A 55,395-nucleotide genomic window follows, 5' to 3' on the forward strand; every position below is an offset into this window, starting at 1 on the left:
GAGGAATTCTTTCAGTCTTTACCATCCCCTCAAATTACTATTGTCATACAAATAGTGATAGTAGCTTTTTGTGATATCAGATTAAACATTTGCTTTTTTTATATTTTATGATATGATTCTAATTCGGTAAAAATCATTTTTTTATTAATTTTGTAAGAAACGGGTCATTATATGATAGTAGCAGTAACAATAATTCTGATCACTTTATATCTTTTTGTCTGTGCAATACTTGCAAGATCTATGGGACTTGTTAAATGCATCGATCCAAACATAGCATATCAGAAAGAAAACCGTAGACATTTTCTGGATGGTTATAAGAACTGGAAGAAGGAAGAATATATAATTAAATCCTTTGACGGCTATGAGCTACATACAACATATATTCCTTCAGCCCTCCCTTCCAAAAAATACGTTATTCTGGTTCATTCATCAACGTATTGCAGGATTGGAGGCATCAAATATTTTAACATATTCAGAAAAATGGGATACAACGGTATTCTCTTTGATCTTCGTGGGCATGGAGATAACAAAAAGTCTCCATCAACCTGGGGCATCAAGGAAAGCAAGGATCTTCTTAGTGTAATAAATGATACAGTTAACCGTTTCGGGAATGATATCAAAATAGGCGTCCACGGCGAGTGCCTTGGCGGCGTAACTGCTCTTACCGCTCTTAAGTATAATCCTCATATTTCTTTTGTTATCGCTGACAGCTGCTACAATTCACTTTATTCACTTCTTTGCAAGCTTGCTCAGCAGGTAGCACATGTATCACCTGTGCTTTTTGATCCGGCGGAGATTTTTTTCAAGCTTATGTTCGGATTCTCTTATAAAAACATTTTTACAAAAGACAGCCTTAGAGGCAATAAAATTCCGGTATGCTTCATTCAAGGAGACAGTGATTGCGTTGTACCTGTAAATGATACTGTGGAACTTAAGTCCGCAACCAAGGGTTACACAGAAATGCACATATTTGAAGGCGCAGATCATACTCGAAACATCCTTGCTGACGCAGAGCGTTATGAAGCAATAATCGAACACTTCTTGTATTGTGTCAAATGTCTGGAGCTTGCCGCTTAATTATACAAGAGCTATCTTATCACCCTTGATAATGATAGCTCTGCCTGATGGTCTTCGTAAAACAGAATCTGTTTTTTATAGTCTCTTAATTCAATTTCAAACAGTAATCCAGCTCCACATCCTTACCTATATGGTCGGGAGACCAAGGGATATAATGATCTACAGGTACCCCTTTATGCGCAAGTCCTTTCCCATGATCAATTCTTTTGTCTCTAGACGTCGGATAAATAAAGCTGAAATCATCAAAGGAAACCATATTACAATTTGAATAATCTGTAATTCCCATAGTAGGTCTTCCAACTAGAGTTACTTTAGGAGAACATAACATAACCTCAACGAATGCATCCCCCGAAGAACCACATCTTTCATCCGTAATGATCAATACTTTTTCAGGACCTTTTTTTCCGATAATTCCACTTGCAAATACGTCATCATCATCAAGAAAGCCTTTGCCTATATTTTCATTGTTATTTGTAATCATTGTATTGATCATTGCAGTCATGTCTTCCGGTAAATCACCAGCCAAAAATTGTTTTAGATTCTCGATTCGATCTTTACAATTTCTAACAGAGTAATTAATTTCAATAGGATATTCCGGCTTATAATAATCCGTAACTAATTTTCCTTCCGGAAAGCAATACTCCAGGAGAGGCACAAATGCAGAATCTGCACCTCCGCCATTTCCACGGACATCCACAATAAGTTTTTTACAGTTCTCCAGAATACTCTTACATTTATTAAATAACTGATTTATCGCGTCCAGATCAGCAAAATCCGGAAATTTAAGATAAAGCGTATCATCATATTCTTTATAGCAATAACTTTCCGTCTCAATCCGCTTTGTATTATGAATAATAGAAATATCTTCTTGTGAACCATCCGGATGAATAACAGTTAAACTGTTGTAAAACTTTAGCACGTACGGCCAGTTTTTGCCTTCACGCTCCTCTGTTTCCCCCATGAAAAATGCTTTTTCTCTTTGATATAATTCTTTTATTGAAAATCCATCAATTGCAACTATTTTATCCCCTAAGACAAGGCCTGTATCTTCATTTGCCTTTAACACGTATAGTACATCTTCCTGCCTCATCACTGAAAAGCCAATTTTTTCAAGACTATAATCTGTAAAATATAGATGTGCTTCTACGCCGAAAGTTGCCAAGTATTCCTGTACAAGATGCAAAAAATCCTTACGATCCATGTCATCGGATATCCGGCTTTCGTATTCCTGAAAATTACCTGCTCCATAATCTTTACAGGTTGCAGAATCCTCCCGCATGATTTCTACTATTTCCTTAAATAGCTCTTTATAAGTCATCATTTTTAGTTCTCCCTATATTTTTTATTTATTATATTTGTCCTAAGGTGAGAAATGCAACGAGAATGAATCAGCAGTTGATTTTAAGAGGATGCTCTTTTGACTTAAAAAAATGAGCAGAAACACCGCAATTGGTATCCCTGCTCATGGTCTTATTTCACCTTCACCCTCTTTACTGATCCAAAACTACATACAAAAGCATAACTTCTTGCGGGCAAAAGCGGAAATCGCCCGCAAGAATCCTGCTTTAAAGAGTCATAAGGAATCCACCGCAAGCGGTACCCCCTTATGACCAAGTATGCAGGACACGCCCCTCGCTTCGCGAGGGCCTAATCCAGTACGATTATCGTTTTTCTGATGAAAAACAATAATCTATTATATCCTCCTCCGCTAAATACTAATATTCAGCGGAGGATTTATATTTTTTCGGTAGTTGACCAGATCAAAGGCTTAAACGATTTGATGTCCTCTCTTTTAAGTCCTCAGTTCCTTTTGATTTCACATTCTGCTTTTCCTTAGAGATATCCTTCAACTCCTCCAATCCATCACGATAATCATACTTGCCTTGTTTGCGAGCTTTATGGATTTCTCTCTTGTTTTCATTTTTTCTGTTATTAAATTTTGTGAGTTCCTCAAAGGTCTGTTGTCTTACTTGGTTGCTAATTTCGGCTTCAGCATACATACGGTCAGTTGTCGTTTTGTTTTGAAGTATATTGCCATTTACGGGGTTACCAAACTCCGGATATAACCTGTTTATATCAGAAAATATATCTTCTGCACATTTAACAGCATCCATATGCTTAGAATCGAGCTCACTTCCGAAACTACAATATTTGTTTTTGTATGTGGTTATTTCCTGAGTTCTCTCCCTGATCTCATTTAGAGATAACTTCTCAAAGTCCGAATTCTTTAATACATTGACCTTTTTTTCCAGATTATCAAGGCTTTCTTCACGCAGATATTCATTCTTGAGCTGCTGTATTTCATCCCTAAGCTGGATTGTCCTCTCCATTCGCTCATATCCTTGGGGATTATTCCATTTCTTTATGAAATTGAAAATTCCCCAGGAGCGTTTGTTTACATATCTATCGCACTCATTAATTGCATCGTCAAATATTTTTATTGCAGCATCATGGTCGATTTTCCCGTTTTTTACTCCTAAGTACATACCACTAAGATTATTTACTTTTTCTTCGAGCACTCTAAAATACTTCTGCGAGTTCTGATGGACGCCATACTGGTATGCATTATATAAAGGGCGCATCAGGCTGTTGATATAATCTGCATTATCTGAAAGGTATTTTTCTCTGTTTTTTGCATGAAAATCATGGTTATCGATTTCATTTTGTAACTTCTTAAAGCTCTCTACGTTCTTATACGTGCCAGTATTCTTTATCTTCTGTCTATTTTCATAATCCGGCTTTTGCTTATCAATGGTCTTTTTGAAATGATTTGTAACTTCTTTTGTTTTGCCGAGAGATACATCAAAATCATCATCATAATGTCTCTTTATGCCATATTCCTTCTCATCCTTTTTGGCTTTAACCCTCTCTTTTTTAAAGCCTTCAAGATTATCAAGGTCGATAGAAATATTTCCATTACCAACTTCAGAAAAATCATACTCATTAATATCAAAGGCTTTCTCTTCATTGACAGGGGCTTTTTTCTTTGGTTTTGGTCTTTTCTTAGCTTCCGGCTTCTTTTCTTCCTTTTTGGGATTATCCTTATTATTCTGTGCGGCTTCTTTCTTTTCCTCTTTCTTTTCTTCTTTATTCTCTTCTTTGATTTCTTCTTTGTGTGGCTGAGCGGCTTCTTTTACATAATTATCTTCTATTTTCTTATAAACATCACCAAACTTATCGGAAATATCCTTTTTAGCCTCATTTACTATGTAAGAGATCCTGGAATTCTTCTGTTTTGTTTTGGCAGCTTCTATACTGCCAAATGCATCGATCGCTGCCTTTTCTTCTATCTTTTTGGCATCAGCAAACAACTCTTCTGCGCTGTTTACTCCAATATATCCGTTTCTTCCTTCATCAAAGGCCTTCCTGATAGACTCTTCCGTTATCTTATTATCAGGCTCAGCTGTCTCATTGTATTTGGCAACAGTCTCATCATCTTTAATGAGATTTATAAGTTCTTCAAGCATAAGCTTTGGAAGCTGGCTCGTATATGCCATGCTGTCACCGACAACTTCCGGCTCATCCTGTAGTTTTGTCAGATACCCGTGCTCAGATAATCCGCTCTGCATACCGAGTGCAACGAAGTAATCATTGACTTTAGAAGGATTGATATTTCCGTTTTTGTCTATTTTCAGAGCATCTCGCAAAAGCATAGTCCTTAGCGTCTCTGTCATGTCGCTTTTTTCTGAATTAGTAACGTAAACAAACGTCTTCAGACGATAATCCATCTTATATGCATGCTCAATTATTATTGTCTTATCAAACTCTTCATTAACTCTTTCCGCCAACTTTACATGATCTTCTTTTTTTAACTTTACAGCCATGCCTGTACCTCCAAACTATCCAATACTATAAATGGATAAAAATTTCAGTTAACTACATGTACACCAATTATTTTTTTCAATTTACAGTTTGAGTATAAAATGCAATGTCCAACAAATGTCCAACATAAACACATGATTGAAAAATCGTTAAAAAATTCCTTTATAATTATTTAATTTGATTTTCTCTCTGCAACAATGCAACATATATTATAGGAATATTTATATTTCTTCAGGGGGACGATCATGAACAGTATTTTGAAAATAGTAATTGTTATTGCTATAAGTGTACTTCTAATCATAGCTCTCAGCTTTCTCAAAAACAGAACAAAGATGGTAACGGTCCTGCACAGAAAATACCTCTTGCAGCTTCTTCAGCTTGGTATTGCTCTATACTGTGTCATACACGTTATCCGTATATATGATCCGACACTCAATCCAAAATCAATACTGTTAACAGGATCAGCCCTTATTGTTGCTATCGTAGGTTTTGCAGCGCAGACTGCTATTTCGGATGTCATCTGCGGTCTTCTTATCAGCCTTCATAAGCCATTTGAGGTAGGCGACAGGATCATAATCGATGGCATGGATCCGGGAATAGTTGAAGATATCACCCTAAGGCATATTGTCGTAGCTATTTATGATGGTCTTAAGATCATCGTTCCAAACAGCCAGCTCAATACGAAAACAGTTATAAATTTCAGTTACAAAAACACGGAAAGGAATGGCGTACATCTTCAGTTTTCAGTAAGCTATGACACCGACGTACCAAAAGCCATGGACGTTATAAGGGACTGCGTTGCTGAAAGTCCCTACACTCTTGGCATCACAAGAAATGCCATAAATGAAGACTCAAGCCCTGTTTATTTTCTTAAATTTGCTGATAGCGCCCTGATCCTTGAAACAACTATCTTTGTTCCAAAGGGAGTCAGCACCTATATCGCCACAACTGACATAAATACCCGCGTGGTAGACGCATTCAGGCAGCACGGCATAGAAATTCCTTATAACTATTTAAATGTTGTTGAATCAGAGGCCACAAAGATAGTTAGCACTACTACCGATCAGAAAAAGAAGAGCGGTCCCAAGAAGCGTAACTACAGAACGAACAATTTAAAGCTTATGGGAACAGATAAAGACGTTATGCAGGCAAAAGATCTGGCTTCTCAGTTTGCCGTGAAGCAAAAGCTAACCGTTAAGGATTCCCATCAGATAGAACTTCTGACGGAAGAGGCCTTATCCCTCATCACTACTATGATAGGCACGGTAAAATCCCAGTTATGGATAGAAGGAAGCGGCGTCGAATACAGAATTCACTTAAGTGTCGACACTACTATCGGCACTGAGGAATACAAGCGCCTTATCGCACTCTCCAGTTCAGGACGAAACGAAGCCATAAGTGGCGTCGCCGGCCGAATCTTCGATGCGATGATGAGGGGTATAAAATCTGTTGACGCAGAAAATACTACTCCATCCTACGAATGGGACATGAATAGCAATGATGTATCTCAGGATGAACTGAGCGAATCTATCCTTGGCGCACTTGCAAGCAGCATCAGAGTCGCTGTTACAAAAAACCAGGTCGAATTCGTAGTAGAGAAAACAAAAATGTGACAACCGCAAGCCCTATTGATATTTCCTCCCGAATATGCTTAGATTATTAGTGCATATCATTACTACTCGGGAGGACTGGCAAAATGAAAAAAGTGTTTAAACAAAGCGCATGCAAAATGATCAAGGTTTTTGTATGCGCATTATTTATGAGTATGGGGATTTTTGCATTTAAAGGCTTGGATGTAAAGGCTGCAAATGCTTCTTTTGAGGTTGATCTGTCCGGCGGAAAGACATTTTTCATATCTAATGAAACGGTACAGTGTGTTGAACAGGAGCTTCCGATAACTGACAGCTCTAAAAAAGCCGGAGCTGCTGCATATCTTGCAGAGGTTTACCTTGGAGACAATGACTACGACATAGGCGCAACTGTTTTCTCCAAAGATCCTTTTCAGGGTGCTGCAATGGTTAAATCCGGATCAAACGGCTACTCTTTTATAGCTGCAGCAGGTTCTGTAGGTACAGGAAAATATACTATATCCAAAGATACACTTAAGTCCTACTACAAGAAGGAATATAACACCACAGATAAATTAAGTGAGAAATCCGCTCTTGGAAAAATGAAAAAGATCGAAAAGATCATCAACGGAACAGAAGGAAACGGCACTTCAGTATTTACCGTTATCATCAAGTACACAGCTGATCCTCTTACTGTTGATACAGCATCCGGATCACCTAAGACTTCATATACTGTTGGAACTTCATTTGAGCAGTCAGGTCACCTTTATACGATCAACAGCGCTGCAGGTTCTGTTGCATTTACAGGTACCAGATCAACAGCGCTGCAGGTTCTGTTGCATTTACAGGTACCAGATCAACAGCAAAGAAGATAACAATCCCTGACGCTGTTGTATTTATGAATCACTCTCTTCCTGTAACTGAGGTTTCAGCCAATGCCCTTAAGGGTAACAAGAAGGTAAAAACAGTTAATGTAGGAGCCAACGTTACAGCGATCAGAAGAAAGGCATTTTTCAAGTGCCCCAATCTGAAAACATTAAACATTAACTCTGTAAGACTTACCAAAATTGAGAAAAAGGCTCTTGGAAGAAACTCAAAGCAGCTTACAGTTAAGATCCCCAAGCAGTCTAAAAAAGCTTACAAGACTCTCTTTAAAAAAGCTTCACTTAAGGGTTTTAAAATAAAGTAGAGTAAAGTAAAATTAGACTAATACAACTGATATCGCTTTTTTCTTGATGAAAAGGGAATAATATGAGCAATAAGAAATCGTTAAAAGACAGAATTAATGATTTAAAGCTTACTCATGCAGTGAACAAGGGCTCAGGTGGCTCCATATTCAGGCGGATGTTTTTCATGATCCGCCGATATATTGGAGTTTTCCTGGGAATAATTGTTGCCTACTTTGCTTTGCTCATTTTACTTGTTGAAATAGAAAAAAGAGATCCTTCTTCCACAATACATAGTTTGGGAGAAGCATTCTGGTATTCTATAGTTACCCTGACCACAATCGGTTACGGTGACTACTATCCCGTTACCAATGCCGGTCGTCTGATCGCATCAATATTTGTGATCCTCGGCATTGGTCTCTTGGGTTTCTTTGTTGGTTTCATGATGGAATTTGTTTCCCGCATCAAACCGATCATCCAGCTATCAATCCATACAGCTAAGCCCTGGTACATTTTCACGGATCAGTCACAATATTCAATAATTTTTGCCGATAACATAAAGTCAGTGCGTCCTGATGCGGTAATAATCTATTCCGGAACAAAAGATGACGGCAAAATACCAAAAGCCATTTCTGTTCAATGGTCGCCCTCAGAGCTCCTTGAGCGCCGAGGTTCACTTTATGATGCACATATTATGTGTCTTAAGGATAACGAAATGGAGAATTTCCTAGACGCAATACAGCTATCGGACACGGGCGCTCCTGTTGTATGTCTTGCTAATTTCACGCCCTCGCACCATCCGATGAATATCAGCTTCTTCTCGCTCACAGACTGCACTGCGCGTCTGTTCTGGCAACAATATCCTATACAAAAGAAAGATGAAGTTATACTCTTTATCGGCTTTGGCTCAGCAGGAACAGTACTGCTCGACCGCGCTCTGGAGTTCAATCTCTTATATGAAGGACAGCATCTACGTTATCATGTATTTGGAAATTCCGATGAATATTGCAGAAATCGCAAACGACTCTCCGATATTGTCAGCATAAACAAAATATCCGAAACAGGCGACAGTATCCTGTTCCACGATAGTCCATGGAATACTGATGAAAACCTGCTTGCAGAAGCAGACCGTATTGTTCTATGTGATGATTCTGAGCAGGAAAATATTGCAATTCTGCAGACACTCCAGAAGTTCTTCTGTTTTAAAGGGGCTCTGTATATCTATAACAGTAATGTTCGAAGTGTGGCTACTCCCTTCGGTCAGACCAGAGATGTGCTCACTCCTGCTTTTGTACTGCACAACACCCTGACCGATATGGCTCTGTGCCGCCATGAAATGATGCGCTTCTATTCAGGCGGCCAAATCCCTATGTGGGAAGACCTGAACAGCCAGATCAAGGATATGAACTATACGACGACCGATCACATAAGTCTGAAGGTTCATCAGCTTCTTGGTAATGATTCTCCTAATCTGCCATTTGATGATATTCCTTCCGCTATACTTCGGAAGGCCTCTAAGGTGCGCTCGGAGCTGCCTGATGATAAGAAGGATGCTCTCAACAGGCTTGAACACGAACGTATTACCCGTTTTTACTATCTTCACAATTATCATTATGCAGAGACTACAAATGATGACACAAAGGAAAATTCTCTTCTAAAACCTTACGATGAATTAACAGAAACAGACAAGCAAATGATCGAAGTCAGCTGGCTTCTTCTAGACGAGCTTGCATCTCATAAAGAAGCAAAGGGGCGCTAACTACGCCCCTATTTTTATTTGATAGGAAATTCCTATCAAATAAAAAACGCTCCGCTATGGATGCGACCGATGCACAGAAGTATATTGCAAGCTAAAGCTTGCGCGCATCGGCGCGCAAAGAGTTGCAAAGCAACTCTTTGTTCTTATTGAAAAAAGAGAGGGTTGATGTAATATTAAATTAAATACTAGTAATTGAATGATGCGATTAAGTTAAATTAATAAATTTTGGGAGATGATATGAGACCAAAACAAAAGGTAACACTTAAGGATATTGCCGAAAAACTGGGAGTATCGGTTGTAACCGTGTCGAATTCCCTTGCCGGGCGCCCCGGTGTAAGTGATGAGATGAGGGTGAAAATAAGGGATGCAGCTATAAGTGCTGGGCTTGATCCCGAGAAATATCAGAAAAAGAAAATCCTAAGTGAAGTCCCGGAAGGAATGACTGCAAAAAGCATTGGAGTGCTTGTTTCCGAAAGATATATGCACGTAGGAAAGTCTATGTACTGGGATATGTACCAGAAAACGGCATATGTCATTTCGAGGTTCAAGTGTTTTAGCTCGCTTATCATAGTCCCTGACAGATCACAAAAGGCAGATCCGCCTGAGATCAAGGGACTGGACGGAATCATCATCATCGGACATATCAGAGATGTGATGCTTAAGAAAATCCTTAATAATGCAAGGTGCACGGTCGTTTTTCTCGATGAACAGACTCATTTGGGAGACTACTCGGCAGTTCTTTCCGGCAATTATTATGGAATGTACAAAGCAACAAGGGAGCTGGTAACAGCGGGACATAAAGAGATAGGCTTTGTGGGGGCGCTTGAATATTCAGGGAACATTATTGACAGATATTATGGTTATAAAAAATGCATGAGACAAAATAACCTTCAGGTCAATCCCGACTATATTTTAAGTGACAGAACAGGAGATGATGAGGAGGCAAAGATTGTCCTTCCTCAAAAGCTCCCCACTGCTTTTGCCTGCAGCAGCGATTATGCGGCGAGCATCCTCTACGATGCACTTCGCGAAAGGGGACTGAATGTCCCGAGCGATATATCTCTTGTAGGGTATGATAATTACCTCTACGGAGGCGAAATCGAGATGATTCTTACAACCTATAACGTGGATATGCTTAGGATGGCAGAAAGAGCTGTTTCTCAAGTGCTGAAGGAAATCAAAGATCCTGCGGCATCCGGTGAGATTATCGAGATCGACTCATACATAATAAGAAGAGAGTCGATAAAAAGGTGCAGAAATGAAAAATAATGTCACACTATCTGATATAGCAAAAAAAATCGGAGTAAGTCAGGTTACGGTATCCAAGGCTTTGTCCGGAAAAAGCGGAGTGAGCAGGGAACTGCGAAATAAAATAGTAAAGACCGCGGATGAGATGGGTTATACAATAACACGCGCTTCTAAAAAGAAGACGGGGAAAACCCAGTGCAGCGTTGGGGTTATAGCTTCAGAGAGATTCCTTAGGGACAAGGAAGCTTTTTATTGGAAGCTTTATCAGGAGCTTGCCATAGTTTTTTCCAAGGAGCGTATTAACTCTCTTTTGGAGGTTGTGACAACAGAAGCTGAGAGCTGCAAAGAAGAGCCAAATCTCCTCATGCAGGGAAAAATAGATGCACTTATAATCCTTGGAGCTTTTGATACAGAGTATCTTTTTATGTTAAATAACAGCTGTAATGTACCGCTGCTTTCAGTTGATTCGCTGTATTACGAGATTGATGGAGATGCGGTCATTATCGACAACATGGCCGGAGGATATAAGATGACGGAATATCTTCTTGGACTTGGACACAAAAAGATAGGATACGTCGGCAGCTTAAATAATACTCCAAGCATCGATGACAGATACATGGGCTATTGTAAAGCGCTGATACTTAATGGGATAACGCCCTGCGAAGAGTGGCACATAGCTGACAGAGACAATGATAAAAGTGTAAAGGATCCGGAAGATTTCTCACTTCCTGCTGCAGATAAGATGCCAACAGCATTCTTCTGTAATTGCGACTATGTGGCGCAGCTTTTTATAGAGAAGCTGAAAATGAGCGGCTACAAGGTGCCGGAAGATGTTTCCGTGGTGGGATTTGATAATTACGTCCCTCGAATGAAAGCGCAGCTAGGACTTACGACCTATGAGGTTGACCTTACAGAAGTTGCAGCTATGACTGCTTCAAAGGTAAGGAAGATCATGGGAATCAGCAGGGGCAAATACACAACCAGCGTAGTAAGAGGCAGGATCATCGAGCGAGAATCCGCAAAGGGTATCACTTCTTGAACACAAGAATTTTAAAAAAATTGAAACCTCCCGCATCCCCAAGAGGCAATGCACCCGCTCCATGGCTCCTCCGGTGAAAATTAAATGCGGGAAGTTTTGATCAGTTATTGATTACCCATGCAAATGCTTTGGCGGTTCTTAGTTCCGGGTCTGTGAAATGATTGCCTTCATTCCACTCTAAAACAGTTTTTATTCCCTGTGATGATAGAATGTCGTAGGCTTCTTCCATTTTCTGTTTAACGGATGCCATGACCGGATTTTTTGTTTTTGCCTCTTTATTGCCAAGGCTTAAGTACACGCATCCAGTCTCTAGTCTATTGTCCCTGATATGATCCGTAAATCCCGGGAACCACATAGACGGTGATGCTGCGGCTACGCCGCTAAATACATCGGTACAGGATGCAGCCCACAGTGCAAACAATCCGGCAAGAGAATAGCCTCCTATATAATACGTCGCGCTTTTGTCCGTGCAGGCTGCAAGGACTTCCTTAAGTGTCTCTTCTGCTCCTTCCCCAAAATCGTCCCTGCCAAAAACCGCAGGCGCCTTCCATGGTGATAATTCTTTATTCCAATCCTTTACTTTAAAAGCACGCATCAGAAAATCTGCATCTGTCTGCTTTTGGATGATCATGCACTCATTTTCTATGCTTTCAGCATCATGTTCATCGATCATCTGGATCAACACGATTTTTGATTCTTTGTTGCCGTATTCAAGCATTTCCATAGTTTGATCACGAGATCGCCGTCAGCCTTTGACAGCTCCGGCCATCATTCCTTTTACAAGTTTATCCTGGAAGACAATGAACAAGGATATCATGGGCAGAACTGACAAAGTCAGAACCGCCAGAATGATTGGTATGTCCATAGAATGTTCTCCCTTAAACTGTCCAAGTGCAAGGGGAAGTGTCTTTTTACCGGGTGTTATGATCAGAGTATTTGCAAAAGCAAATTCATTCCACATAGCTACTCCGTTGTAAATTGCAAGTGTTGACAATCCTGACTTGGAGAGTGGCAATATCATTTTAAAGAAATTCTGGTAGCGATTGCAACCATCTATTTCAGCCGACTCCTCGATTTCCTTCGGAATAGTCTTCATAAATGCAGTCAGGATAAATACTGACATCGGCAGCGAAAAAGCCACGTACGGGCCAATGAGCGCTTTTAATGAGTCATATATTCCAACACTTGTTGTGAGCTTGAAAATAGGAATAAGCGTTACATGCATCGGTACAGACATCATCGCAACTATTCCCGCGTAAATCAAAGCATTAAATTTGAATTTCATTCTGGCGAGCGGATATGCTGCACATGAAGAGATAATAAGCATAAGTACCAGAGATATTGCAACTACTATCACGCTTCTAAAGAAGAATCCAAAGAAGCCGTGTGCTACAACTTCAACGTAATTCATGAAATACCAGGGATCCGGTAAATGGAATACGCCCTGCTGAAGCATATCGAACTGCTTACGAAACGAGTTGAGCAGCATGAATATGAAGGGTGTGAGCGTAAGCACAAGTTGAAAAAGTGCAAATATAAAAGCAATAGTCCATGCGATCGCAGATTTGATCTTTGACTTTTTATATTCAGTTTCATTTATGGTATCCAGAGAATTATCCATGGCTGCCATATCCTCTTTATTATCATTGGTAATTGTCATTTAATAATCCTCCTTAACCTTGAATACTTTGTTAAAGAGCAGTGCTATGGCTGTTATCATGATGAACATTCCTGCTGCAACACATGAACCGTATCCCATGTTAAACTGCTGGAATGAAAGCTTGTACATATATGTAGCCATAAGTTCAGTTGATCCTGAAGGTCCGCCCTGAGTCATATTCCAGATCATATCAAAGTATTTCAGTGATCCTATAAGTGACATAGTGCATGCTGTCTTGAAGATAGGTCCGAGAAGCGGAATTGCTATCATTCTGACATATTGTCCTCTTGTAGCACCGTCAATGATAGCTGCCTCATAGATCGTAGTATCAATATTTCCATATCCGGCTATGAAATAAACCATATAAAAAGGTGTAAACTGCCATGCCATGACACCTATAACCGTAAACAGAGCATTGGGAGAGCTTCCCAAAAGGTCAATTGTTGTTCTTTTGCCCTGGATTATGGTTGCAAGTGACGAAATGATGCCTCCGTTAGTTGCAAGCGCATAAATAAAGAGGAATGCTATTGCTACCGAACTCATGAGGTACGGCAAAAACCAAATGATCTTAAAAATATTGAATTTTTTTCCTCCTGCATCCAAAAATGTTGCAAGAAGCATTCCAATAGGAATCTGTAAAAGAATAGAAAACACCATTACGATCAGGTTGTGCTGAAATGATCTCCAGAACATCGCATCTTTAAGAAGTGCTTTCCAGTTGTCAAAACCTATAAATACTCTGTCAGCAGATATACCGTTCCATTTGTAGCTACTGATCACAAACGTATCTATGACAGGATATATGATAAATATCGCTATTAGTATAAGAGCAGGCAACAGGAACACCGTTGCTGCCCTAGCAGTACTTCTTGCCTTTGCCTGAGCAAGCCCTTCATTTTTTTCTTTTCCCACATTAGCTCCTTCCCTGTCGCCTATCAGACGAATCATTTTAAAATAATGCAAAATGCCCGCAGGAAATATAGTATTCCTGCGGGCAGTAATCTTTATACGGCCGCAGTAAAGAACATTATTACCGTCTTACTGCTCAGCTATTGCTTTCTGCATTGCCTCATCCTCTTCCTGTCCGATTTCCTCAGGAGTCTTCTCGAGGCCGAAGAGCTCTGTCATGCAGTTCTTGTGTACTTCTGTAACAGACGCAGGAAGATACTGGTCATACCAAAGCTGTACGTTTGATGCGCTAAAGAATACGTCAGCAACGATCTTGTCGTTAGGGTCATCAACTGTTTCAGCACCATAACCCTTGATTGAAGGGATCGCACCTACTGATACCTGCATATCGTTGTAGGTCTCATCATTGTAGTACTGAGTTGCAAGAACATAGCAAGCATCAAGTTTTTCCTGATCAACTGATCCATCTTCCTTGAAACAGTTAAATGAAAATCCGTTACCGATAGCTGTTCCGATTTCTACGTTCTGAGGAACACCTGCTTCTTTAGCTTCTGTATCTTCAGGGAAACGGAATACTCCGATGTTCTCTGTGTACCATTCTTCATTGTCGTTCTTCATAGCTGATGACTGCCATGAACCATGAAGCATCATTGCTGCCGAACCGTCATACATAAGTGCTCTGTCCTGGTTGTCGTCTGCTGTAAGTGAGTTAACACCATCCGGGAAATATCCCTTCTTAACCCAATCCTGAATCTTCTCAGCTGCATAAATGAATGCAGGGCTGTTGAAAGAACCGCCGTTTTCCTGAGTGTAAGCTGCATCGAATTCTGCATTTCCTGAATGACGTGCTACGAGATACATGTAGTACATGGATCCTGTCCACTTTGAAGCGTTTGCAAGAGCGAAAGGAATGTAGCCTGCACTCTTAAGCTTTTCACAAGCTGCCTCGAGTTCATCGATAGTTGTAGGAACTTCGATTCCCTGCTCAGCAAAAATTGTCTTGTTGTAGTAGATATCACATCCTGAAAGTCCACCAAAAGGAATAGCAAGAAGCTTTCCATCGTATGAAGACTGTGCTATAGCAGCATCGATAAATTCAGGATGATCATACTTTGCATACATATCTGTGATATCATTTGCAAAACCTGACTTGTAGTACTCAGCCATAGGACCGCCGCCCCAGTGCATGTACATGTCAGGACACTGACCTGAACTCATTGCAACTACGAGCTGCTGCTTGTAGTTATCGTTCTGCTGGTGAACCTGAGTAACCTTGATGTTGGGATAATCTGCCATGAATCTCTGAACAGCAGCTTCCTGAGTTGATTTTCCGGGATCGTCTGTTGCGATATCCCACAAAAGGATCTCAAGTGGCTCTGTTGTCAGTGTAGGCAGATTCTTTCCATCTGTCTGCTTGCCTGTGCCGGAATCAGCTGTGTCAGTAGCTTCTGATGCTTCCTCTGTTGCTGCTTCTGTTGTCTCAGAAGCTTCTGCAGTAGCATCTGCCCCATCTGATGCCGGTGCAGGAGAGGATGATCCACCGCAGCCTGCGAGTGTGGCAACTGTAAGTACTGTTGCCATTAGAGTTGACAATACTTTTTTTCTCATACTAGTTCTCCCTTCTTGAAGCTGTTTTCAGATATTTCCCTATACGATCTGAAAATATCTATTTCTTTACTTATTATCCTAAAATATGTCAGATTATATTACGTATCAAAAATTGCTATATAATTAACCAAAATTGCTCTTTTTGTTCGGCGGTTTCCTCACGATTAATTTAAAAAAGGAGATGATCCGCAAAAACACGGCCATCTCCCTATCTCTTTTGTATTATTCAATTACTTAAAATCATAATCGTTTCTAAATTTACTCACCAATTATTGCTTTTATATTCTTTTCTATGAAAGGTCCCCACCAGGATCTGTACCCTTCCAGGGTTGGATGTATCGGGTCATTCATAAATTTTTCATAGTCACTACTTTTTACGGCTGTAAACGAAGGCTCATTCCAGAGGTCAATAACGTATATTCCCCATTTATCCGCAATCTGTTTAAGCAGCTTGACCATGCCCTCATACTGAGGAGAATCGTATCTTGTTCCTGTATAAAAAGCGATTGGACATCCCCACTTCTTTTTGGCGTAGCAAATGACATATTCTATAGCACCCGCTATTGTTTGAACATCGAATAAATCTATATCTTTTCCATCTGAAACTTCACCCAGCGGATAGTTTTTGGATGCATCATTTGTCGATAATTGGCAGATAAATAAATCCGCTGATACTGCGTCTATTTTCTTTAATCTGCTCACATAAGAGCTCTCGTCCTCATCTACAAGTGTAGTGCCGGAGACAGCTTCTTTTATCATCTCATATCCATTTTTTTCGCAGATAATGTCGGCAAATGATACTCCACCGGCCGCTGAACCATAAGTCACCGAAGACCCCAAAAATATTATTCTTTTCCCCATAAAAATGCTCCTCTGCTATTTTTAAAAATATAGTATCACAATTGTGCGAAAAAAAGCCCTTTTTCGCACAAGTTTCCTTGGCCTTTTATGGGGTGTGTGGCATCTTGCAGCAGATTTCATGTTCTACACAACCACAACAGGTCCTCAGTACCTTGTAAGCCAGATAATTAACTGCATTTCACTTGCCATCTTCTTTGGATATGCATATATGAAAACACAAAACATCTGGGCAATTGCTATGATGCACTATATAAATAATAACTTCATCGTTCTGTTATCCGGCGGAGATGTAAATGTACTTCAAAACCAGTCCGTTTCATGGATGCAGCTTCCGATAATGGTTATTATGAATCTCGTATTCATACTGTTTATCCTTTCACCTGTTTACAACAAGAAATCTGAAACAGACAATACTGAGACAAAGACAGCATAAAGAAAAAACCGGGGTCAATTTTGATCCCGGTTTTTTTGACTTAGTAATTCTCCAGATCCTTGGTTCTTACAGGCTCTCCGTTTAAAAGTATATATCCCGGAGGAAGAGACGCAGCATCTATGTGTTTGCGCTTTTCTTCTACATGAGAATGAGGAATCGTTCCATCGGAATTATCCCTTTTATGCTTGTTTGCTGTGTCGTATACACCGCTGTCTCTGTGTTTGTGCGGCATTGCAGAAGGCTCTCTGTGATTCATCGCACCTTCATATTTTTTTACAGGCTTAGTCTGTTCTACTCTTTTTACAGGCTCCTGTGGTGTAAAAGTCTTAGTAACCTGCACACCACCATTATTCTTTAGTAGGGGTTTTGCAAATTTCCACAACAAAAGACCCACGATCAATAGTGTAATTAATCCATCCATGTATAATGTCTCCCTTCGAAACTTTTTGGTCCCCCGGGACGGGGTTTGTGGACCATTTTTTAAAACGATGCCTTTATCGTATAACTGCCCTTTAAAAATACAGTTTCTTCAAGCTCTTTTTTAGATATATTCTTCCCGTTTAATGAAATATCCGACAGTTCAAGGTCCGGCACGAAAACAGCTTCTCCGTCAAAAGGAACGCTGAATGTATAGCATACAGTATTGCCGCTAAGCTCCCATCCCGATTCATATATACCTGTAGTCATATTAACAGATGCCTTCATGTGTGCAAAGCGCTTATCCGTATGAGGAGCAATGATCATTTTTCTTCCGGCAATGTGGTCATCGTCTACAGATAACCCGCATGCCATAGTATAGATCCATTCTGCTATTGCACCGTAAGCATAGTGATTAAGGCTATTCATTCCGGTGCCACTTATCTTTCCATCAGGAAGGAGTGAATTCCACCTCTCCCAAATGGTAGTTGCTCCCAGATTTACCTCATAAAGCCAACTTGGATAATCTTCATTTAAAAGTAGCGTATATGCCTCTTCGCAGTGCCCTGTTTTGGTAAGAGCACTACATAAAAAAGTCGTTCCCACAAATCCAGTAGCAAGATGATGATTCCACTTTTCAAGGAGTTTACGAAGATTGTTTCCAGCTTCCTCCATCTCATCTTCGTCAAAAAGGTCAAACCAAATTGATGTTGCATAAGCTGTCTGTGTATTTATCGACAGCTGACCGTTTCCTACTCTGTATTTTTCTCTTAAGGCTTTTCTTACTTCGAGTGATCGCTTCAGGTATTGTTGTTCATCCTCAGTATTGCCTATGATCCCGGCTGCTTTGGATGTCATATCAAGTGATACCATGTAATACAGAGAAGATATGAAATAGGGGTCGGTTCCTCCCACTAAATTATCCATTCCTGTTGTATCGCCACCTGCATCAAGAGAAAGCCAGTCTCCAAAGTGGAATCCGCAATCCCACAATCTCCTGCCACCACAGTGTTTCTCTTCCATGCTGATCATGAACTCACACCATGCTTTCATGTTGGAATACTGTTCCGACAGCCATTTTCTATTGCCATAATGCAGGTACATTGTCCACGGGATTACGACTGCCGCATCTCCCCAGACGCTCGATCCTGCTTCGCCCCATCCTGATTGTGCAATGTCAAATTCAGGCTCTGCCATCTTTTCTCTTCCGATAGACAAAACATCCGGCACAACGTAAGGAACTGCCCCGTTTTTCTCCTTTTGTTCAAAGAGCATATCCTTCAAATACTTTCTAAAGAAAGAAGGCGTCTCCATATGGTAGGATGCCGTACCTGAGAAAATCTGGGCATCTCCTGTCCATCCGCATCTTTCATCTCTCTGAGGACAGTCTGTAGGAATATCAACGAAATTATCCTTTTGCCCCCATAGAGTATTCAGGATCAGTCTGTTTACCTTATCGTTTGAAGTGATGATATGTCCGGTTTCTTCTATGTCTGAGTACAATGAAACAGCCTCAAATTCTGCCTTCTCAATTTCCTCTTTGGTCATTCCGGATACTTTTACATACCTGAATCCATAGAATGTAAAGTGGGCTCTGGCCCTCACACTTTTTCCCGAACTTATATGTGTGTATCTTGCGGTCGCAGTACGCAGATTATCTCTGTAAAAGCACCCGTTCTGCAAAACTTCTCCATATTCAAGCAGTACCGAATTTTCTTTTCCTGTTACGTCAGTAAACTCGCAAAAACCGCTTATTTCCTGACCAAAATCAATTACCAGTTCTCCTGCCGGTGTATTTATCACTTTTTCCGGTTTAAATCTCTCATGCTCGCGAACAGGAAGACCTGTCATGGGCATAAGTTTTCCCTTTGGAGGAGATGTTACAACTGCTTTCGACAGGATTCTCTCATCGGGATCAGACACCTTATCCTGAAGTCTCTCATCCCACACTTCGCCGTCATATATTCCGGAAGATGATACAGGTGATAACTGGCAATCCCAGCTCTCATCAGTAGATATCCATTTATTTACATTGTCGCCTTTTAGAAGTATATCTGCAAGAAGAAGGAATTTATTTCCGTAGTATTCCTGCATCTGCCCATTGGCCATATACCCAAATCTGCCCTTAAACCAGCCATTTCCTAGATAAACAGTGATAAGATTTTCACCTTCCTTCAGGTAGTCTTCGATCTGGTAGGTCTGGTACTGGATCCAATATCTGTAATCTGTAAAATATGGTGCAAGGAAGTCTTCTCCCACCTTTTTTCCGTTGATATATGCTTCATATAGCCCAAGTCCGCATATATACAGTCTGCCTTGCTTTATGCTATCAAGTTCATCCCTTGTCAGTGTAAAGTTCTTTCTCATGACCGGATGAAGCTCATGCGTAAACTTCGGAGTAATCCACTTGCCCTTAAAGCTTTCTTCGGGATGCCCTCCCTCAAAGGTGTGTACCGCGCTTTCACAGGTATCACCTTCATTGTCTGTAACATTAATTTTCCAAAAATACTCCCTTCCGGGCCTAAAATCACAGTCCGGTGAAAAGGGGCTTATTACATCCTTTTCTTCATTTAAGCAAATATGCTCAAAATCACTATCCTCGGCTACAATAATGCGCGCTTTTTTAGTTTTTGTTCCCTTTGCATCCAGACATTTCCAGGTAAAAGTCACTTTATCCAAACTGATACCAATAGGATTAATCTGATAATTACACTTTAAGTCAACTATCCTCATCGCAGCATAACCTCCATTCATTCAACCGGAATGGTCCCCCGGGACGGGGTTTGTGGACCATTTTATTTTGATTGCTTCGCCTTTTCGTCCCAAACTTCAAAATGGTCCCCCGGGACAGGGTTTAGGTACCATTTTATTTTGATTGCTTCGCCTTTTCATCCCAAACCTCAATATCAACTCCCACAACACTTGAATCAAACGGAGTTCCATCCTCTTTTTCATAGTGTATACGGGCCTTATTGACATACTTAAATCCGATATACAAAAGCGGGATGTTGCAGTATGCAATCAGGATATTGGCAAAATCCGACAAATCCCAAAGAGCGCCAAGATCCATGCCTACTATCGAAGTAAGGATGCCGAAGCTTATCACTATAAGATCCAGTATTCTGATCGCATTTATGAAAGATTTCTTTTTACTGATCCTGTTTGCGCAGATTTCAGAAAATGACATGAATCCAAGAAGGCAGGTAAATGCAAAAAGCCCAAAGCAAACGGAAATCAGCAAAGTAACGATGTTGTTAAAGGTAGTTCCGGGAGTAAGCTCAGCTGCTGAAGCCAGATACTTGGGGAGTTTTCCCAGTTCAACCCATGCAGCGCCATTATCTGTCAGCCATACTCTGCCCATGATTACAACGAAACCTGTCAAGGTACATATAATGATCGTATCAAGGAAAACACCAATTGCCTGAACGCAGCCCTGATCACAAGGATGCGCAGCATCTGAAGCGGCCGCCGGCATGGTTATGGTTCCCTGACCTGCTTCATTAGACATAAGACCTCTCTTTACGCCCTGCATAAGAGCGATTCCAAAAGCGCCGCCAAAAACAGCTTCAGGCTTAAATGCCTCTGTAAATACAGCATAGAAAAACCACGGTACCCTTGTTATATTGAGCAGGATCAGCACCAGAACCGTCAATAAATACACAACTGCCATTACCGGAACAAGCACATCTGTAACCTTTGAGATTTTTTTGGTTCCGCCAAAAGATACAGCTATAACTACCAAAAGAATGATCACAAAACCGCACCAATATACCGCATGTGTAGTCGGCAATTCTTTTCCGCACAAAATAGATGCTATCTGTCCCATCGCGGATACGGAGTTAAAGCCTTGCGCAGGGAAACACAAAAGCGCATAGACTATGTACATCAGTGAAAGCACCGCGCCAACCGCCGCTGAGTTTTTTATAAGTCTTCTGCCATAGAATGCCATTCCGCCAATATACTCATCGTCTTTTCTCTCTTTAAAAATCTGAGATAACGTAGATTCAACAAAGGCTGTCGCCATCCCAAAAAATGCGGAAATCCACATCCACAGAAGTGCTCCGGGACCGCCCACAGACACAGCACCTGTTACTCCCAGTATATTTCCGGGTCCGACTCTCATAGCCGTTGACAAAAAGAAAGATGCAAGAGGTGAAATTCCGGTTTGCGCCTTGCTGTTTTTCAGCACTTCTATACCTCTTTTGAACTTTCTCACCTGTATGAATCTGAGCCTTACTGAAAAATAAATCCCTGAACCTATGAGCAGTATTATTGCCAGTGAAAAGTTCCCCAGGATCGGTATCCCGGCGTACCATTCAAAATTCGTAGGAAAATCCCAAAACAGATCAGAAACTACCTGGATCTTTGCGCAGATTGCAGATATAACTTTTAACAGTGCTTCCATACTCTCCTCCTCTAAAAACGATAGTTTTTATCTGACATAGTCCGGTCGGATGCGGATACCGTAACCGACCAAAATACGGTCGCTAACGGTAACCAGCTCCTAATACTTTTCTTTGGTCCCTCCATTTTCACTATATTCAGAATACCACATATCGACTGTAGAACTGCAATTTTTCGCAAAAAAATAATCTTAAAATCTATTCTGTGCTATAATTATGAACGTTATTGAAAATATTAATGGAGGGAATTAGTTTAATGAAAATGAAGGAAACAAAAATCAAATCACTACTGATCAAGACAGCACTAATCGCTGCGTCTGCTCTTGCATTCATCGGATTTAATCCTATTAGTTCCAGCGCAGAAGCCGTAGACAGAAGTGCCAAAGAAATATCATTTGGGGATCAGGAATCTGTAGACCTTAAGGGATCAAGTGCCGCAAAATGGTACAAGATAACACTTGATGATTCCTATATGGTTGAATTATATGGTGAAAGCTCATCATATCAGCATGGCCCCGGCATTGGAGTTTATGATGAAAATGGGTCGCTTAAGTTCAGTCTGCCTCTTTTTATCAACACTAAAGGCGTAGAAAAAGCTAACCTCGAAAAAGGTACCTACTACATCAAAGCAAGCCTTTCCGGCGGAAACGATATGATGGATCCTATAAACGTCAAGTTCCACATGGAAATTGCAAAATTCAACCTTAAAAAGCCCAAGGTAAAAGCTTCTACCGGCAATAAAGTAATTGTATCCTGGAAAAAGCTCTCTTCTGTAAATGGCTTTGAGGTTCAGATATCCACTTCTAAAGACTTTAGCAAAAATGTGAAGAAATACACCGTAAATGGTGCAAAGAAAACATCAAAGACTCTCACTCTTCCCAAGAAAATGAGAGGCAAGAAAGTATATGTCAGAATAAGACCTTATACTAAGGTTGCTGGTGTTAAAGGATATGCAAAATATAGTCCTGTAGCATCAAAGAAGTTTTAAGTCACAGGGGCGTGAGTCAATAAGACATAACAGATTGACTCACTACCCCCGTCCCGGGGCACCACCCCAAAATAGCACACAAAAAACCGTCCCGGGCAGAATTACCTTGAAATGCCATCGTCCACGTACATTTCGTAATCATCTTTATCGCATTCAAAGCATTCGTATTTTAAGCCGTTATAGTCTATCTTTTCTGTTCGCTCTACAGGCGCAGCAAGAGGAAGTGCATGGCCTTTTCTGATAAATACCAGAACCTCGTTAAGGTCAGCCTTAATGTAGTGATGGCCTTTTTCTATTATCTCAACATCATAATCCTCATAGCTTCTGAATCTGCACAGCTTCATTTCTTCGGGCAGGTATACATATCTTCCGGATGCGTTCTGCTTGTAAATGGGCGCTATCATGATGCTTTCTCCGACAAGAAGCTGGTCTTCCACTTCATAAGCCATCTCATCATCCGGATATTCGAAGCTCAGCGGTGTAAACAGCATTCCATCATTGTTAACAGCCTTCATGAACTCTGAGTAGAGATATGGTATGAGCGAATATCTGAGTCTTACGATGTTCTTGAAGCTTTCTTTATCAACAAAGCGGTAAAGCTCCTGTCTTCTGGTGCCTTTTGCGGAGTGGTCTCTGAAAAGTGGTGTGAAAATGCCAAATTCGATCCACCTCATGAGCAGATCTTCTGTGACGTCTGCGCCAAAGCCGCCTACATCCGCACCGCTGTATAAGAATCCGCACATATTAAGAGCAGGCATCTGCTGAATATTAAGGAGCAGGTGACTCCACCAGGACTTGTTATCGCCACACCAGACACCGCCGTAGCGGTGCATTCCGATGTATGATGATCTTGAGAACATCAATATCCTCTTATCGGGTGAGAGCCTCTCAAACGCCTCTCCAGCAGCCCTTGTCATATTGTAGCCGAAAATATTGTGGACTTTATCATGTCTGTATTTTTTACCCTTATATTCATGATAAAATCTTCTGTAATCCTCTTCATTGTTTGCCAGGCCGCCAACAAGGCCCTGCATATTGAAGAATGATTCTATATCAAGGTTTTTTCCTTCATAGTCTTTTAGCTGCTTAAATACCTCTTTCAAATGGTCTTCCGTGTAAAAAATTGCAGGCTCGTTCATGTCATTCCAGAATCCGTCAATTCCATAGTCAAGAAGAACCTTGTACTTTTCTCCAAACCAGCGCCTTGTGTCATCTTTTAAGAAATCCGGGAAGTGTACTTTGCCGGGCCATACTGCTGCAACCAGGTTTTCGCCATTTTCTTTTTTGCAGAAATAGTCATTTTTAACGCCTTCCTCGTAGACATCATAGCCGTCTTCGATCTTTACACCGGCATCGATGATAGGCACGAGGTGAATGCCTTTGTCAGACATCTCCTTTACAAAGGCCGTAAAATCAGGGAATCTTTCATCATCTATGGTAAAGTCCTTATATCTTTCCATATAATCAATGTCAAGATAAACGCTGTCTATCGGAATATCCTGTTTGTCATAGTTATCTACAACTTCCCTGACTTCCTGCTCGTTCATATAGCTCCATCTACTCTGGCCAAATCCAAACGCCCATCTTGGAGGAACATAGCTTTTGCCGATGATTCCCCTAAACTGCTTTACTATATCTTTTATGCTGTCACCGTCAACAACGTAGATATCTGCGTCAAAATCCTCGAAGATTATGGAAAAGATGTCTTTGTCGGTATATCCGATATCAAAAGATACATGTCCGGGCGTATCTACATACATTCCAAATCCCTTGACTTTTCCCCAAAAGACAAAAAAATTCTGCGCAGCATACAAAGATCTCTTATCCTCTGTGTGATTGGGATCATCAGAGCAGTTGCTGGTAAAAATATATCCTCTCTTGTTTATCCCGCGGACAGTCTCACCAAGTCCGTATACTCTGTCAGACTTCTCCATCTTGAGAGTAAGCTTTTTCTCTGCGCTTACCGTCTCAAAATATGGGATTTTGCCGTTCTCAATATCAATTTTGGTTACTACAGAATCTGTCTCGATTGGATTTCCAATCCTGAATTTCTTGATCATTGTAAACTCCCTCCTTTTGGAACCTGGGGGACGGGGTTTGTGGACCAAAAAATGATCTCCAAACCCCGTCCCGGTGGGTCATTTCAACATGTCATTCAGCTCCGTTAGTGATTGAAGCTTCTTGTAGTACAGACCTCTAACCTCTTCCTCGTCATCATGTGTATCGGGGATGTATATGGTGCGCAAACCGGCTGCACTGGCAGAACGCACGCCATTAGGAGCATCCTCTACTGCTATACATTTTTCCTTGGGAACGCCTACCTGCTCTACCGCATAGAGATATATGTCCGGTGCCGGCTTTCCCTCTTTTACCTGAGTTGCGCAGCATATCTTATCAAAATATCCCAAAAGCCCGACCTTCTCAAGATATCTGGTGGTGCGCTCCTCGTCCGTTGCCGTAGCCGTTGATATCAAAATATTGTTGGCCTTGAGCCATTTAAGAATCTCTTCCGCTCCGGGCTTAAGATGAAGACCTTCCTCTTTTATCAGATTTTCAAAGAGTCCCTTTCTGTATGCACGCACTTCGTCATAGTCGAAATCATCTCCAAACCATTCTCTGAATTTGGCAGGTGCAAACGGTCGTCCCAAGCTTCGCAGCTGCAATGCCATATCCTTTGTCATTGTGTAGCCAAAATGCGCCACAGCATCAGGCCATACCCTCTGGTAGTATTTTTCTGTATCTATCAATGTTCCGTCCAGATCAAACAGAACTGCTTTTATATCTGTCATTTTTTTCCTCCAAGCTATGACTTCTTGCAGGCAAAAAGTCGTATATTTCTGATTGTACCATGTTCGCATCCATAGCGGAGCGTTTTTTATATCACATGAAAACAATTTCCTTTGATACAAAAAAGAAAAGCAATAGCAAAGCACTCGCTTCCTATAAAGATTTTGTAATTTAGTTTCTTCAATTGATTTTCGCGTAAAACACTCCTATTATGGATAGTATAAAAAATATATCAAGTATACAGATTTTATCTCGAACCGTATTACGAATTCGAACAAAAGATAAATTCTCCGTGAGGACTAGTATTATGAGAAAAAAAGAGAAAAAAGAGCCCTTATGCGAAGATATCGCAGGAAAAGGATGCGGTCTAAAAAAAGTGATAGATATCATTGGCGGTAAATGGAAGATCATGATTCTGTGCGTCATCGATAATAATGAAGTTGCCAGGTACGGTGAGCTTAGCCGCTCAGTCCATGGAATAACCAACACTATGCTCGCAAACTCCCTGAAAGAGCTTGAAGCGGATGGACTTGTTGAAAGAAAACAATATGATGAAATGCCTGTAAGAGTTGAATACAACCTTACAGATAAAGCAAGAACCCTCATCCCCATTCTTCTTTCACTGAAAAAATGGGGCGAGGAGAATCTTTAATCTTTTATCTTATTGCGCCGCTTTTGTAGTTGCCATGCTACACTGTCGCTGCTCTAATCCAGCACCATTACTGTGCTATTCCCGCATACTCATAGCCGGCTTCTGTAACGGCAGCCTTGATAAGTTCCTCATTAACATCTGAGGAACTTGTGATAGTTACCATGTTATCCTCATGGGATGCAACTGCTGATTCTATTCCGTCGATTGCTTCAAGCGCCTTCTTTACATGAGCCTCGCAGTGTGCACACATCATTCCGTTTACATTGATCTTCATTTCTTTATTCTCCTTTTCATCAATATTTGTTTCATTTATGTCATTATCTATTATCACATCTGTCGGATCTGCTCCTGATCCAACAATACTATGTTCAATGGGGTTTTTGACTTTTTTGTCTCTGCTCCCATCAAATACCTTTATCCAGTTTAGCCTCAGTGCATTTGAAACTACGCAAAAGCTTGAAAGTCCCATGGCCGCCGCTCCAAACATCGGATTAAGTGTCCATCCAAAGGCTGCCACATATGCGCCTGCAGCAAGAGGAATTCCTATGACGTTATAGAAAAATGCCCAGAACAGATTCTCATGTATATTTCTGATAGTCGCCCTGGAAATTCTGATTGCAGCGCACACATCACGAATACTGCTCTTCATAAGCACCACGTCGGCTGCATCAATAGCAATGTCCGTTCCTGCTCCTATAGCTATTCCGACATCTGCCCTGGTAAGGGCCGGTGCATCGTTAATTCCATCGCCAACCATGGCAACTTTTCCGTGCTCCATGAGCTTTCTTATAACTGCTTCTTTTCCATCGGGAAGCACTCCTGCAACAACTTCATCAACACCGACCTGCTGTGCGATAGCTCCTGCTGTGACTTCATTATCACCTGTAAGCATGACCACATGAATTCCCATGTTTTTTAGCTCAGATACCGCCTGGGGGGTATCATCTTTTATGGTGTCAGCTACTGCGATCAAACCAATAAGCTTATTGTCTTTTGTAAAAAGGACCGGTGTCCTGCCAAGAGCGGCCAGTTCTTTCATGACTTCTGATACTCTCGCATCGGCGATTTTAGCGTTATCTGCATCTATTCTCTTAACTGTTGTTTCTGATAAAGCCTTATTATCTCCGAGAATACTCTCGATAAATCTCGCATTTCCGCCAAAAATCTGCGCTCCACTAAGCTTTGCCTTTAGTCCGTTTCCGGAAAAAACTTCAAACTCAGTCGTTTCCTCAAGTCCTGTATCATGCTCTATCGCATATTCCACGATTGCCTTTGATATAGGGTGCTCACTCTTTGATTCCAGCGCATAGGCAGCCCTTAAAAGCTCTTCTTCGTTAGAATCCTTAGTCGAAATAACGTCTGTAACGCGCATGATTCCTGTAGTGATTGTTCCTGTCTTATCGAGTGCTACGATTTTTATTTTACCGGTAAGTTCCTGTATGGCGGCCGTTTTAAACAGAATTCCGTTTTTAGCGCCCACACCGTTTCCAACCATTATCGCAACAGGTGTTGCAAGTCCCAATGCGCAGGGGCAGCTTATTACGAGTACTGAAACTGCTCTTGCCATAGCATACCCAAATGTCTGTCCGGCAAAGAGCCATATAACAAATGTGATAAATGAAATTCCGATAACAACAGGTACAAATACTCCCGATACTTTGTCGGCTATTTTGGCAATCGGAGCCTTGGTTGCAGCAGCATCGCTTACCATTCTGATTATTCCTGCAAGAGTTGTGTCCTCTCCTACCTTAGTAGCCTCGCAGACCATGTACCCTGATGTATTTATAGTTGCTGCGGAAACCGCATCGCCGGTCTTTTTTTCCACAGGAATACTCTCGCCCGTAAGTGCAGACTCATTTACAGCACTTTCGCCCTTTATGACTATACCGTCTACGGGTATGCTATCCCCGGGTTTTACTACAAATCTGTCTCCAACTTTTACTTCGTCTATCTCTACGGTTTTCTCGTTTTCTCCATCCAATATAACAGCAGTCTTTGGAGCCAGTCTTATAAGTGATTTAAGGGCATCCGTCGTTTTTCCCTTGGATCTGGCTTCCAGAGTTTTTCCTACTGTAATGAGCGTCAGGATCGTCGCAGCAGATTCAAAATAAAACTGGTCCATGTAGTACATGACAGCATCTGTATTAGCATCCATCACAGCTCTTGTCATGGCAAAAAGCGCATAAACACTGTACGCATAAGAAGCTGTTGCTCCAAGGGCTACCAGCGTGTCCATGTTGGGCGATCTGTGCAATAGACCTTTAAAACCGCTGATAAAAAACTTCTGGTTTATTACCATGATAAAGCCCACAATTAAAAGCTCATAAAGCCCCATTCCCACATGATTGCCATCCAGAAATGGCGGCAACGGCCAGTTCCAAAGCATATGTCCCATTGAGACATACATAAGAGGAACAAGCAAAATAACAGAAAAAATCAGTCTTCTCTTTAATACCGGGGTTTCTGTATCCTTAAGTGAATCCTCGTAGTTTGCAGATGAAGCTCCCTGTTTATTAGTTTTTTTCAGGCTTGCGCCATAACCGGCTGACTCCACAGCCTTGATTATTTCTTCCGGAGGTGCACTTCCCTCCACGCCCATAGAACCTGTAAGAAGGCTTACCGCGCAGCTTTCAACACCGTCCACGGAATTAACGACCTTTTCAACTCTACTCTGGCATGCAGCACAGCTCATTCCGGTTACATTGTACTGTTCCATTTTTATCCTTTCACTATAGCTTTGGGCATACTGTCAAAGCTATTTATCATTTCATCAACTTTTGCAGTGTAACAACAAGTTCTTCGATGATCTCGTCATTGCCTTCTCTTATATTGTCAGCCACGCAGGTTCTCATATGATTTGCCAAGAGAACCTTATTGAAACTGTTTAATGCACTGGTAATGGCAGAGACCTGGATTAAAATATCCGTGCAGTATGCATCATTTTCAAGCATGCCTTCAACACCGCGGACCTGACCCTCTATTCTTTTTAGCCTGTTCATGAGATCCTTTTTTTCCTTCTCTTCTCTGTCCTTATGTTTACCCGAGCAATGTGGGCAACTACCGGTCATTTCTTCCATATTCTTTTCGTTCTCAGCCATATATTTCCTCCATGTGTGGATTATTTTCGCAGCAAAATACCCCAGTGGGGTATATCGGTTTTTATCCAATATATACCCTCCCGGGGTATCTGTCAACAGATGTATTAAACCTCTATCTAACAGGCTCTCCTACCATTCTTCTCTAATCTTTTTGAAATCTATTGTCTTGCCCACTTTCTTCCATATTACAAAAAGGAAAATTAAATATATTACAGACAGAATGCAGTACATGATAATTGCTCTCATCGCATTTTCGCCTTCATTAATATAGCCCTTAGATGTATTCTCATACACAAATAATCCAGATTGACAATCAATAAAGAAATCATTTAAGCCGTGAGCAATAGCACAAGCCCAAATATTTCTGGTCTTCCAATAAAGTATAAGAAGTGCAAATCCAAACAGACCGGCTTCAGTTGTTTTACCAATAGCCTGCCCCCAGGCTGTTGGTGATGACATATCAAAACCAATAATATGTACAGCGCCAAAGACAATGGACGAAACAAGAGCGCTGAGCACGAAAACATATTTCCAATTTCGGAATTTATAAATAATGGCATCATTTATAACTGCTCTAAAAGCCAGCTCCTCAAATAAACCAACAGCCATATACATGAGAAATACAATGATCATTTCCCTTAAAGGGTTGGCTACTAATGGTGTTTTTTCCTCAATATGTGAAATAAGTAGAATGCCTCCAAATAATGCTGACAAAATAAGGAACCCCAGACTATATTTAAGCACATAGCCTGTGGAATTATCACAATTAGTCAGAGCCTTATCTCCGGATATCTGATATAAGAAAAAACACACAGCACCACAAAGCATTGTTCTTACTATGAAAAACTGGAAATTAGTGTCGGTTTTGATTGATTTAAAACAAATGACCACGTAAATAATGCAGATAGCTGCGGTAATAATCGGTGACCTTTTCAGAAAATTAATGTATCGCTTTAACATATGCCTTCTCCTAAAAAATTAATAAAGACTATCTATGTACGCTATATCCAATTATTCTGCTTCACTAATAATCATATTATTGAACTTATCACCCTTCTTTTTGAATCTAATTAACATGCGGAATGAATAAACAATAAATCCGACTACTACAACTAATGCATACACGATACCAATCGTAAGCATCAGATTATTTTGATCTGCTGCTCCCTGAAATACCATAAAATTACTGGTTGTACCTGCGTCATATAAAGTATGAATAATAAGCGGGGCAACAAATGCAGCTATGTTAAAAATTGCTACAGGCCCTGCATTATTTTTCTTGTTGTACATGGCTATACCTAAGAATTCTCCCATAAGCATATCCATTGCCATGTGACCGGGAAGCATTGGCAGTCTAACGAAAACGCCTATTAATTCAGATGCATAGCTATAATCTTCTGCTATAGAAAAACCTATTCCTACCGCTGCGCCTATCAATATATATTCATATACATTCTTTACCTTTTTTCTAAATACGCACAGAGTTATGATTACCATTATTAGCTTAATAAACTCTTCCGGAAACGCCGCGAATAAAAATGGAGCCAGAAATTGTCTTGCAACTACCGGCAATTCATTAAACTTTGCAGAACCATTCTCTCCCAATCCCATCATCAAAAACATAACCGCTCTTGACCCGACTATTTCAGAAATTATGCCGAGAATAATTGGCAATACAGCCTGAGGAATACCGATCTGCGGAGCTTTTTCCCTTTTTATCATTCTCATATAGAGCCATCCCAAAATTCCGGTAGTTATTAAGCCTGCAAGTATTTGTTGAATAATAGTAATCATCCTGATACCCCCTCGTTAACATAGATTCACGGATATCCACCGTGATCCTTTCTTACAATTACTGTAACTTTAATATAATTATACAAAATTTTTTATCCTCTCAAAACTTGAAGTTGAAAATGAGACTCACACTGGTGGACTTTATTTTAATGGTTGAAACAGTTAGAATTTAAGTATTAAACAAATCGGGGATTGGAGTGGGAAACTATGTTAGAAATATTAAAAGCGAGGTTTCAGGATAATAAGAATCTTCATATGGAACTGAGTTGGCTTGACGTGGAGAAACGTTTGCTTGAGCATCAGGACTCCATGGATGTTTTGAGAAGGATGGAGGAGAGCGGTGGAGAACCGGATACCATCGGCTATGACGAAAAGACGGGAAAGCTAATTTTCTGCGACTGCGCAAAGGAGTCCCCTTCTGGGCGCAGAAGCCTGTGCTATGACGAAAATGCATTACAGGGGCGTGCTAAAAACCCGCCGTCAGGCAGCGCCGAATGGAAAGCAAAAGAAATCGGCGTTTTGATCATGACGGAGGAACTCTATCGCCGACTGCAAAGTCTCGGGGAATTTGATTTGAAAACGTCAAGTTGGATCACTACGCCGGATGATATTCGCGACAATGGTGGTGCATTGTTCTGCGAACGACGTTACGGAAGGGTTTTCACATTCCATAACGGGGCGGATTCGTACTATTCCGTGCGCGGATTCAGAGGTTATACGCTTATATAAATTCAAGTTTTTTAATTGGAGATAACCTTGGGCTTGGAAAAGGTATGTATAAGAGGATATAACAAGGAAAATGTTCCCCCTGTCTGATAAGCGTGAGGATACTTATATAGCCGGGCTCTCTATGGGCGGATATGGCGCATTGAGAAACGGCATTGTTTATTCTGAGACTTTCAGTCATATAGCTGGTCTTTCATCAGCTGTTCATCTCTTTGATAAGGATGCACAGCATATAGGTGGTGAGAATACTATTTTTGGCGACATAGATAAAGCTGTTCTTACCAATGTGAATCCTAAAGTTGCATTTGATGAGTTGATTGCAGAAAAATGCAAAATGCCTAAATTTTATATGTCTTGCGGTACAGAGGACGATCTGATCACAGCCGGGAAAGACCTTCGTGACTATCTCATTTCTAAAGGCGCTGATGTAACATGGGATGAAGAAAAAGGCGGACATGACTGGGATTTTTGGGGCAGTCAGATCAAAAAGGTTCTGGAATGGCTTCCCCTTGACAATGATATAAACGGTCTTGGAAGCGGAAATGTCAAAATAGGTGATGATTGAAAACTCTATGATCATCATGTATCCTGGCAAACTTTAAGATTAATGATTTAACCCTCTATCTCATATTGGGATAGAGGGTATTCATGCAAATGTAAAGATTTTACTTATTACCGCATCTCCCCGACAAATGAATGGATTTCCTGCTCCAATAGTCGAAATACATTTGCAACCAAGTAGCCATCTGCGATTGCATGATTTAGGCGAACAGTTACTGGCATGACAAGTCTGCCGTTCTCTTCTCTATATTTTCCCCAATTAGTAATCGGAGCAAAAAACAAATGTCCATCCGGCAATTCAACATTCAATGAATCATAAGATAACCATGATATATATGATGCATCAAACCAATTTGGATGGTTAGCCATATCCAACCCGTATTTCCTTGTCTTCTTTGCCTCTTCAACATCCTGTAAAGCAGCTACGTAGAACTTTTCATAGTCCTCACAGTATTCTGTATATACTGGAGTGCAGGTTTCCGTATCTTCATGGAAAACATACTGTGTTGGATTGATCACATCGTAGCAGATCAGTTCATCAGTCTGCCAAAGATATCCCATCCTGTAATCCTCACGTGAATTCATAACCTTAGAGAGGATATATAGGAAATTTATATAAAACTTAGTCGCAGTCTTCTTGGAATGAATGACAAGATCTGTGACATCTATTCTTGCCGTTATAGATGTCGAACATTTACAATCTTCCGAAAAGTGATGAAATACATCTTTCCTATAGTATTTCTCTCTGTCAATTACCTTATAGTTCATTTTTATCATCCTCTTCCTGATATATTCTGAGCTTCATTATCTATCCTGCCTCTCTGGTTTATATATATTGATACAAACTCTTCGAAAAAAGCTTGATTGCGTGCTGTAATAATTAAATTATATCCTACTATAGCAGAAAAAGAGCCGTTTAACATTCGTTAAACAACTCCTCTCCTGTTGTACTTCTTTTCAGAGAATTTCAATCCATTTTGCAGCCTCTTCTCTTGTTTTAAAAGCAATCACAGTCTTTTCAGGATATCTTGCAAAAAGCTCCAATAGCTTTGGCCTGTTTTCTTTTCCATAGTTCCTGACTAATTCAATAAGCTCCGGATCAAGTTCATCTTCTGTCCATGGCATATCCGGTCTTTTTTGTCCTACCCTTCCTGCAATTCCATCCATACAAACATCTTCGGAATAGTCCAGGAAAAAGATGGTATCACAGGCAACAATACGCTTTTCATAAGTTCTGCTGTAATCACCATCAATTATCCAGCTATCAAGTTTAGTCAATCCATCAAGCTTTTCATCAAATTCTTCCCTTGAAATATGAGTCCTGTCAGCTTTCCACCAGATATTATCAAGATGATACAGAGGCAGTCCCAGCTTTTCATGGAGTTTTATAGCAAAAGTACTTTTTCCACTGCCGGAACATCCAAGTACAATGATTTTTTTCATATTCCTAACCAATTATCCCAAAAGTATTATGTCCACCATTCAGGTGTCAGCTCACCAAGTTTCATCACACGACCTGCAGCGTAATCAATCATGATATCTATATCTTTATATTTCCCGGAATTCGCTTTGAGCCATTTTTGAAATGTCACATTGAAAGAAAATGACTCCCCTATTTTGCTCTTAAAAAAGGCTCTATGAACCTCCGAACAAATAATGTTCTCTTCAATTTTGATTTCTTTGGCACAGTAATTCCTCTTGCAACTATTTTCTAGTTACAATAGAACACTTTAGCCCTACCTCGTCAATTCCAACAGAGTAACATTTTTTTACTCATATCCACATGCACGATTCCCTCCTCGAGATACTCATCGGAGGTTACTACAAAGCCAAGGCGCTCATAAAAATGAACCGCATGCTTTTGCGCATCCATGCAGATTTCCCTGCAGGGCACCTTTTTAGGAATTTCTCTAAGTGCGAATTCCATAAGCTCTGTCCCTATTCCCTTTCCATGCTCAAGCGACAAAACTCTTCCTATCTTCATGACATGGATTTCTCTGCCAGCGTCTGCTTTTCCCACAGCACCGGCTTCATCCTCGTAGGCTCTAAGGTAAGCTGCAACCCGTCCGTTCTCGATGCCAAAAACATGAAGACTTCTATAGTCCACATCATCTTCATCAACATAAGTAATATTCTGCTCTTTTACAAATATCTCTGCCCGGGACTTAAGTATTTCATATAATTCACGAGCTGACAGCTCATCAAAAGTCTTAATAAACCACTCCATAACTTACTGTTTCTTTCTACCGGATTCTATAAGTTCCTTCTCAAAAGCCTCCGGATTTTTCAGATAATAATCCTGGTGATACTCCTCTGCTTCGTAAAAATTCTTGTAAGGTAAAACTGCGATCTGTACTTCCTTTCCGGACTCCTCGGCAAGCTTTCCAAGCTTATTATCCACAATCTCTTTTTCCTCATCTGACGTATAGAAAATAGCCAGAGTATAGGAAAAGCCCTTGTCTATAAACTGACCTTCGCCGTCGAAGGGGTCTACATTGGCAAGGAAGATATCAAGGAGCTTATCGTATGCCACTTTTTCCGGATCATAGACAAGCTTGATAGTCTCTCTGTGGCCTGTCTCCTGATGCTTAACCTGCTCATAGGTGGGATTTACCTCATCCCCTCCTGCGTAACCGCAGATAACTTCACTTACTCCGTACATCTTGTATATAGGTGTTACGCACCAAAAGCATCCGCCTGCAAAATATGCTTCTTTCATAATATTCTCCTCTTCTGTCATCACATTTAACAAATCTATAGAATATTGAATTCCATCCAAAATTCGATATTCCTTGTTTTCGTCCAAGAAATCATAAGCCTATGATAACCAGAATCCATCCAACATTTCTTTTTGTCATACACTTTTCCTCCATAAAATAAGTCCCCAAGCCTCAATTATATGGCAAAACCCTTAGAAATAGAAGCATTGCTTTGATATAAGACAATTTTAAGGGATAAGGATATCTGATTATATAGTTAGATAGGCAAAATAGAAGTGTATAAATCCTCACATCGGAGAAGGCTTGGAAACCGGGCGCGGCATCATTCATCTGATCTGCCGGGGTGTCGGGGGTGTCCAATTCATTCGGGCGACGCGCTTAATTATCACGTTTCCTGCGACTTCTCTACTCCTATGCAGGCGCCTCTGTCCACATCAAAAACCCACTGCCCCTCAAACTTAGAAAACACCTCATCCAGGCTGAGGTCAAAATCAGCAAAGCTCTCTTCTACTTTTACCGGAATTTTAAAGCTCTCTCCTCTAGTATCAGCAAGCACAGAAGCTAAATAGTATACCCTTTTCCTTGTATATCTGCAGGCTGCTCCATTCTCAAGCTGTGGCTGAAGTGTACCGCCCTCGGCCTCTTCTCCGGCAGCCTTAACACTTGCTTCTTTTTTCTTTATCCATTCGCGCTGATTAGCTAGTAATTCTTCCTTCTTCTCGGGAGTCACCTCTTCCACCAACCTGCTCCAGATTGAATTTAGTTCATCATCCCAAAGCTTATACATCTCGTACGTTGTGATGTTTGCTGGCTGTTGGGGCATACAAGCCCAGTCAAGATCTTCATACTCCTGGTATTTTGTCTCGATCTCAGCGATTTCATTTTGGATGGAAGCAGTAGTATCACTATCAGATGATTCCGTTTCTTCCTTCGGGATAACTTTTTTGTCCAATCCAATTTCTTCGGCGTATTCACCAAGACGGGCCTGGATCTCGTCCTCTGTGTATAGCTTGATTCCCTGAGAAGTCAGTGGTTCTGAATAAATGGTATCTACAAGGTCAGTATCCTTATCGATATCATACATTTCATAAAGACCATTTTCCCTATTTCCGCCAAGGTAATAAATCAACAATTGGATATTTTCCCACTTATCGTCAATGTCTATATTCTCAAAACCGTCAGGTCGATCATACTGCAGAGACAAATAATACCAACATGAATAATAAGCATGGTACCTTACATCCTTATCCAGAAAACCATAATCCATTATCGCAAGGTCGGCGCTGCCCTTTCCAAAATCATTTACATATCCGTAATCAGAAATGCTTACCTCAGACCGTTCTCCTTCAGGCAGAATATATCTGATGAAAAGTTTATCATCCACTTCCTTTAAGACGAAGGAATAGTGACGAATATCTTTGTTTAAACTGATTATTACGAGTAGTTCATATTCTCCATCACACCCGCAATCAATATACCTGTAGTCCTCAACATTTGAAACACCATCCCCAGAGCCAGCTACAACCCCAGCTCCTTTTAACAGTTCAGATTGCAATTCCTGTATTCCAACACTATTGCCATTTTCATATTCAAACCACAAACTTTGGTCCGTAGGGTAATCAAAAACAGCTTCTTTTTCATTGTTAAGAAACGCTGTATATGCACCTGTTACATCTTTTTTATCCTGAAGGTACTTCTTATCCTGGGACATATCGGGATCATCGTCATTTACATCCTTAACATCTCCGTCATCTGTGTTTTCATCTGCAATCACTTCAGATTCTGCAACATTTGCTACATCCGCTGCAGGCTCATCATTCTGATTGGTTTCTTCAACAGTTTTCTCTTCCGCATCAGTAGGCTTTTCCTTTTTGTCTATAGCACTACATCCACTCAAAAACATACATGTTGTCAGCATTATCAATATAGTTCTTCTCAAAGTACGCATAATTCCCTTAATGTTTATCTCTTTCATTTCTCAAGTTGCCTTTCCTTATGATACTGTAAGTACGCATTATCAAGTATAACACACACCTCTGCATCCAATATTTTACAAATCATCAGGTATGTTTTCTCATGATATGCCTCCCTCCGTGCTTAATTTATTTCCTATTCTTATAACAGATAAACCAGCACTTTTGTTGCAGGTATTAAAAAAATATTCTTGTGACAAAGCTATAGGTTTTGATATAATGAGTGCCTTAGGGGACGCTGCAGTAATGCAGTTTGAAGAAAAGTTAAAGGGGAATATCAAAAATGAAGAAATATTTGGGAAATCTTTTATTTTTCATCACAGCGTTTGTAATGATTCTTTTTGGATGTACATCCATGACTTCAAAAGCAGCAACCACAATGAAACCTGCAGAAGATGTAAAGTTTGTTAAGGATCATGTTCATTTCAAAGCAGCTGAAGATGGCTACTACACTGTAATCCTTGAGTGCTTTCATGAAAAGGGTGAGTACGGAAAAGCCGGATATTTTAAAGGTGTTACATGTGAAGCAGGAAAAGTGAACCAATTTTACAAAGCAAACGAAATTGTGGATTACTCTACACTTTTGTTTAATGAGCGTAATTACAACGTTTATCAAATCAACCTCCATGTAGTTTCCAGCAAAGAAAAAAAAGTAGGTGATAAATTTATCAATAAATATAAAAATAATCCAAATTATGTTATTTCCACTTATACTACTCCAATTATCTCAAAAAGAATGGCAAAGCCACAAAATGTTGAGGTGAAATATTTAGACCCGGTGCAACATACCGACTATTTCAGATATAAAGTAAGTTGGAAAAATGACGGATATTATCATATTGTAGAGACACCATACAACAGATGCAGTGTTGACCCCAGATTTAATTCTGTAAACGTCATAACAAAAACACCTATCTTTAGGGTAAGAACTTGCTCCGGCGATTTTAATGTATATAAGACTTCAGATCCTGCCATAGTTGATTTCACTGTTCCTTCTAATAGCAGTAATAGCAATGATTCCGATAAGACTGCTCCAAAAGTGGAAAGTGAGTCTGCTCTTCCAACAACAGTAACTGTCGATAACATCACCTATTATATTGATGTTAACGGACAGGCCACAGCAACAAAAATAGATTCCCAAAAGAAGGCTTCCCTTGATACCGTTACAGTCGACGGAAAAACCTATCCTGTTGTAGCCATTGCTGATAACGCATGCAAGAACAACAAGAAGATAAAGACCGTCACAATCGGCTCAAGCGTTTCTTCTATCGGTAAAAAGGCATTTTTCAAATGCAAAAAGCTGAAAAAGGTAACCATAAAGGCTAATAAGAACCTTAAGATCGGCAAGAGTGCTTTCAAAAAGATCAACAAAGGCGCTACCATTAAGATTAAAGGTGTAAAAGGAAATACCAAGAAAAAGCTGGTTAAAGCAATCAATACGTAATTTAAGAGAGATAATCGACAGTGCTATTGAGCTAACATCCTGAGGAAAGGCTATGTTCTAAGGAGCACAGCTGGCATCAATGATGAGGGTACATTTGTGACTATCGTATTTGTTATTCCGGTTTTCTTGTAAGATACATCACATATGTATCTTTGAATACTATACGGTTGCCTGCTTCAAGAACAGCGTTTCTTATACCTTCGTAGAATTTGTCCCTGCAGGAATCAGGTAAAACTATATGATCGCAGTGTGTTCCACAAAAAGCCACATACTCATCTGCGGTAAAGACTCGTTCTCCGTAAAACTCACGTTTCTCAAAATCTGCAAAGCCATAATTGACAGCATTTTCGTATTTAAAACCACCATGCTTATACTCTGTCTCCGGCTTGAAATACTCGTCATAAACCTTTTGGATATTATTAAAAAGCTCCTCGTTCGAAGTTTTGTAATCAGCTTTGGTAAGCATCATTGCCAGGATTCCGCCCGGCCTTAGTAAGTCAAAAGATTTTGAAAAAGCTATATTCTCAGGTATCCACTGTATAGTTGCTGCGGAGTATATGAGATCATATTTTTCTTTCCCAAAATCGTGAGTAATAAAGTCATCATTAACGATATTGAAGTTGTCATAATGTCCGTACTTCTCTATCATTTTCTGAAAAAGGTGTTCTCCAAGCTCTATAGCATGATAGTCGCACCCGGTCCCCAAAACCGGTTCAGTTGCCTGGCCGGTTCCCGGTCCAAGTTCAAGAACTGACTTGCCTGTACCAATCTCTGCATAGCTTATCAAATCATCGAAAAGCTCCTTGCTATACCTTGGACGGTACTTATCAAACTGCTCCGGTATTGTATCAAACACTTTTCTGAATTCCATTGCAATACTCCTCCCTTTTTGTCGCTCACGATCTTCCGGGAAATGCAAAGCAATTTCTCAGAAAATAATACCATTTCTCCTTAATGACATAATTGTCATAGCGCAATATCCATGTGTTCAATCATCGATTAACCCTTTACTAAATCAGTCAACGCGCTAAAAATGAAGGATTCAGCCACCCTCCCCCTGAATAACTATCCCATTTCCATATTCATCATAGACAGTCCTAATTGGATCACCAATATTGCACCCCGGGTAGTCATCTTCCATTCGAAGCACATTTCCGGATATCAGGAAATTTTTGTAATCGTAGTAATAAACAAATCTATCCAAGAATTCATAGGTGTGAGCCGAATATTTTACCCCATCAATATATACCGTTGTTTCTGTTTGTCCAAGAAAGAATAGGACGGCTGGGAGGTACATAAAGAATGCTCCAGCTATAAGTACAGCTACAGTTGCAATATAGGCAGCTGCCCTTGCGGCTTTATTAGATTGTCGTCGTATAAGCTGGATTATTCCGATGAGAATTCCAAGAAGCGCCATGACTACAAAGACCTGATATACAAAAACTCTGAACCTAAGATGAAGGAGAGCTAACGATCCTGATAAAAGAACGAATCCGATAATGACAAAAATCGTAATTGAAAAAATATGCTGTTTTCCCCATTTAAGAGCTTTTATCATACCGGTTCCCCCATTTTCGCCTATTTTCGATATAAGCATACCGCATTCCATGATATCTCTTCACTATAGATATATGCTGCATCCGGAATATCAAATATAAGATCCACAGAAGAGCCGTCTATATAAGGTGATACACTAAAGGTTCCATCACCAACATAGCCTTCTTGAGAAATAAGTTATAAAAATCATTATGTTTACAGCAAAGTTTCAAGGACTATTTTTCATTCTGAGCGATCTCGTTCTTCTCATTCTTGATCTCCCAGTGGATCAGGAATGTGAGTACGCCTCTAAGGAGTATGATAGCGCCAAGAATACCCAGTTCAGACCATTCTCTTACGACAACAGTTCTAAGGACCTCTCCTCCAAGCTTGAATTCAAGAGCAAGAGCAATGCCCTGAGCAAGGTGGAGTCTTATGTTCTCATCTTTTTTGAGCCATTCTATGAAGCTCTTAATGGCAGTAAAGACAAGAATTATAACGCCGAATAGCTCCATTATGATAGTGCACAGTTCTACAATGTAGTATAGATTATTGTCCGCAACTTCTATAACTGTCCCCATAGGCCCTCCTTATTAAAAAAAGAATACTACTCATCCGGATACAGATTCTACTATGTTAATCCTATCACTCTTACCATAATGTTACAGTAGTCGTTCTTGAAGCTATGTCGTATTGACCAATTCTATTATCCTCCAGATCATAATAAAGGGTACATTCCGAGGTTACCATTTTTATCACTACGCTTTGCTCAAATAGATTCAAAATCCACTATCATCTGTGCATAGCAAGTTCTATGCTGTCCATGTACTGACACATGGAGTGGTTGAAGTTCACATAAGCTACTGTCTTGAATTCGTCTGTTGCCTGGGCTACAGTTACGATAACTGTGCTGCTCTGGTTATAGAACGTGATCATTACCGGCACCTTAAGTATCTTAGAAATTCCTCTAAAGCATATAGATCCTGCTTCCGGTGCTGCTATAATACTTTCCTTTGTGGCATCTGCAAGGGGCTTATCATCAACAAGCACCTCGAACTGTTCATAGAAATCTGATGCAAATGCTACGCTCTTAACAAGCTGCTCCCAGCCAACTCTATAGGTCAGCTCCCACTTAGACCTTGTCCATCCATTCTCATCACTAATACTAATTAAATGCATATTTCCTCCTAAATTTTCCCTCTATAAAAGTCACATGATCCTAAATCATGCGCCAATCTTTTTCTATCATTATTGTGCTCTTTCCTCATGCATGATAGAAACCATTGTATTGTAACCCCGCGGAATAGTATTCTTTCCGACATCAAGTTTACGACATTTTAATCCCCTTATGCGTATGCTTTACGCTACCTTCTGCTTTAAATCCTGCAAGAAGGTTATTAATCCATCCGAACAATTCGCTTTTCTAACATTAATGGCAAGATTATCACTTATTAGGATATAGAAATTCTTATCGGTTTCAAATATCCTGTATATCTCATCGTAAGATGCCTTTATGCTTCCCACGTTACTGATCTGTTCGAGTTTTTCGCTGTCAAATGTGATAATAGCCACAAAGTTTCTAAGAAGCTTGTTGCTATCAAAATTCTTCCTGCATCTATAATTGAATAGAGAATAAAACAACACCGGCACTACAATAGCCAGAAGAATACTCTCTATAGCATGCCTTAAGGAATGGGCAGGAAATGATATTACAAAGCCTGCAAGAAACATTATCTCGACAATCACCAGCACAACAATAATTGGTTTATGAATATTTTTAATGAGAAGCCAGTTGAAATCCTTGAGTTCATCGAGTTCCCATTCAACTTTGGCATTATACAAGATGTCTGTGTTTGACTCCACAGATCTGTATAGCTGTTCATAATCTGTATCATTAACCCCAGTTTCCGCAGTCCTAATTCTGCCGTTTACTTCTGTCTTAAGCTTCTGTATGAAGGAAATCAACTCCTCTGAACACCCTGACTTAATGATAGAAAAAGCCTGGATACTACTTACAAATATATAGAAATTGTTTTTTGTTTCAGTGATTTTGTACAGATCCTTATATGCGATCTTAGATGTTCCCTTTGGCCCATCAGATACCATGGCGTCTTCAAAAAAAGTATATGAAAAAGTGGTCCCATGCAACATTTTATAACTCTCGTAATTTTTCCTTATTCGTTTTGTTGCAAGAATATATATAATAATCGGGTAAAGTATCAGCACCATTGAGAAAACAAAAACATTTTCATAATTCCCTGTCCATACTCCATTCACAATAAATGCTGCAAAAACTATTAAAGCAACAATTGCCGCTGTAATCCCGGCTTTGTTTTTGTATAGATATGTAGCCCAGAACGCTTTTTTCGCTTCCTCAAATGAATATTCCACCTTAGTCTTATATGGCATACCGTAATTCCTCCTAAAATATGCAGCTATTAGCTGCAATTAGTTCCCCCGAACCATTATACATTCAGAGAAAATCGCTTACAAGAAAAAGCCAATTATCTTCAATGACAAATCAAGTTATTTAATTGGAGATAACCATGGAAATAAACAAAAATACCCTAACTGAGTTCCGAAAAGATTATAAGGCAGCTGTTGCCTGCCGGTTAAAGTAAATTGATCTATTTGCGATAGCAATCCATACAGATAGCTAAAATTATATGCATAGATATAGAAGAAATACCCGCTATGATCCCTCGGGTCATCAAGTAAATATCTATAATGATTTGAATTATCTGCAATCCATTTGATTCTGTCCTCAATCTGACACAAATCAAACTCATCAACTATGAGCCTATGTAACGTGGCATATTCAACTCCTAATCTGAGAGTCGGTATCTACATGAAACAACTCCAACATTTCCTCTTCGCTCATATCATTACATCCGCATTTATCCCATTTATTCCATATTCTTGCTGCATTCTCCTCATTTTCACTGATATATTTACTCAACTTAAATAGCCTAGATGTATAATCATTAATCTCATCCTCTTGTACCTTCCTTATTTTGTAAAGCGGTGAAAGCATAGGCTCATATGTTCCCATACTTATATCTTTGAAAAATCTTCTGTGTTTGAGCGATGTAATCCTCCAATCATCAGTCCCAAATGCTTTAAAAAGAAGAGTTGGAAAACAACAGTCATTCTGGTGTCTTGCCTCCAATATCATCGCTTGAAATACCGGTCCAAAAGGACGGCAATCGATCCTTACAACATCTCCTGGTTTATATGGAGTTCTAATATTAAAATCAACGCTCAAGGAAAAAAACTTCTGTGATTCTGTCAGATAATACTTATTTCCATTATCATCCTTCCTAGGAGTAAGTTTCTTGAACCAGCAGATTTGTCCATGATAATAGTAGTAATCATATCTAGCATTATCCCAGCCATGATCGTGGTTATCCCAGACTTCCAATCGGTAGTATCCCTCATCTGTTTCATTATCTTTTTCTTCATTTTCAATATACTTTTGTACCGCATCATACTCTGGAAAAAATCCACAAGGCACGCTCTTTAGGCACAAATCTTCAGTATCATACCATTCTGCAAAAAGATACATTGGCTTGTCTTCCCATAAATCGATGGAGCCCTTATACCTTTCCATTTTTGCCTGCTCTATCTCATCATATAAATTCCATAAATAAGTCCAGATTGTTTCTTCCCCACGATAGTCTGCAATAGCCCGAATATCATGCTTTATTTCTTTTATATGTTTTCCTTGGGATATATTATTGCTCACTGAAAAAAATACTTCGCGCTTCATATTGCGCTTCTTTAACATGATGGAAAGCAAGTATTCTTTAGTATCAAGTGGAATTGCTGCGCGGTAAACAGCGTCTGCAAGAGTATATGGCGATATCGTATTTTCAGATACATGGAATGCAATCATTTCCTTGGAAAAACCGCATCTTTCCATAATAATCTGCACTTCTTTGCTTCCAATTATCCCCTCTTCACCCACAAAAGACCTGAGATTCTCCACAGAACTTATATCAATCCACCTGTTTTCAGGAATATGATATAAATTGACTTTTTTCCCTTGGGCAATAAGATATGCCATGTTTATGAAGGTTCCTTTGCTTTCACCATTCCAAATGGCAATTCCATATTCAGCATCCTCGGCCATTCTAAAATCTTTTTCGATTCTATAAGAGTATGCCGTCCTGCCTTGCGTTCTAAAGTCCTTTTCTTCCCACCTGCCAGCATTATTATGGGTTCTCCCTTTGCTACCCGAGACGTATACTGTAACCTTTTTATATCCAGAGATGTTCAAATACTCCTGAACATAACTATCAACTCCAGGGCAGTCACCTATTAAAATATCCTCTTCATCAGATACTAATTCATCAAGGCGCTTTCTCACCGGTTCTGGAAGCAGCCACTGGCCCTCTTCAGCTTTTTTATTTATAAAAAGTCTTTTACTTCCGCTTATAAAAACGCTCATAATAAAACCTCAGATATTTATTTTCTACTGTTCTCATGCCAAATATATTTCCTGATGAAATGCAGATAACCACACGGAAAAATCTATCAAGTTGTCATAAACTCTGTTCCCTGCCACGTCTCCCTCCGTCCGTTTTTCGGATTTATCTTTTCCTACGGAAACAAATTTTACACTTACATCATTGTCCATTGTCATAAGAACCATTAAGTATTCCCTACCATCTTCTTTGCCATATGTCTATTTAGATGGATGCGTAAATCTAACGTCTTTACTATCAAATACTCCAGGAACAATTGTCGTCGTAACACACACATTCAGGATATTGGACGGATCCTTACACCAATTATGATTTGAGAAGAAGTACATGAGACAATACCTATATTCCTGACGTGCATAAACAATCGAGTATTCTATGCAAAAGGCATCCCCATAATGATTATCAACTCCGCTATCATATATTATCTTCATTAATCTGTCGTATATTTCAAATTTTGCCAGATCCACCGTCCTTTCTGTCGTTGAAGTGACCAAATCTCCTCCATTCTTCTCTCCAATTTTTGCAATTGTATATTTATAGCAGAAAAATCATCAGTCATATACCATTGTCCTTCATTTGTCCCAATTTGAAGGTAGTCACTAATCCACTTTCTATTGAGCTGGTCTCTTCGCTCATCGGTGAATGATATCTCAAGAATTTTATCTTCCGCTATTTTGTAAAGGTCATTTATTGTCGGGAAGGATACATCATCATTTTCAATGTCAGGATATTTCTCCAATATTTTTGCGAGGCAAGTCTTTTTATCAAAGCGCTCTCGGCTATATACCTTATCCTCTACATATAGAAGAACTTTGGCACCAGATTTATCAACCAAAGAAAGGAAATCCGGTCTGTCATTATCAAATTGGGTCATTTTATCTGCTTTAGCAATAACCGCAAATTCCCTTTTCATGGTAATCCGATGAAGGACAGTGCTTATTGCTTTATATACTTTTATCTTCTTGGCCATACCCATACGCTTCACCAGTCCCATCCAAAGAATTTCTTACCATCGTGGTTAGTTGTCTCAACAGTCTTTACAAATTCAGGGATTGCTTTCTCGAGGATTATCGAAGGAGGACAGGCCACAATGATATAGTCATTTTCATCTCTTACATCTATCTACGCTCTTGTAGAAAGAATCCGACTCGCCTTGGTAACTGCACAGAGAAGAACATAACGCTCTTTTTACTGCTGATAGCCAGATTATTCGCAATAGTAAATGCAAATGCTGTCTTTCCCATCCCCGGCCTTCCTCCAACAATTATCAGATTACCGCCTAGAAGTCCTGCAAGCTTATAATCAATTTCTCTAAAACCTATGCCATCATCATTTATATAGGAACCATTTTTCCTTGCTGTCGATATCTTCATCATCTACTGTTCTGCAACATCCCCAAAGAATGAATAACTATTTTTATCCATGGTAGTTATCTCCTTTTCCATTCTTATTAGTCACAAACAATATGTTCTGTTCGTATTCAAATAATTCCACCAATTCATGTCATGAGCTCTTGGGAATAAATAATTAATTTTCTTACATGCTTCCATAAACCATACTGGTATATCAGCATTTTTTAACACGGACAGAGATTCCTGGTCCCATCCTCTTCTGCTAACTTTCCCAAGTCTTACGTCCTCAGTAATTTTATACGCCTGCTCCTTTTCAATTCCATGATTCATCAAAAACTCATATACATCTTCTCTATGGGCAATCAAATCAGAAAGTGGTACTGTCTCTGTCTTTAAAAGGTCTTCCATATTATTTTCCCATACGCCATTTACACCGCACCCATGCTCTAATCCCATACATTTTATTTGCTCTTCATAAGTCTCTGGCATGACAGTTTCAAATACCCTGCTTTTCATAAGTCTTTTTAATGTAGACCTTGTTTTTGTTACTGAAAGAAAATTAAACTCATATTCTTTCATGTCCGCACCATCGTCTCCTTGCGCTACAATTATGCTAACTCCGATGATTTTACCGTTACTGAAGTGTCTATGCTTAATACTTACTTCTCCAGAATAATGTTCAAAGCAACGCACAAGACTTCTATATATTTTCTTTGTAGTCCTAATCTCAACAGAAAAGTCTCTCTCTCCACTAAATCCATAACAGAATTCATCGTATAGTTTTGGGGACGCTGTTAGTGGGTCTATTTTAGATAAATCAAGCAGATATGAAATAAGAGATGATCCCATCGCTCCACCAATCCAATAATCATCTGACTTTGCCCCAGTCTCACACAATGCTTCATATACCACAACCAATAATGGTGCTGAACCTTGTTTTTGTATATATTCCAACTCCTTCTCTAGCTGTTTGTATGCCGTCCCACGAATATTCATGTCGTACTTATCATAAATTCTTGTGTCGCAAATGCTTTTTAGCTTTATAAATGCTCTATCAGTATACGTTTCCAACATAAAACCTCCATATATAAACTATGCAAGGTCTATAGCTCTATCAAAGTAGAAGCCACTACAACCTATACCATGTCTATAGCAGAACCCTTTTATCCATATTGCTTCTTCTGTAGTGCAATCTTGGTTAAACCTGTGATATGCCTGAGTCAGCTCTCCTTTATATATCTCCATTGTTATAAATGGCTCATTAACATTTTCCTCCCTACGCAAAAACATAATAGTGGTAGTATTATCCATAAATGCATCCACATATCCCAAGAGGCAATTACTCATATATACTGCTTCCCTGCAGAAATCATTTATTGTCTGGGGATATCTCACAACATATTGACCATCTCGTTCCTGCCAAGCATAGTTTCTCTTTCTGTTAGAGACGCGAATCATTCTGTCATAGTGTTTCCTATCCCCAAGTAAATAGTATTCAATTTCCCCAAGTTGCCCCTTATCATCTGTTTCGCAAAGGTACTTTTCATATATCTGATCTATTTTCCCAAGTTCCCCAACACGCTCTATTACTTTAAGTTTGCTTAGGAAATCTTTGAATTGTCTGACATTCCATAATCCGGATAATTCGCTTCGCCGGCCAAGATATAACCTTCCGATTTCTTTGGGAGTAAGCTTTCTATCATAGAGATGCTTGATATATGCACACTGCGCGTCATTAAGTGGCTGGTCAAAAATAGTTGAATAGGATGATGCCAATACCTTAAAGAGATTTCTATACTGTTCGTGGCATAACATCTTTGCTGCTTCTTCGCAGTTAAGCCTTCTTAAAGCTCTCATTGGCACATCCCCATATACTTCCGAGGGACTTCCTGCTAAGAGATTAAAATCATCTATACCATCTGAGAATTTTGCCAGCATATCTAAACCGCATTTATACAAAAGTTCTTTAACTGTATTCTTTCTCATACAGTGATAGATATGGTCTAAAAGTCTCACAGATTCCGTATAGTATCTTTTCAATTTCCATTCAGGGTGAATTTCATTGTAGTAGTCATAAATTTCATCAAAGAATCCATACTTATATTTACAGTTTTGATTATTCAAGCAGCTCTCTGCAAAAAGCTGTTCCTGTTCAAATGTCCATACATAATTCTCATGAAAAACAAAACGCTCAACACGGCCAACGCCAGGACTCCCCTTTAATTTATAATCCACATAAAGCAAGTCAATATATGGTCTGATCCTAAGGAATAGTATTTTTTCATGCGACTCTTCTGAATATGTACACTTTTTTTCTATAAGTCGCATGACTTCTTCACTTAAATCCGGTGGGTTCCAGGTGTTTTCACCTACTTTTAATTCAAGCATCAGAAATCCTCCTTTCATAACACTCTTGTATGACCATTTTTACATCAAGCGGATAATAGTGTTTTAACCAAACAAACAGATATATTAGTTTAGCCATCGCTGCCGCATGTGATTTATTAAAACAGTATCTGGCCATATTTGAAGTCACCGTATATATTTCTTCTCCAACATCTTCTGTTAATCCCAACGCAAGACACCCAGAAATACCTTTCTCCTTACATCCATGGATAAATTTGATTCTGTAATCTTCTATCATGGACATCTTGCTGAAGCCCCTTCCTTACATAGCTTTTGCAGATATGCATAGGACTCATAATTTTTAGGACCATTAACCTTCAGCTCCATATCACAAGCTAAATCAATTGTGAAAACAAGCATTTTTATCTCCTTTTATATGTTTGAGCTGCATATTTTCTGAACATCTGAATATACCAATGTTACGTTCTGTAAAAGTGCTTCTGCCAACCCATCAAGCAACTCTCTATGTTCAACCAACAGCTTTTTTACCTCAATATAGTTTCTTTCCATGACCATAGATATTGCATGATTTCTGTTCTCTGCTACGTATTCTGCATGATTATCCTCAATCCAATTTTGGAACCCATACATACATTGGTTATCTACCATGTATTTCGCTTTATCAAAAGCATTATGTAAATCTGTATTTGCTCCCATATCGGTTTCTCCAAAAATAATTTCCGTAGCAGCCTTTCCGGCGAGAGAAATCTTAATAGTATTTTCGTAGTATTCTGCATTATCATAATTTTCTCTAGGACGGAAGTATCTAACTAAACCATAGTCTCCTTCTTCAGTCTCTCGAATTGATACTATCCTCACACTTCCCGGATCTAAAATCTCTGCTGCAATAGCATGACCGGCTTCATGATATGCAGTTTTTCGAAGGGTGTATTCCGACAGATGACCTGCGCATTCCGGAGCTTCAAACACCAGGTCCAGACACGCATCAATAATGTTTTTCATTTCTACTCTTTCCTGTCTGCTATAGGCAGCCTTCATAGCTGCACATTCAATGACATTTTCAAGAGTTGCGCAAGATTCATCGCTCAACATTCTGGCAATAGAAACGGCATCAAGATTTTTACATCTATCTGACTTTTCAAGATAATGCTTTACAATAGCCTCCGCCTCATTGTGCTGTGGCATATGAACCTTGATCTTTTTTCCAATTCTCCCAGGTCTTAGAAGAGACCTCGGTATTTTCCTTGCATTATTTACCGTAGCTATTACAAATACATCTGCTGCTCTGATTTCATCTATGCACGATTGCACAGTCACATACTCTTCTGCATCATTATGGTCTTCATCCTCGTTTGAAAACTTATCCAGATCATCCAATAGCACTATTGAAGGAGCATTACTTTTAGCTATTTCAAATGTCTCAACAATATGCTTTACAAATTCTCCGTCGGAAGCTTTTTTTCTACACACATATGCATTTCTGTTTGTTGATTTCATCAGGCAGTTTGCCATAGTTGTCTTTCCGGTTCCTGGTTCTCCGATTAGTATCAGTCCATTATTTATGCTTACACCCATTTCTTTGTATACATCTGGATTATTTAGCATATCACTAATAATACGAAGCTCACTTTTAATATCTTCGTATCCAACTATTTCTTCAAATATATCTTTCATGATGATCGCATCTCCTTTTAACTAAAAACGTATTATTCAATCTTTTGATATTCCTTATATTTGTATAATAAAAAAAGCAATGTGCCTTTTTTTGCACATTGCTTTTTTTATTTTCCTCTCCAGTATAAATTACATCTTATCTTTTTGATTAATCATCTCATCAAGAACAGCCTCAGTAAAAGGTTTTTTCTCATCTAGTCGAATGCGAAAAACATCTCCTGCTACGCATATCTCATACGGAGGATATTTGCTGTATATTTCTTTATCTATTTTTTCTATTTTTTCTATTTCCTTCTTCATTATATCGCATATATTTGAAATTCTTTTCTTTGAATCCCCTTTAGATACCAATTCCGCAAACAAAAAAACAAAAGAAAACTCCGGATTTTCACTTATGTGATACTTTTGTGGCATGATGCCTAGTTGCTGCTTGGTCTTAATTATAAACCTCATTGAATCAATAAGGCATTTTTTATAAACTGGATTTTCTACAAGGTTCGTATAGTCTTGATAATGTTTATACAATCCTTGATCTAATTTTTTGTTAGTTTTTTTATCTGAAGATAAGGCCTTACTCCCATATTTATTTTCCACTAAGTAAATTCTTCCAGTCTCATCTACCATTACCATATCAACCTTCGTATTAGCCTCACGTATTTCATACTCAATATCCAGTACATTGTCGTTGTTATAGGGCAAAGAAACCTTATGTTGGTGGTTCCACTCTTTCCTAGGGTTTTCTTCAAACCATTCATCCATCATTTTTTTTATGTCCTTAAAGTACTCCTTTGCTGTATCATCATTTAATTCTTTTAATTGATCTTGATGCTCGGCAGCAAAGGAACTCCATAGTTCTCCATTTTCAACTCTGGTAATTTTCTCATTTGTAGGATGCTCTTTTTTTCTTTTTGCATACTTTTTGTAATTAAATGCATATGTGTATATACGATTACCACTTTGCCCTTTTTCATTCACTTCTAACAGTTTTCCATGCTTATAATATATGGCTATCCTGTTTTTTCGTATTTCAAAAGAACATTCATTTTCTTTATTAAGAACAGTTTCAATAATCCAATGTAGTTTTCCGTTTTTATCTAATGCTTTAATAAAATCAGTGGATATTATTCTATCTGTCATAATGCCTCCTCTACTCGATTTTCAAATCAACAAGTTTGAAATTCCAATGCCTCTCCATCCTTAATAGGAATTTGTTTTTTTAGGCAATCAAACTTCTCTGTATCCTTGGTATGGATCACAATAACGTGCTCTGGTGCTAAAACGTCTACAAAATCCTTAAGATCCTGTACTGTTACATGCCCAGAAGAATGAATTATCCTAAGTCTGTTCCTATCATGTGCTATATCAGTTAATTCTTTGAGTTTTCCGGTTTTCATATAACCGGACCACATTGAGTAAATTAAACAGGACCTTTCCGGACATTCTTTCATATACTTCCGGAAAATGTCTTCCTGCTTTTTTCCCATTCGTATCAGCATAATAAATCCTCTATCTTTCATCTTTTCATCCAGACCACTACGATATGAAACTTCTTTGCCAAACTTATATCTTTCTGGCAACCTTTTATCTGCAATCTCAAACAAAGACTGCTGAAAATTATCTATCAAAAAGTACTTTCCTTTTGTTTTTTTATCATGTCGGTATGCATTTACACTGTTTTTAATCCCCTGTAGCCTGTCAAAGTTGGTCGATGAAAGGATTATGAAGCAGTAATCATTCTCATATAAACACCTCTTAATTTCTGCTTCGACCCTTTCTTCTGTATAATTATCCTTTTCCTCTTCTTTTCTAGAGAGTGTAGTTCCTTCGGTAATTAGAAGATCTATCTTTCCAAGCTTCTTTACACTATCAAGCAACTCTTCTCTATACCGGCCATGAAGTCTAAAATCCCCCGTGTGGAGAATCTGGAAGTTTCCTGCCTTTATTAGAAACATCAGCGATTCAGCAGCAGAATGATCGGAAAGAATCGGTAATACTCTTAATGCACCAATTTCAATCTCTTTTCCTGCTTTTAACTCAGTGACCATATTTGGGTCTATCTCTGCGAAACAATGCCAATTATGCTTTTTATATGCAGCAATAATGTCCTTGGCAAATCCACTCATATAAATAGGAATATCAGCATTAATTTTCCCGGCTTCCCCAACATGGTCACCATGGTAATGGGTAAATAAAACCGCATCAAATTCACTTTTTCCATTAGTAAGCCCGGAAATATCAAGCTTTGAAGTCTTTTCCTCAGGTAATGGGCTCCCAAAATCTATAGCTAAACGGGTATTTTTGTACTCAACCTCGGTACAACAACCACCTATATTCTTGGTACCTCTATGTACAATAACTTTTACGTGGTTATCATTACTTTGTACCATCTACTATTCCTCCACTATCTGTACATCTTATATGCAGTGTAAGAAGCCTCTTTTATACGCTTTCTCATACTTTCAGGTTCCAGCACCTCAACATACTGTCCATACTGCATTACCCAATAGAAAAACGCATCCGGATTACATTTAAGATCCACTATGATGTCATCACCTTCTCCCAGGGATACTCTGAAATTCTTTCCAAAGTTGTCAATAAGGGTATCCATCAGTTTTTCATTGGCCCGCAGCTTGATGTGTTCACTTTCCCCGGAAAACATATAGACATGCTCTGAAATATACTGGGAGATATTAAGACCATTTTCCAATCCTTTAATAGACTTTATCGGTTTTCTAGGCTCCTTTAACATTTCAACATCCGTGATTCTGTCCAGCCTGTAATGTGAAATATCATCATAGGCATCGTAGTTTCCAATGAGAAAATATTTACCTTTATTGCTTATCATCTGGTAAGGGCTTACAACATATCTGATATCTCTCTTGGGATGAAGCTTAAAATCTATGCCATATTGCAGATAGGAAAAAGAAATCTTCTTCCCCTCCGATATAGCTGTGTCAATGGCTGCTATAGACTCCATAACCTTCTGATTCTCTGCATTTTTTCCACTTGAAGCACTGTGTATATGAGATACATGTGACTTAAAATATTTGTTTGAATACTTTTCAAGTTTCTGAACCAGCTTATGTGCCTCTTTGTCTGTAATTGAGCCTGATGAAAAAATGCTGTCGATCAGGAGTCTGAGTTCAGCATCAGTAAATTCCCTTGTTTTAAGATAATATCCTTTATCAGCGTCAATATCGTAGCCCATCTCTTTAAGGGAGACGATATTATTTTTTACTGCACGCCGCTCACAGATGATGCCATAGTTGGATTCCAGCAGATCTATTATGTCCTGCTGAAGTAACCTGTGCTCACTGTCGGAGCATTCCTTTAATATATCCAATATCAGCATATTCAGCATTTTCTTTGTGCCAGTTCCATACATCGCGTTCTCCTCCGGATAAACCTTTATGAATATATCTTAAACATTCGGATGCGCCTTTTTTAGCACATCGTCAGATGCTAAATTAGGAAGAAAGCAAATAAAAAAGGGAAGCAGTGCTCCCCTTTAGTTAAATATATCATAAAAAGAATAGATATATGTTTGCCTTTGCCTTAATGAATCATTAAATTATTATAAATTAGACGAACTCTCTAAGTACAAATCAGCGTTTCCATCATAAATAACCGGCAGTATATCTCCTTGTCTGCAAGCCAAGATCATCCCTGATTATTGTCCATATCTCTTATAAATACCGTTACCTCCTTAATTAACAGTTCCTCATAGTTTTCTCTGTTCAGTTTATGTGTCCCCGAGACCACATATGTTTTTGCATTACCAACCACACTTTTTGTAATGGAATGATCTATTACCTCGTCCTTATCCCCCAATATAAAAACTCCCTTTTCCTAATTTGTAGCATACTCCTGTTCAATGTTCTTAAAATACTGCGCTTCATTTATATAATAATCCAGAGATAAACTCATTAAGCTGGTCAACGGATCTACACAGGGATTTGTGGCTATAAATGGAATATCATATTTTGCTGATAAGATATTTGCAAAATAGCTTCCATATGATGTTGTTACGATATCTCAAGGTGAGTATAGTTCATGTGTATGCCTTCGTTGTATTAACAGCCTCAATATACTTTTTAAGCGTATTACGTGATATATTATGCTTTTTCATCAAGTCCACTTGCTTGATTGACCGATCATGCAAATATTTTTTAATTTCATCTCTTAGCCCCGGTGACATTTTATCTAACTGTCCTTGTTTTCTGCCACTACGCTTACTACTTGCAGCAATACCATCTTTGATCGCCTTTGATATGTATAAACGTTGCTGCTCTGCTCTATCCAATTCTACGATAAGAAGCAGCTTAATAACTCCTTCCATTGCAGTTCGCGTTACCAGATCCTGAGCTTGTGCTACGTCCATCATCTGTTTAATATATTCACTTGAAACTGTTGGATTGTCGATAAAAACAATATTTATGCCTCGTTTCAGCCATTCCATATACTTCTTATATCCATTTTCCGCTTCACGTGTGAATCTAGCGATGTCTTTGAAGACAACCGTATCATCTTTCTGAAGAATCTTATCCAGTTTTTGAAACTGAACTCTCTCGGTGAAATTTTTTGCGGATTTTTCCTCTGAAAATTCTACCAGGTATTCTATGTCATGTTCTTTAGCATAGCGGCTCAGACTTTTTTTCTGTCTGTTGAAGCTTTGCTTCTCGATATCGGTTGAAATTCTCATATAGCTATAAAAATTTCCCATTATGAGCCTCCAAAAGTGTCAAATAAACTATAGTTATTTTACATAAAAATAATAACGTCAATATAACTATATTTTAAGTTAAACTGACGCTATTATATGTACATTACAATCAAATGTTAATTAGACTTTTTTCCTTACAATTGTTTTTATTTGCTACCGAAAAATTAGTTAACACTTAGCGTTCATAAAAATGAACCACAAACCCCGTCCCAATGCCATTTAGATAAGGATTTCCCGTCCCAATCCTATAGTTACAATTAAATATATTACTGAAATCAGAGGTGAAATACCCTCTGATTTTTTTGCATTTTTCTGCGAAAAATGCTTGACAAGTCAGCCAAAAAATGTTGCCGCGCCTTGATTATAAGACATTTTACGGAGGTGCTGACATGTCATTTACTGTTGCTGAAATACGCAAAAATCTTTTCTCTGTCTTTTCATCCTTGTTGGAGCGAAGGGATGAGTTTCTGACCAATCCGGCTTCTGATTTTACCAGGAAAAAGAAAATCTCTTTTGAACAAACCATGTTGTTCCCTATGATTG

General features: G+C 39.4%; 54 protein-coding genes. 13 read left to right on the forward strand and 41 right to left on the reverse strand.

The window, feature by feature from the left end; translation table 11 throughout:
• Window positions 1-171: 171 nt before the first annotated feature.
• On the forward strand, window positions 172-1,077 hold the full coding sequence (locus tag T543_RS14610) for an alpha/beta hydrolase (RefSeq protein WP_035769852.1): 906 nt from the start codon (window positions 172-174) through the stop codon (window positions 1,075-1,077).
• Between the two features lie 85 nt (window positions 1,078-1,162).
• On the opposite strand, the gene T543_RS14615 is transcribed toward T543_RS14610, so the two are convergent.
• The gene (locus T543_RS14615; protein WP_051638821.1) at window positions 1,163-2,398 is read right to left on the reverse strand and encodes a S41 family peptidase; all 1,236 of its coding nucleotides are present in this window, start codon (window positions 2,396-2,398) and stop codon (window positions 1,163-1,165) included.
• 439 nt (window positions 2,399-2,837) lie between these two features.
• A complete protein-coding gene (locus T543_RS14620) occupies window positions 2,838-4,901 on the reverse strand; it encodes a hypothetical protein (RefSeq protein ID WP_035769854.1) in 2,064 nt (687 codons plus the stop codon).
• Between the two features lie 243 nt (window positions 4,902-5,144).
• Between T543_RS14620 and T543_RS14625 the strand changes: the two genes are divergently transcribed.
• The 6 genes from T543_RS14625 (at window position 5,145) to T543_RS14650 (ending at window position 11,679) form a co-directional block, all read left to right on the forward strand.
• Window positions 5,145-6,512: a mechanosensitive ion channel family protein gene (locus T543_RS14625; protein WP_035769856.1), complete on the forward strand. Its 1,368-nt coding sequence runs from the start codon at window positions 5,145-5,147 to the stop codon at window positions 6,510-6,512.
• Window positions 6,513-6,595: 83 nt separating this feature from the next.
• Window positions 6,596-7,342, forward strand: a complete 747-nt coding sequence (locus T543_RS14630; RefSeq protein ID WP_035769858.1) for a hypothetical protein — start codon at window positions 6,596-6,598, stop codon at window positions 7,340-7,342.
• A 23-nt stretch (window positions 7,343-7,365) separates the two neighbouring features.
• The gene (locus T543_RS14635; RefSeq protein WP_035769861.1) at window positions 7,366-7,656 is read left to right on the forward strand and encodes a leucine-rich repeat protein; all 291 of its coding nucleotides are present in this window, start codon (window positions 7,366-7,368) and stop codon (window positions 7,654-7,656) included.
• Window positions 7,657-7,718: 62 nt separating this feature from the next.
• A complete protein-coding gene (locus T543_RS15475; protein ID WP_051638822.1) occupies window positions 7,719-9,392 on the forward strand; it encodes a potassium channel family protein in 1,674 nt (557 codons plus the stop codon).
• Between the two features lie 237 nt (window positions 9,393-9,629).
• Window positions 9,630-10,661 (forward strand): LacI family DNA-binding transcriptional regulator, encoded by a 1,032-nt coding sequence (locus T543_RS14645; RefSeq protein ID WP_035769870.1) that lies wholly within the window; start codon window positions 9,630-9,632, stop codon window positions 10,659-10,661.
• Entirely contained in the window at window positions 10,651-11,679 is a 1,029-nt protein-coding gene (locus tag T543_RS14650) for a LacI family DNA-binding transcriptional regulator (RefSeq protein ID WP_035769872.1), read from the forward strand. The genes T543_RS14645 and T543_RS14650 overlap by 11 nt, the downstream gene beginning before the upstream one ends.
• A gap of 100 nt (window positions 11,680-11,779) precedes the next feature.
• Here T543_RS14650 and T543_RS14655 read toward each other — a convergent pair whose 3' ends face one another.
• From T543_RS14655 to T543_RS14675, 5 genes are all read right to left on the reverse strand, one after another.
• Entirely contained in the window at window positions 11,780-12,403 is a 624-nt protein-coding gene (locus T543_RS14655) for an alpha/beta hydrolase (protein WP_035769875.1), read from the reverse strand.
• A 21-nt stretch (window positions 12,404-12,424) separates the two neighbouring features.
• Window positions 12,425-13,339: a carbohydrate ABC transporter permease gene (locus T543_RS14660; RefSeq protein ID WP_330370013.1), complete on the reverse strand. Its 915-nt coding sequence runs from the start codon at window positions 13,337-13,339 to the stop codon at window positions 12,425-12,427.
• A complete protein-coding gene (locus T543_RS14665; protein ID WP_035769877.1) occupies window positions 13,340-14,251 on the reverse strand; it encodes a carbohydrate ABC transporter permease in 912 nt (303 codons plus the stop codon).
• Between the two features lie 126 nt (window positions 14,252-14,377).
• Window positions 14,378-15,856 (reverse strand): extracellular solute-binding protein, encoded by a 1,479-nt coding sequence (locus T543_RS14670; protein ID WP_035769879.1) that lies wholly within the window; start codon window positions 15,854-15,856, stop codon window positions 14,378-14,380.
• A 258-nt stretch (window positions 15,857-16,114) separates the two neighbouring features.
• The gene (locus T543_RS14675) at window positions 16,115-16,717 is read right to left on the reverse strand and encodes an SGNH/GDSL hydrolase family protein (protein ID WP_051638824.1); all 603 of its coding nucleotides are present in this window, start codon (window positions 16,715-16,717) and stop codon (window positions 16,115-16,117) included.
• A gap of 43 nt (window positions 16,718-16,760) precedes the next feature.
• On the opposite strand from T543_RS14675, the gene T543_RS14680 reads away from it, so the two are divergent.
• On the forward strand, window positions 16,761-17,150 hold the full coding sequence (locus T543_RS14680) for a CPBP family intramembrane glutamic endopeptidase (protein ID WP_197023981.1): 390 nt from the start codon (window positions 16,761-16,763) through the stop codon (window positions 17,148-17,150).
• Between the two features lie 40 nt (window positions 17,151-17,190).
• Here T543_RS14680 and T543_RS14685 read toward each other — a convergent pair whose 3' ends face one another.
• From T543_RS14685 to T543_RS14695, 3 genes are all read right to left on the reverse strand, one after another.
• The gene (locus T543_RS14685) at window positions 17,191-17,571 is read right to left on the reverse strand and encodes a hypothetical protein (protein WP_035769883.1); all 381 of its coding nucleotides are present in this window, start codon (window positions 17,569-17,571) and stop codon (window positions 17,191-17,193) included.
• Between the two features lie 59 nt (window positions 17,572-17,630).
• Window positions 17,631-20,300 carry an alpha-L-rhamnosidase gene (locus T543_RS14690; protein ID WP_035770004.1) on the reverse strand — a complete coding sequence of 890 codons (2,670 nt, stop codon included), beginning with the start codon at window positions 20,298-20,300 and terminating at the stop codon, window positions 17,631-17,633.
• Between the two features lie 133 nt (window positions 20,301-20,433).
• Window positions 20,434-21,972, reverse strand: coding sequence for an alanine/glycine:cation symporter family protein (locus T543_RS14695; RefSeq protein ID WP_035769885.1), 1,539 nt, complete (start codon window positions 21,970-21,972; stop codon window positions 20,434-20,436).
• A 254-nt stretch (window positions 21,973-22,226) separates the two neighbouring features.
• Here T543_RS14695 and T543_RS14700 point away from each other — a divergent pair, with 254 nt between their 5' ends.
• Window positions 22,227-22,958 (forward strand): hypothetical protein, encoded by a 732-nt coding sequence (locus T543_RS14700; RefSeq protein ID WP_035769889.1) that lies wholly within the window; start codon window positions 22,227-22,229, stop codon window positions 22,956-22,958.
• A gap of 101 nt (window positions 22,959-23,059) precedes the next feature.
• On the opposite strand, the gene T543_RS14705 is transcribed toward T543_RS14700, so the two are convergent.
• Both T543_RS14705 and T543_RS14710 read right to left on the reverse strand, forming a co-directional pair.
• Window positions 23,060-25,018 carry a glycoside hydrolase family 31 protein gene (locus T543_RS14705; RefSeq protein WP_035769891.1) on the reverse strand — a complete coding sequence of 653 codons (1,959 nt, stop codon included), beginning with the start codon at window positions 25,016-25,018 and terminating at the stop codon, window positions 23,060-23,062.
• A 78-nt stretch (window positions 25,019-25,096) separates the two neighbouring features.
• A complete protein-coding gene (locus tag T543_RS14710; protein ID WP_035769894.1) occupies window positions 25,097-25,747 on the reverse strand; it encodes an HAD family hydrolase in 651 nt (216 codons plus the stop codon).
• A 305-nt stretch (window positions 25,748-26,052) separates the two neighbouring features.
• Here T543_RS14710 and T543_RS14715 point away from each other — a divergent pair, with 305 nt between their 5' ends.
• Window positions 26,053-26,397, forward strand: a complete 345-nt coding sequence (locus tag T543_RS14715) for a winged helix-turn-helix transcriptional regulator (protein ID WP_035769897.1) — start codon at window positions 26,053-26,055, stop codon at window positions 26,395-26,397.
• 67 nt (window positions 26,398-26,464) lie between these two features.
• Here the strand turns inward: T543_RS14715 and T543_RS14720 are convergent, their stop codons facing one another.
• The 4 genes from T543_RS14720 to T543_RS14735 form a co-directional block, all read right to left on the reverse strand.
• Window positions 26,465-29,113 (reverse strand): heavy metal translocating P-type ATPase, encoded by a 2,649-nt coding sequence (locus T543_RS14720; RefSeq protein WP_035769899.1) that lies wholly within the window; start codon window positions 29,111-29,113, stop codon window positions 26,465-26,467.
• A gap of 46 nt (window positions 29,114-29,159) precedes the next feature.
• Window positions 29,160-29,495, reverse strand: coding sequence for a metal-sensing transcriptional repressor (locus tag T543_RS14725; RefSeq protein ID WP_035769901.1), 336 nt, complete (start codon window positions 29,493-29,495; stop codon window positions 29,160-29,162).
• A gap of 129 nt (window positions 29,496-29,624) precedes the next feature.
• Window positions 29,625-30,455 carry a CPBP family intramembrane glutamic endopeptidase gene (locus T543_RS14730; protein ID WP_035769904.1) on the reverse strand — a complete coding sequence of 277 codons (831 nt, stop codon included), beginning with the start codon at window positions 30,453-30,455 and terminating at the stop codon, window positions 29,625-29,627.
• Window positions 30,456-30,506: 51 nt separating this feature from the next.
• Window positions 30,507-31,289, reverse strand: a complete 783-nt coding sequence (locus T543_RS14735) for a PrsW family glutamic-type intramembrane protease (protein ID WP_035769905.1) — start codon at window positions 31,287-31,289, stop codon at window positions 30,507-30,509.
• Between the two features lie 207 nt (window positions 31,290-31,496).
• Between T543_RS14735 and T543_RS14740 the strand changes: the two genes are divergently transcribed.
• Together T543_RS14740 and T543_RS14745 are read left to right on the forward strand one after the other, a co-directional pair.
• Window positions 31,497-32,018 carry a DUF4256 domain-containing protein gene (locus T543_RS14740; protein ID WP_035769906.1) on the forward strand — a complete coding sequence of 174 codons (522 nt, stop codon included), beginning with the start codon at window positions 31,497-31,499 and terminating at the stop codon, window positions 32,016-32,018.
• Between the two features lie 70 nt (window positions 32,019-32,088).
• The gene (locus T543_RS14745; protein WP_051638825.1) at window positions 32,089-32,580 is read left to right on the forward strand and encodes an alpha/beta hydrolase; all 492 of its coding nucleotides are present in this window, start codon (window positions 32,089-32,091) and stop codon (window positions 32,578-32,580) included.
• 107 nt (window positions 32,581-32,687) lie between these two features.
• Here T543_RS14745 and T543_RS14750 read toward each other — a convergent pair whose 3' ends face one another.
• The 7 genes from T543_RS14750 to T543_RS14770 all read right to left on the reverse strand — a co-directional run bounded on the left by T543_RS14750 (window position 32,688) and on the right by T543_RS14770 (window position 37,271).
• A complete protein-coding gene (locus T543_RS14750; RefSeq protein ID WP_035769907.1) occupies window positions 32,688-33,344 on the reverse strand; it encodes a CatA-like O-acetyltransferase, family 3 in 657 nt (218 codons plus the stop codon).
• 5 nt (window positions 33,345-33,349) lie between these two features.
• Window positions 33,350-33,499, reverse strand: a complete 150-nt coding sequence (locus T543_RS15970) for a hypothetical protein (protein ID WP_155843320.1) — start codon at window positions 33,497-33,499, stop codon at window positions 33,350-33,352.
• A gap of 34 nt (window positions 33,500-33,533) precedes the next feature.
• A complete protein-coding gene (locus tag T543_RS14755; RefSeq protein ID WP_035769908.1) occupies window positions 33,534-34,019 on the reverse strand; it encodes a P-loop NTPase family protein in 486 nt (161 codons plus the stop codon).
• Window positions 34,020-34,045: 26 nt separating this feature from the next.
• Complete coding sequence (locus T543_RS16500; protein WP_330370015.1) at window positions 34,046-34,252, reverse strand: DUF6434 domain-containing protein; 207 nt, start codon at window positions 34,250-34,252, stop codon at window positions 34,046-34,048.
• Between the two features lie 68 nt (window positions 34,253-34,320).
• Window positions 34,321-34,803 (reverse strand): GNAT family N-acetyltransferase, encoded by a 483-nt coding sequence (locus T543_RS14760; protein ID WP_035769909.1) that lies wholly within the window; start codon window positions 34,801-34,803, stop codon window positions 34,321-34,323.
• Between the two features lie 3 nt (window positions 34,804-34,806).
• Window positions 34,807-35,295, reverse strand: coding sequence for a peptide-methionine (S)-S-oxide reductase MsrA (gene msrA, locus T543_RS14765; RefSeq protein WP_051638826.1), 489 nt, complete (start codon window positions 35,293-35,295; stop codon window positions 34,807-34,809).
• A gap of 386 nt (window positions 35,296-35,681) precedes the next feature.
• A complete protein-coding gene (locus tag T543_RS14770; RefSeq protein WP_035769912.1) occupies window positions 35,682-37,271 on the reverse strand; it encodes a lysozyme inhibitor LprI family protein in 1,590 nt (529 codons plus the stop codon).
• Window positions 37,272-37,552: 281 nt separating this feature from the next.
• Here T543_RS14770 and T543_RS14775 point away from each other — a divergent pair, with 281 nt between their 5' ends.
• Window positions 37,553-38,713 carry a leucine-rich repeat protein gene (locus tag T543_RS14775; RefSeq protein WP_035769914.1) on the forward strand — a complete coding sequence of 387 codons (1,161 nt, stop codon included), beginning with the start codon at window positions 37,553-37,555 and terminating at the stop codon, window positions 38,711-38,713.
• Between the two features lie 112 nt (window positions 38,714-38,825).
• On the opposite strand, the gene T543_RS14780 is transcribed toward T543_RS14775, so the two are convergent.
• The 18 genes from T543_RS14780 to T543_RS14855 all read right to left on the reverse strand — a co-directional run bounded on the left by T543_RS14780 (window position 38,826) and on the right by T543_RS14855 (window position 54,852).
• Window positions 38,826-39,584, reverse strand: a complete 759-nt coding sequence (locus T543_RS14780) for a methyltransferase (RefSeq protein WP_035769916.1) — start codon at window positions 39,582-39,584, stop codon at window positions 38,826-38,828.
• A gap of 171 nt (window positions 39,585-39,755) precedes the next feature.
• Window positions 39,756-40,322 (reverse strand): hypothetical protein, encoded by a 567-nt coding sequence (locus T543_RS14785; RefSeq protein ID WP_035769918.1) that lies wholly within the window; start codon window positions 40,320-40,322, stop codon window positions 39,756-39,758.
• A gap of 163 nt (window positions 40,323-40,485) precedes the next feature.
• Window positions 40,486-40,830 (reverse strand): DUF1622 domain-containing protein, encoded by a 345-nt coding sequence (locus T543_RS14790; RefSeq protein WP_051638827.1) that lies wholly within the window; start codon window positions 40,828-40,830, stop codon window positions 40,486-40,488.
• A 211-nt stretch (window positions 40,831-41,041) separates the two neighbouring features.
• On the reverse strand, window positions 41,042-41,428 hold the full coding sequence (locus T543_RS14795; RefSeq protein WP_035769920.1) for a hypothetical protein: 387 nt from the start codon (window positions 41,426-41,428) through the stop codon (window positions 41,042-41,044).
• 180 nt (window positions 41,429-41,608) lie between these two features.
• Window positions 41,609-42,658, reverse strand: coding sequence for a YcxB family protein (locus T543_RS14800; RefSeq protein WP_035769925.1), 1,050 nt, complete (start codon window positions 42,656-42,658; stop codon window positions 41,609-41,611).
• A 409-nt stretch (window positions 42,659-43,067) separates the two neighbouring features.
• Window positions 43,068-44,699, reverse strand: a complete 1,632-nt coding sequence (locus T543_RS14805) for a hypothetical protein (RefSeq protein ID WP_035769928.1) — start codon at window positions 44,697-44,699, stop codon at window positions 43,068-43,070.
• Between the two features lie 467 nt (window positions 44,700-45,166).
• Window positions 45,167-45,721, reverse strand: coding sequence for a hypothetical protein (locus tag T543_RS14810; protein ID WP_155843322.1), 555 nt, complete (start codon window positions 45,719-45,721; stop codon window positions 45,167-45,169).
• Between the two features lie 133 nt (window positions 45,722-45,854).
• On the reverse strand, window positions 45,855-46,112 hold the full coding sequence (locus T543_RS14815) for a DnaB-like helicase C-terminal domain-containing protein (RefSeq protein ID WP_035769932.1): 258 nt from the start codon (window positions 46,110-46,112) through the stop codon (window positions 45,855-45,857).
• A gap of 78 nt (window positions 46,113-46,190) precedes the next feature.
• The gene (locus T543_RS14820; protein WP_035769934.1) at window positions 46,191-47,162 is read right to left on the reverse strand and encodes a hypothetical protein; all 972 of its coding nucleotides are present in this window, start codon (window positions 47,160-47,162) and stop codon (window positions 46,191-46,193) included.
• Between the two features lie 18 nt (window positions 47,163-47,180).
• Window positions 47,181-48,476, reverse strand: coding sequence for a PcfJ domain-containing protein (locus T543_RS14825; protein ID WP_035769936.1), 1,296 nt, complete (start codon window positions 48,474-48,476; stop codon window positions 47,181-47,183).
• Entirely contained in the window at window positions 48,469-48,738 is a 270-nt protein-coding gene (locus T543_RS14830) for a hypothetical protein (protein ID WP_035769937.1), read from the reverse strand. Before T543_RS14830 ends, T543_RS14825 begins: the two co-directional genes overlap by 8 nt.
• On the reverse strand, window positions 48,729-48,854 hold the full coding sequence (locus tag T543_RS16385) for a hypothetical protein (protein WP_255347229.1): 126 nt from the start codon (window positions 48,852-48,854) through the stop codon (window positions 48,729-48,731). The genes T543_RS14830 and T543_RS16385 overlap by 10 nt, the downstream gene beginning before the upstream one ends.
• Window positions 48,855-48,866: 12 nt before the next feature.
• Complete coding sequence (locus T543_RS14835) at window positions 48,867-50,129, reverse strand: AAA family ATPase (RefSeq protein ID WP_035769939.1); 1,263 nt, start codon at window positions 50,127-50,129, stop codon at window positions 48,867-48,869.
• A 129-nt stretch (window positions 50,130-50,258) separates the two neighbouring features.
• Window positions 50,259-51,266 carry a hypothetical protein gene (locus T543_RS14840; RefSeq protein ID WP_035769940.1) on the reverse strand — a complete coding sequence of 336 codons (1,008 nt, stop codon included), beginning with the start codon at window positions 51,264-51,266 and terminating at the stop codon, window positions 50,259-50,261.
• Between the two features lie 26 nt (window positions 51,267-51,292).
• Window positions 51,293-52,516, reverse strand: coding sequence for an MBL fold metallo-hydrolase (locus T543_RS14845; protein WP_035769943.1), 1,224 nt, complete (start codon window positions 52,514-52,516; stop codon window positions 51,293-51,295).
• Window positions 52,517-52,530: 14 nt separating this feature from the next.
• Entirely contained in the window at window positions 52,531-53,514 is a 984-nt protein-coding gene (locus tag T543_RS14850; protein WP_035769945.1) for a helix-turn-helix transcriptional regulator, read from the reverse strand.
• A 275-nt stretch (window positions 53,515-53,789) separates the two neighbouring features.
• Entirely contained in the window at window positions 53,790-53,960 is a 171-nt protein-coding gene (locus T543_RS15975) for a hypothetical protein (protein ID WP_155843326.1), read from the reverse strand.
• Window positions 53,961-54,180: 220 nt separating this feature from the next.
• Window positions 54,181-54,852 (reverse strand): recombinase family protein, encoded by a 672-nt coding sequence (locus T543_RS14855; protein WP_035769947.1) that lies wholly within the window; start codon window positions 54,850-54,852, stop codon window positions 54,181-54,183.
• Between the last annotated feature and the right edge of the window lie 543 nt (window positions 54,853-55,395).

The sequence above is a fragment of the Butyrivibrio sp. NC2002 genome (assembly GCF_000702265.1).
GTDB lineage: Bacteria > Bacillota > Clostridia > Lachnospirales > Lachnospiraceae > Butyrivibrio.

What these genes read in the sequence shown, in the direction of transcription:
- T543_RS14610 (WP_035769852.1), top strand. Translation starts at nt 172, where the DNA reads ATGATAGTAGCAGTAACAATAATTCTGATCACTTTATATCTTTTTGTC.
- T543_RS14615 (WP_051638821.1), bottom strand. Translation starts at nt 2,398, where the DNA reads ATGATGACTTATAAAGAGCTATTTAAGGAAATAGTAGAAATCATGCGG.
- T543_RS14620 (WP_035769854.1), bottom strand. Translation starts at nt 4,901, where the DNA reads ATGGCTGTAAAGTTAAAAAAAGAAGATCATGTAAAGTTGGCGGAAAGA.
- T543_RS14625 (WP_035769856.1), top strand. Translation starts at nt 5,145, where the DNA reads ATGAACAGTATTTTGAAAATAGTAATTGTTATTGCTATAAGTGTACTT.
- T543_RS14630 (WP_035769858.1), top strand. Translation starts at nt 6,596, where the DNA reads ATGAAAAAAGTGTTTAAACAAAGCGCATGCAAAATGATCAAGGTTTTT.
- T543_RS14635 (WP_035769861.1), top strand. Translation starts at nt 7,366, where the DNA reads ATGAATCACTCTCTTCCTGTAACTGAGGTTTCAGCCAATGCCCTTAAG.
- T543_RS15475 (WP_051638822.1), top strand. Translation starts at nt 7,719, where the DNA reads ATGAGCAATAAGAAATCGTTAAAAGACAGAATTAATGATTTAAAGCTT.
- T543_RS14645 (WP_035769870.1), top strand. Translation starts at nt 9,630, where the DNA reads ATGAGACCAAAACAAAAGGTAACACTTAAGGATATTGCCGAAAAACTG.
- T543_RS14650 (WP_035769872.1), top strand. Translation starts at nt 10,651, where the DNA reads ATGAAAAATAATGTCACACTATCTGATATAGCAAAAAAAATCGGAGTA.
- T543_RS14655 (WP_035769875.1), bottom strand. Translation starts at nt 12,403, where the DNA reads ATGGAAATGCTTGAATACGGCAACAAAGAATCAAAAATCGTGTTGATC.
- T543_RS14660 (WP_330370013.1), bottom strand. Translation starts at nt 13,339, where the DNA reads ATGACAATTACCAATGATAATAAAGAGGATATGGCAGCCATGGATAAT.
- T543_RS14670 (WP_035769879.1), bottom strand. Translation starts at nt 15,856, where the DNA reads ATGAGAAAAAAAGTATTGTCAACTCTAATGGCAACAGTACTTACAGTT.
- T543_RS14675 (WP_051638824.1), bottom strand. Translation starts at nt 16,717, where the DNA reads ATGGGGAAAAGAATAATATTTTTGGGGTCTTCGGTGACTTATGGTTCA.
- T543_RS14685 (WP_035769883.1), bottom strand. Translation starts at nt 17,571, where the DNA reads ATGGATGGATTAATTACACTATTGATCGTGGGTCTTTTGTTGTGGAAA.
- T543_RS14690 (WP_035770004.1), bottom strand. Translation starts at nt 20,300, where the DNA reads ATGAGGATAGTTGACTTAAAGTGTAATTATCAGATTAATCCTATTGGT.
- T543_RS14695 (WP_035769885.1), bottom strand. Translation starts at nt 21,972, where the DNA reads ATGGAAGCACTGTTAAAAGTTATATCTGCAATCTGCGCAAAGATCCAG.
- T543_RS14700 (WP_035769889.1), top strand. Translation starts at nt 22,227, where the DNA reads ATGAAAATGAAGGAAACAAAAATCAAATCACTACTGATCAAGACAGCA.
- T543_RS14705 (WP_035769891.1), bottom strand. Translation starts at nt 25,018, where the DNA reads ATGATCAAGAAATTCAGGATTGGAAATCCAATCGAGACAGATTCTGTA.
- T543_RS14710 (WP_035769894.1), bottom strand. Translation starts at nt 25,747, where the DNA reads ATGACAGATATAAAAGCAGTTCTGTTTGATCTGGACGGAACATTGATA.
- T543_RS14715 (WP_035769897.1), top strand. Translation starts at nt 26,053, where the DNA reads ATGAGAAAAAAAGAGAAAAAAGAGCCCTTATGCGAAGATATCGCAGGA.
- T543_RS14720 (WP_035769899.1), bottom strand. Translation starts at nt 29,113, where the DNA reads ATGGAACAGTACAATGTAACCGGAATGAGCTGTGCTGCATGCCAGAGT.
- T543_RS14725 (WP_035769901.1), bottom strand. Translation starts at nt 29,495, where the DNA reads ATGGCTGAGAACGAAAAGAATATGGAAGAAATGACCGGTAGTTGCCCA.
- T543_RS14730 (WP_035769904.1), bottom strand. Translation starts at nt 30,455, where the DNA reads ATGTTAAAGCGATACATTAATTTTCTGAAAAGGTCACCGATTATTACC.
- T543_RS14735 (WP_035769905.1), bottom strand. Translation starts at nt 31,289, where the DNA reads ATGATTACTATTATTCAACAAATACTTGCAGGCTTAATAACTACCGGA.
- T543_RS14740 (WP_035769906.1), top strand. Translation starts at nt 31,497, where the DNA reads ATGTTAGAAATATTAAAAGCGAGGTTTCAGGATAATAAGAATCTTCAT.
- T543_RS14745 (WP_051638825.1), top strand. Translation starts at nt 32,089, where the DNA reads ATGTTCCCCCTGTCTGATAAGCGTGAGGATACTTATATAGCCGGGCTC.
- T543_RS14750 (WP_035769907.1), bottom strand. Translation starts at nt 33,344, where the DNA reads ATGAACTATAAGGTAATTGACAGAGAGAAATACTATAGGAAAGATGTA.
- T543_RS15970 (WP_155843320.1), bottom strand. Translation starts at nt 33,499, where the DNA reads ATGTTAAACGGCTCTTTTTCTGCTATAGTAGGATATAATTTAATTATT.
- T543_RS14755 (WP_035769908.1), bottom strand. Translation starts at nt 34,019, where the DNA reads ATGAAAAAAATCATTGTACTTGGATGTTCCGGCAGTGGAAAAAGTACT.
- T543_RS14760 (WP_035769909.1), bottom strand. Translation starts at nt 34,803, where the DNA reads ATGGAGTGGTTTATTAAGACTTTTGATGAGCTGTCAGCTCGTGAATTA.
- msrA (WP_051638826.1), bottom strand. Translation starts at nt 35,295, where the DNA reads ATGAAAGAAGCATATTTTGCAGGCGGATGCTTTTGGTGCGTAACACCT.
- T543_RS14770 (WP_035769912.1), bottom strand. Translation starts at nt 37,271, where the DNA reads ATGAAAGAGATAAACATTAAGGGAATTATGCGTACTTTGAGAAGAACT.
- T543_RS14775 (WP_035769914.1), top strand. Translation starts at nt 37,553, where the DNA reads ATGAAGAAATATTTGGGAAATCTTTTATTTTTCATCACAGCGTTTGTA.
- T543_RS14780 (WP_035769916.1), bottom strand. Translation starts at nt 39,584, where the DNA reads ATGGAATTCAGAAAAGTGTTTGATACAATACCGGAGCAGTTTGATAAG.
- T543_RS14785 (WP_035769918.1), bottom strand. Translation starts at nt 40,322, where the DNA reads ATGGAATGCGGTATGCTTATATCGAAAATAGGCGAAAATGGGGGAACC.
- T543_RS14790 (WP_051638827.1), bottom strand. Translation starts at nt 40,830, where the DNA reads ATGGGGACAGTTATAGAAGTTGCGGACAATAATCTATACTACATTGTA.
- T543_RS14795 (WP_035769920.1), bottom strand. Translation starts at nt 41,428, where the DNA reads ATGCATTTAATTAGTATTAGTGATGAGAATGGATGGACAAGGTCTAAG.
- T543_RS14800 (WP_035769925.1), bottom strand. Translation starts at nt 42,658, where the DNA reads ATGCCATATAAGACTAAGGTGGAATATTCATTTGAGGAAGCGAAAAAA.
- T543_RS14805 (WP_035769928.1), bottom strand. Translation starts at nt 44,699, where the DNA reads ATGAGCGTTTTTATAAGCGGAAGTAAAAGACTTTTTATAAATAAAAAA.
- T543_RS14815 (WP_035769932.1), bottom strand. Translation starts at nt 46,112, where the DNA reads ATGATGAAGATATCGACAGCAAGGAAAAATGGTTCCTATATAAATGAT.
- T543_RS14820 (WP_035769934.1), bottom strand. Translation starts at nt 47,162, where the DNA reads ATGTTGGAAACGTATACTGATAGAGCATTTATAAAGCTAAAAAGCATT.
- T543_RS14825 (WP_035769936.1), bottom strand. Translation starts at nt 48,476, where the DNA reads ATGCTTGAATTAAAAGTAGGTGAAAACACCTGGAACCCACCGGATTTA.
- T543_RS14830 (WP_035769937.1), bottom strand. Translation starts at nt 48,738, where the DNA reads ATGTCCATGATAGAAGATTACAGAATCAAATTTATCCATGGATGTAAG.
- T543_RS16385 (WP_255347229.1), bottom strand. Translation starts at nt 48,854, where the DNA reads ATGCTTGTTTTCACAATTGATTTAGCTTGTGATATGGAGCTGAAGGTT.
- T543_RS14835 (WP_035769939.1), bottom strand. Translation starts at nt 50,129, where the DNA reads ATGAAAGATATATTTGAAGAAATAGTTGGATACGAAGATATTAAAAGT.
- T543_RS14840 (WP_035769940.1), bottom strand. Translation starts at nt 51,266, where the DNA reads ATGACAGATAGAATAATATCCACTGATTTTATTAAAGCATTAGATAAA.
- T543_RS14845 (WP_035769943.1), bottom strand. Translation starts at nt 52,516, where the DNA reads ATGGTACAAAGTAATGATAACCACGTAAAAGTTATTGTACATAGAGGT.
- T543_RS14850 (WP_035769945.1), bottom strand. Translation starts at nt 53,514, where the DNA reads ATGTATGGAACTGGCACAAAGAAAATGCTGAATATGCTGATATTGGAT.
- T543_RS14855 (WP_035769947.1), bottom strand. Translation starts at nt 54,852, where the DNA reads ATGGGAAATTTTTATAGCTATATGAGAATTTCAACCGATATCGAGAAG.